Annotated in this window: 43 protein-coding genes and 1 tRNA gene (1 of these 44 running past the window's edge); 26 read left to right on the plus strand and 18 right to left on the minus strand. The window is 65.0% G+C overall.

Annotation, left to right across the window (positions count from 1 at the left end; genetic code table 11):
• Positions 1–136, plus strand: partial view of a lysophospholipid acyltransferase family protein gene (locus CVM50_RS01060; protein ID WP_085889963.1) — the 3' portion only. The gene continues 704 nt to the left of window position 1, outside the view; 136 of the gene's 840 nt are visible here — the last part of the coding sequence; its start codon lies off the left edge, out of view; the stop codon is at positions 134–136.
• Between the two features lie 18 nt (positions 137–154).
• On the opposite strand, the gene CVM50_RS01065 is transcribed toward CVM50_RS01060, so the two are convergent.
• On the minus strand, positions 155–772 hold the full coding sequence (locus CVM50_RS01065) for a thiamine phosphate synthase (RefSeq protein ID WP_085889962.1): 618 nt from the start codon (positions 770–772) through the stop codon (positions 155–157).
• Between the two features lie 168 nt (positions 773–940).
• Here CVM50_RS01065 and CVM50_RS01070 point away from each other — a divergent pair, with 168 nt between their 5' ends.
• The 3 genes from CVM50_RS01070 to CVM50_RS01080 all read left to right on the plus strand — a co-directional run bounded on the left by CVM50_RS01070 (position 941) and on the right by CVM50_RS01080 (position 4397).
• Positions 941–1675, plus strand: coding sequence for an RNA methyltransferase (locus tag CVM50_RS01070; RefSeq protein ID WP_085889961.1), 735 nt, complete (start codon positions 941–943; stop codon positions 1673–1675).
• 96 nt (positions 1676–1771) lie between these two features.
• Positions 1772–2908 carry a heme A synthase gene (gene ctaA, locus CVM50_RS01075; RefSeq protein WP_085889960.1) on the plus strand — a complete coding sequence of 379 codons (1137 nt, stop codon included), beginning with the start codon at positions 1772–1774 and terminating at the stop codon, positions 2906–2908.
• A 1-nt stretch (position 2909) separates the two neighbouring features.
• Entirely contained in the window at positions 2910–4397 is a 1488-nt protein-coding gene (locus tag CVM50_RS01080) for a carboxypeptidase M32 (RefSeq protein ID WP_085889959.1), read from the plus strand.
• Between the two features lie 75 nt (positions 4398–4472).
• Here the strand turns inward: CVM50_RS01080 and CVM50_RS01085 are convergent, their stop codons facing one another.
• The 3 genes from CVM50_RS01085 to gyrA all read right to left on the minus strand — a co-directional run bounded on the left by CVM50_RS01085 (position 4473) and on the right by gyrA (position 9361).
• Complete coding sequence (locus tag CVM50_RS01085) at positions 4473–5195, minus strand: hypothetical protein (RefSeq protein WP_085889958.1); 723 nt, start codon at positions 5193–5195, stop codon at positions 4473–4475.
• Positions 5196–5753: 558 nt separating this feature from the next.
• A complete protein-coding gene (locus CVM50_RS01090) occupies positions 5754–6593 on the minus strand; it encodes a LysR family transcriptional regulator (RefSeq protein ID WP_085889957.1) in 840 nt (279 codons plus the stop codon).
• Between the two features lie 32 nt (positions 6594–6625).
• Entirely contained in the window at positions 6626–9361 is a 2736-nt protein-coding gene (gyrA, locus tag CVM50_RS01095) for a DNA gyrase subunit A (protein ID WP_198431830.1), read from the minus strand.
• Between the two features lie 193 nt (positions 9362–9554).
• Between gyrA and CVM50_RS01100 the strand changes: the two genes are divergently transcribed.
• Positions 9555–9818, plus strand: a complete 264-nt coding sequence (locus tag CVM50_RS01100; protein ID WP_085889955.1) for an usg protein — start codon at positions 9555–9557, stop codon at positions 9816–9818.
• Between the two features lie 94 nt (positions 9819–9912).
• On the opposite strand, the gene CVM50_RS01105 is transcribed toward CVM50_RS01100, so the two are convergent.
• Both CVM50_RS01105 and hemB read right to left on the minus strand, forming a co-directional pair.
• On the minus strand, positions 9913–10476 hold the full coding sequence (locus tag CVM50_RS01105) for a lipid-binding SYLF domain-containing protein (RefSeq protein ID WP_085889954.1): 564 nt from the start codon (positions 10474–10476) through the stop codon (positions 9913–9915).
• Positions 10477–10726: 250 nt separating this feature from the next.
• The gene (gene hemB, locus CVM50_RS01110) at positions 10727–11722 is read right to left on the minus strand and encodes a porphobilinogen synthase (RefSeq protein WP_085889953.1); all 996 of its coding nucleotides are present in this window, start codon (positions 11720–11722) and stop codon (positions 10727–10729) included.
• 179 nt (positions 11723–11901) lie between these two features.
• Here hemB and CVM50_RS01115 point away from each other — a divergent pair, with 179 nt between their 5' ends.
• Positions 11902–12420, plus strand: a complete 519-nt coding sequence (locus CVM50_RS01115; RefSeq protein WP_085889952.1) for a component of SufBCD complex — start codon at positions 11902–11904, stop codon at positions 12418–12420.
• 4 nt (positions 12421–12424) lie between these two features.
• Positions 12425–15898: a transcription-repair coupling factor gene (gene mfd / locus CVM50_RS01120; protein WP_232618113.1), complete on the plus strand. Its 3474-nt coding sequence runs from the start codon at positions 12425–12427 to the stop codon at positions 15896–15898.
• A 40-nt stretch (positions 15899–15938) separates the two neighbouring features.
• Here mfd and CVM50_RS01125 read toward each other — a convergent pair whose 3' ends face one another.
• The 4 genes from CVM50_RS01125 to CVM50_RS01140 form a co-directional block, all read right to left on the minus strand.
• Entirely contained in the window at positions 15939–16814 is an 876-nt protein-coding gene (locus tag CVM50_RS01125) for a bifunctional helix-turn-helix transcriptional regulator/GNAT family N-acetyltransferase (RefSeq protein WP_085889950.1), read from the minus strand.
• A gap of 232 nt (positions 16815–17046) precedes the next feature.
• The gene (locus CVM50_RS01130; RefSeq protein ID WP_085889949.1) at positions 17047–18186 is read right to left on the minus strand and encodes an HD domain-containing protein; all 1140 of its coding nucleotides are present in this window, start codon (positions 18184–18186) and stop codon (positions 17047–17049) included.
• 163 nt (positions 18187–18349) lie between these two features.
• On the minus strand, positions 18350–18583 hold the full coding sequence (locus CVM50_RS01135) for a hypothetical protein (RefSeq protein WP_085889948.1): 234 nt from the start codon (positions 18581–18583) through the stop codon (positions 18350–18352).
• 10 nt (positions 18584–18593) lie between these two features.
• Positions 18594–19250: an alpha/beta hydrolase gene (locus CVM50_RS01140; protein ID WP_085889947.1), complete on the minus strand. Its 657-nt coding sequence runs from the start codon at positions 19248–19250 to the stop codon at positions 18594–18596.
• A 363-nt stretch (positions 19251–19613) separates the two neighbouring features.
• On the opposite strand from CVM50_RS01140, the gene iscR reads away from it, so the two are divergent.
• The 11 genes from iscR to CVM50_RS01195 all read left to right on the plus strand — a co-directional run bounded on the left by iscR (position 19614) and on the right by CVM50_RS01195 (position 29036).
• Complete coding sequence (gene iscR, locus CVM50_RS01145; RefSeq protein WP_085889946.1) at positions 19614–20072, plus strand: Fe-S cluster assembly transcriptional regulator IscR; 459 nt, start codon at positions 19614–19616, stop codon at positions 20070–20072.
• Positions 20073–20124: 52 nt separating this feature from the next.
• Positions 20125–21183, plus strand: coding sequence for a cysteine desulfurase family protein (locus tag CVM50_RS01150; protein ID WP_085889945.1), 1059 nt, complete (start codon positions 20125–20127; stop codon positions 21181–21183).
• 105 nt (positions 21184–21288) lie between these two features.
• Complete coding sequence (gene sufB / locus CVM50_RS01155) at positions 21289–22818, plus strand: Fe-S cluster assembly protein SufB (RefSeq protein ID WP_085889944.1); 1530 nt, start codon at positions 21289–21291, stop codon at positions 22816–22818.
• Complete coding sequence (locus CVM50_RS01160; RefSeq protein WP_085889943.1) at positions 22818–23621, plus strand: polysaccharide pyruvyl transferase family protein; 804 nt, start codon at positions 22818–22820, stop codon at positions 23619–23621. Before sufB ends, CVM50_RS01160 begins: the two co-directional genes overlap by 1 nt.
• Positions 23618–23932: a heavy metal-binding domain-containing protein gene (locus CVM50_RS01165; protein ID WP_085889942.1), complete on the plus strand. Its 315-nt coding sequence runs from the start codon at positions 23618–23620 to the stop codon at positions 23930–23932. The genes CVM50_RS01160 and CVM50_RS01165 overlap by 4 nt, the downstream gene beginning before the upstream one ends.
• A gap of 31 nt (positions 23933–23963) precedes the next feature.
• The gene (locus CVM50_RS01170; RefSeq protein ID WP_085890083.1) at positions 23964–24539 is read left to right on the plus strand and encodes a class I SAM-dependent methyltransferase; all 576 of its coding nucleotides are present in this window, start codon (positions 23964–23966) and stop codon (positions 24537–24539) included.
• 26 nt (positions 24540–24565) lie between these two features.
• Complete coding sequence (gene sufC, locus CVM50_RS01175; RefSeq protein ID WP_085889941.1) at positions 24566–25321, plus strand: Fe-S cluster assembly ATPase SufC; 756 nt, start codon at positions 24566–24568, stop codon at positions 25319–25321.
• Positions 25321–26634 (plus strand): Fe-S cluster assembly protein SufD, encoded by a 1314-nt coding sequence (gene sufD, locus CVM50_RS01180; RefSeq protein ID WP_085889940.1) that lies wholly within the window; start codon positions 25321–25323, stop codon positions 26632–26634. The genes sufC and sufD overlap by 1 nt, the downstream gene beginning before the upstream one ends.
• Positions 26634–27128, plus strand: a complete 495-nt coding sequence (locus tag CVM50_RS01185) for a YIP1 family protein (RefSeq protein WP_085889939.1) — start codon at positions 26634–26636, stop codon at positions 27126–27128. Before sufD ends, CVM50_RS01185 begins: the two co-directional genes overlap by 1 nt.
• Complete coding sequence (locus CVM50_RS01190; protein WP_157792111.1) at positions 27125–27679, plus strand: YIP1 family protein; 555 nt, start codon at positions 27125–27127, stop codon at positions 27677–27679. Before CVM50_RS01185 ends, CVM50_RS01190 begins: the two co-directional genes overlap by 4 nt.
• Before the next feature lie 136 nt (positions 27680–27815).
• Positions 27816–29036, plus strand: coding sequence for a cysteine desulfurase (locus tag CVM50_RS01195; RefSeq protein WP_085889937.1), 1221 nt, complete (start codon positions 27816–27818; stop codon positions 29034–29036).
• A 127-nt stretch (positions 29037–29163) separates the two neighbouring features.
• On the opposite strand, the gene CVM50_RS01200 is transcribed toward CVM50_RS01195, so the two are convergent.
• On the minus strand, positions 29164–29706 hold the full coding sequence (locus CVM50_RS01200; protein ID WP_085889936.1) for a GNAT family N-acetyltransferase: 543 nt from the start codon (positions 29704–29706) through the stop codon (positions 29164–29166).
• A 219-nt stretch (positions 29707–29925) separates the two neighbouring features.
• Here CVM50_RS01200 and CVM50_RS01205 point away from each other — a divergent pair, with 219 nt between their 5' ends.
• The 3 genes from CVM50_RS01205 (at position 29926) to CVM50_RS01215 (ending at position 31641) form a co-directional block, all read left to right on the plus strand.
• Positions 29926–30936: a methyltransferase gene (locus CVM50_RS01205; protein ID WP_085889935.1), complete on the plus strand. Its 1011-nt coding sequence runs from the start codon at positions 29926–29928 to the stop codon at positions 30934–30936.
• 169 nt (positions 30937–31105) lie between these two features.
• Positions 31106–31182 (plus strand) — tRNA-Arg (locus tag CVM50_RS01210).
• A 252-nt stretch (positions 31183–31434) separates the two neighbouring features.
• Positions 31435–31641 (plus strand): hypothetical protein, encoded by a 207-nt coding sequence (locus tag CVM50_RS01215; RefSeq protein ID WP_100148407.1) that lies wholly within the window; start codon positions 31435–31437, stop codon positions 31639–31641.
• Between the two features lie 62 nt (positions 31642–31703).
• Here the strand turns inward: CVM50_RS01215 and CVM50_RS01220 are convergent, their stop codons facing one another.
• Positions 31704–32309 (minus strand): H-NS histone family protein, encoded by a 606-nt coding sequence (locus CVM50_RS01220; protein WP_085889933.1) that lies wholly within the window; start codon positions 32307–32309, stop codon positions 31704–31706.
• Positions 32310–32649: 340 nt separating this feature from the next.
• Positions 32650–33318, minus strand: coding sequence for a transglycosylase domain-containing protein (locus CVM50_RS01225; RefSeq protein WP_085889932.1), 669 nt, complete (start codon positions 33316–33318; stop codon positions 32650–32652).
• Between the two features lie 269 nt (positions 33319–33587).
• On the opposite strand from CVM50_RS01225, the gene CVM50_RS01230 reads away from it, so the two are divergent.
• From CVM50_RS01230 to CVM50_RS01240, 4 genes are all read left to right on the plus strand, one after another.
• On the plus strand, positions 33588–34877 hold the full coding sequence (locus tag CVM50_RS01230; protein ID WP_085889931.1) for an MFS transporter: 1290 nt from the start codon (positions 33588–33590) through the stop codon (positions 34875–34877).
• A gap of 43 nt (positions 34878–34920) precedes the next feature.
• Complete coding sequence (locus CVM50_RS22125) at positions 34921–35049, plus strand: hypothetical protein (RefSeq protein ID WP_269778392.1); 129 nt, start codon at positions 34921–34923, stop codon at positions 35047–35049.
• A 340-nt stretch (positions 35050–35389) separates the two neighbouring features.
• Positions 35390–35839 carry a MarR family winged helix-turn-helix transcriptional regulator gene (locus CVM50_RS01235; RefSeq protein ID WP_085889930.1) on the plus strand — a complete coding sequence of 150 codons (450 nt, stop codon included), beginning with the start codon at positions 35390–35392 and terminating at the stop codon, positions 35837–35839.
• The gene (locus CVM50_RS01240; RefSeq protein ID WP_085889929.1) at positions 35832–36539 is read left to right on the plus strand and encodes a deiodinase-like protein; all 708 of its coding nucleotides are present in this window, start codon (positions 35832–35834) and stop codon (positions 36537–36539) included. The genes CVM50_RS01235 and CVM50_RS01240 overlap by 8 nt, the downstream gene beginning before the upstream one ends.
• Positions 36540–36818: 279 nt before the next feature.
• Here the strand turns inward: CVM50_RS01240 and CVM50_RS01245 are convergent, their stop codons facing one another.
• From CVM50_RS01245 to CVM50_RS21900, 5 genes are all read right to left on the minus strand, one after another.
• Positions 36819–37481 carry an SCO family protein gene (locus CVM50_RS01245; RefSeq protein ID WP_085889928.1) on the minus strand — a complete coding sequence of 221 codons (663 nt, stop codon included), beginning with the start codon at positions 37479–37481 and terminating at the stop codon, positions 36819–36821.
• A gap of 120 nt (positions 37482–37601) precedes the next feature.
• Entirely contained in the window at positions 37602–39014 is a 1413-nt protein-coding gene (locus CVM50_RS01250; protein ID WP_085889927.1) for a PepSY-associated TM helix domain-containing protein, read from the minus strand.
• An 80-nt stretch (positions 39015–39094) separates the two neighbouring features.
• Positions 39095–39439: a hypothetical protein gene (locus CVM50_RS01255; protein ID WP_143515657.1), complete on the minus strand. Its 345-nt coding sequence runs from the start codon at positions 39437–39439 to the stop codon at positions 39095–39097.
• Between the two features lie 401 nt (positions 39440–39840).
• Entirely contained in the window at positions 39841–40458 is a 618-nt protein-coding gene (locus tag CVM50_RS01260; RefSeq protein ID WP_085889925.1) for a glutathione S-transferase family protein, read from the minus strand.
• Positions 40459–40655: 197 nt separating this feature from the next.
• Positions 40656–40985 (minus strand): hypothetical protein, encoded by a 330-nt coding sequence (locus CVM50_RS21900; RefSeq protein WP_232618114.1) that lies wholly within the window; start codon positions 40983–40985, stop codon positions 40656–40658.
• Between the two features lie 246 nt (positions 40986–41231).
• On the opposite strand from CVM50_RS21900, the gene CVM50_RS01265 reads away from it, so the two are divergent.
• Complete coding sequence (locus tag CVM50_RS01265) at positions 41232–42341, plus strand: S-(hydroxymethyl)glutathione dehydrogenase/class III alcohol dehydrogenase (RefSeq protein ID WP_100148409.1); 1110 nt, start codon at positions 41232–41234, stop codon at positions 42339–42341.

The raw sequence follows: 42341 nt of genomic DNA on the forward strand, positions 1-42341 counted from the left end.
GCGCCAGGGCGGGGTGGAGGTGATCTATCACCCGCCGCTGGCCGTGGCCGATTTCGCCGATCGCAAGGCGCTGGCCGCCGAATGCGAACGGCGGGTGCGCAGCGCCATGCCCTGGGATTGGCAGAAGGACGCCTGAGGCGCCCTTTGCCCGGGATCAGAACCGTTCGGTCAGTGCCTTCAGCGCGGCGACGGCATCGACTTCGCGCCAGATCTCTTCGCCCACGCCGAAGAAATCGGTGACAGGCGAGAGGCGCGCCACGACCTCGGGGCTCAGCCCGCCTTCGGCGACCACGGGCAGTTCGATCATCTGCGACCACCATTCGAAGACCTCGAAATCGGCGGTTTCGCCATCGGCGAGCGCGGTGGTGCCGACAGGCCCGAAGGAGATGTAGTCACAACCCGCTTCGCCCGCGTTCATGCCCTCGTGCCGGGAGGTGCCGCAGAAGGCCCCGACGATGGCATCGGCGCCAAGCGCCTTGCGCGCCTTGCGCACCGACCGCGCGCCGTCATCCAGGTGCACCCCGTCGAGACCCAGACGTTCGGCCAGCACGATATGCCGGTCGATCACCAGCGCCACGTCACGCGGCGTCGTCACCTCGCGCAGGGCGTCGGCGGCGCGACAGATGCGATCCTCGTCGTGGCTGGCCAGGGTCAGGCGGACGCAGGCGACCTCCTGCGCGTCCAGCACGGCGGCCAGGCGATCGGGGAATTCCATCAGGTCGAATTCCGGCGGGGAAATCAGATAGATCTGCGGCTGCTCTTCCTGGGACATTCCGGGGCCTCTCACGTTTCGGGCCGATATAGCGTGCCACCGGCGCTGGTGCAAAGGGATTGCGACGGCAGAGCGTGCAGGACCAGCGCGGCGGATCCCGGGGGCAGGGGCCTCGACAGCGCTGCCCGGCGCGTCTAGGAGGGGCCAGTCTTTCAAGGAGCCTGACCCATGTCGCAACCCGCTTTCGTGCTTGTCCGCCCCCAGATGGGGGAAAACATCGGCGGAGCCGCGCGGGCGATGTGGAATTTCGGCCTCGACCGGATGCGTCTGGTCAGCCCGCGCGACGGTTGGCCCAACCCGAAGGCGGTGGCCATGGCCTCCGGCGCCGGCCGCCTGCTGGATGAGGCGAAGCTGTGCGAGACCACGGCCGAGGCGCTGGAGGATTGCTCCTACGTTTTCGCCACCACCGCCCGGGCGCGGGGTCTGACGAAACCCGTGGTGACGCCCGAACGCGCGATGGAGATCGCACGGGAGAAGATCCTGGCGGGTGAAAAGGTGGCGGTTCTCTTCGGTCCGGAACGGGCCGGGTTGGAGAACGACGACATCGCTAAGGCCAACGCCATCATCAACGTGCCGGTGAACCCCGAATTCGCCTCCCTCAACCTGGCGCAATGCGTGCTGCTGACGGCCTATGAATGGCGCCGCCAGGCCGTGGATGTGGAGGCCGAGCGGATGGAGATGGCGGGGGCCGACTGGGCCAGCCAGATCGAGATCGAGAAGCTGGCGGATCACTACGAGGGCCGGCTGGAAGAGGCCGGGTTCTTCTTCCCCGAGACCAAGGCGGAGGGGATGAAGCTGGTGCTGCGCAACTTCTGGTCGCGCATGCCGCTGACCCGGCCCGACGTGCAGATGATGCACGGCATCCTGCGCCAGATGGTGCGCTGGAAGGAACGCGGCGACTGAGCCGCCCGCTTGTGCTCTCTGCGCCCCTGCGCCGCCTTGCCCCCGGGTGCGCCCGGGGCTAGGGTCCGCCGGCCAATCAGAGCCAGCGAGGGCCGCATGAGCGAGAAACGCAGCATTTTCGAAGAGGTGGGCAGCGACGACGCGCGCCCCGAGATCCGCAAGGGCGGCATCGACGCCGGGCGCCGGGGATCGCGCAAGGGATTGCGCGCCTGGCTGGTCCTTCTCTTCCTCATGGTCGCCGTGATGATCGTGGTGGGCGGGCTGACGCGGCTGACCGACAGCGGGTTGTCGATCACCGAGTGGAAACCCCTGTCGGGCGCCCTGCCGCCGATGACCCAGGCTGATTGGGAGGCGGAATTCGCCCTCTACCAGCAGATCCCGCAGTTCACCGAGATGAACTCCTGGATGGAGCTGTCGGACTTCAAGCAGATCTACTGGTGGGAATGGGGCCACCGCCAGCTTGGCCGTGCCATCGGGCTGGTCTGGGCGGTCGGGTTCCTGGGCTTCTGGATCTCGGGGCGGATGCCCACGGGCTGGGTGAAACGCTCGCTCCTGATCGGGGCCATGGGCGGCGCACAGGGCGCCATCGGCTGGTGGATGGTCTCCTCCGGTCTCGGGGAAGGGATGCTGAGCGTCGCCTCCTACCGGCTGGCGGTGCACCTTGGCCTGGCCTTCGCGATCCTGGGCACCATCGCCTGGTATGTCTTCCTGCTGAGCCGCGAGGAACGCGACCTGATGCAGGCCCGCCGCGTGCGCGAGGCGAAACAGTTCGGCCTGGCGACCGGCTGGATGCATTTCGCCTTCCTGCAGATCCTGCTGGGCGCGCTGGTCGCGGGGATCGACGCCGGGCGGTCCTTCACCGACTGGCCGACCATGGGTGGGCAGTTCTTCCCGCCCTATGCCTTCGACATCGAGCCGGTCTGGCGCAACTTCCTGGAAAACCCCGGGCTGGTGCAGTTCATCCACCGCATGTCCGGATACCTGCTGCTGATCTTCGGCACCGTGGCCTTCCTGCGGGGGCGGCGCAGCGCCAACCCGGCCACGCGGCGCGCCTTCACCGCGGCCTATATCGCCCTCTGGGGCCAGGTGGCCCTGGGCGTGGCCGCCGTCATGACCGCCGCGCATCTGCATGTGGCGATCACTCACCAGGTTGTCGCGGTGCTGCTGTGGGTGCTGATCCTGCGCGCCCGCTTCGCCGCCGCCTATCCCGTTGCCACCAGTGTCCGAGGCTGAGATGACCCAGACGAATACCCCCCTGGCCGAGCTTCTGGCCTACCAGAAACAGACCGAAGCCCTGGCGCAGGTCGCCGGCCGCCTTAGCTGGGACCAGGAAACCGTGATGCCCCGCGGCGCCGCCGATCAACGCGGCGAGGAGATGGCAGCGATGGAGGCCGTGCTGCACGCGCGCCGCACCGATCCCCGGTTGGGAGAGTGGCTGGATGCCTGCGAGGGCGCGGAGGTGAGCGAGGCGGATGCCGCCAAGCTGCGCCATATCCGCCGCGACTACGACCGCAGCCGCAAGATCCCCGCCGATCTGGCCGCCGAGCTGGCGCGCGTGACCTCGGTCGCGCAGGGGCAATGGGCCGAGGCGCGCGCCGCCGATGATTTCGCCGCCTTCGCCCCGGTCCTGTCCCGGGTGATTGAGCTGCGCCAGCAGGAGGGCCAGGCGCTTGCCGGCGGCGGGGACGTCTACGATGCCCTGCTGAACGATTATGAGCCGGGCGCCACCGCGACCCAGCTGGAGGCGATGTTCGCCGAGATGCGTCCGCGCCTGGTCGATCTGCGCGGCAAGGTCCTGGAGAAGCCGCAGCCCGCGGGACTGTCCGGTGACTTCCCCGCCGAGGCGCAGATGGCCTTTGCCCGCAAGCTGGCGCTGGCCTTCAACTATGATCTGACGCGCGGCCGCATCGACAAGGCGGTGCATCCTTTCAGCTCCGGCTCGGGCCACGACGTACGGATCACCACACGCACCGCCGAGGATGACCCCTTCAACTGCTTCTTCTCGACCATCCACGAGGTCGGCCACGCCTGCTATGAGCAGAACATCGACGCGGGCTATGCCCTGACGCCCCTCGGACAGGGCGTGTCGATGGGGGTGCATGAAAGCCAGAGCCGGATCTACGAGAACCAGCTGGGCCGCTCGCGCGCCTTCACCGGCTGGATCTACGATCAGATGCGGGCCGATTTCGGCGACATAGGCGTCGACAGTGCCGAAGCCTTCTATGCCGCCGTGAACCGGGTGCAGAAGGACTTCATCCGGACCGAGGCGGATGAGCTTCAGTACAACCTGCACGTCATGCTGCGCTTCGACCTGGAACGGGCGCTGATCTCGGGCGATCTGAAGGTGGCCGATCTGGAAGGCGCCTGGAACGAGCGGTTCGAGGCCGATTTCGGCTATGCCGTGCCGCGCGCCTCGCTGGGCTGCCTGCAGGACGTGCATTGGTCGGTGGGGCTGTTCGGCTACTTCCCGACCTATAGCCTCGGCAATGTCTACGCGGGCTGCCTGGCACAGGCGCTGCGCGTGGATGTGCCGGATCTGGACGCGGAGCTGGCGAAGGGGATCACGGCGCCCGCCACGGACTGGCTGCGCGAGAACGTACAGCGCCACGGCGGGCTTTACGAGCCGCGCGAGGTCATCACCCGGGCCTGTGGCGCCGCGCCCACGGCCGAACCGCTGCTGGAGTATATCGAGGCGAAATTCAGCGATCTCTACGATCTCTGAGCGGATATTGCCCGCAGATCAAAGAGGGGCCGCGCAGTTGCTGCGGCCCCTTTGTAGTTGCAGCGCGATCCCGGGTCAGTAGCCCGGGTAAAGCTCCATCGTGTCGCGGGCGCGGAAGGTGGCGCCACGGCCGAAGGTGAAGGTGGCCAGGGCGCTGACGATGCCCGCACCATCGTCGGTGCTGCCGGCGGTCATGCCGACGTCGATCCCGTCGCGGACCTCGTAGCGGGCACCGAGGTAGCCGAATCCCTGTTCGACCGGCGCGCCATCATCGCCGACGCCGCCCGCAAGCAGGGTCCAGCGCGGCGCGGCCGGCAGGGCATAGGTCACGTCCAGACCGTAGCGGCCGCCATCGGTGCTTTCGGCGATGTCGTCGCGGTAGGCGGCAAAGGCCTCAATCCCGAAGGCGTCGCCCTGATAGGTGACCTCGGCCCCGTAGAAGTAGGAATTGCCTGGACGGCGATCCTCGGCGGCCAGGAACACGCCGTAGGACAGGGTGTCATCCAGGCGGTAGTAGCCGTGCAGGGTGGCCGAGGGCTGGGTGGATTCGTGGTGTTCATGCTTGCCGACGCCGATGTCGAGCTGCAGCCCCATGTCGTTCCAGACCAGCCCGTCGAAGGAGCCGCGGAACCGCTTGGTGTTGACCGAGGTGTCCTCGTTATGGGCCAGCTCCAGACGCAACGTGCCGTCCAGGGTCAGCTGGGCCTGGGCCGGTTGGGCGGTCGACAGGAGCAACGCGGTGGCCGGCAGCATGGCGAAGGCAGAGAGGCAGGCGCGCGACATATGGCTTTTGAACATGGCGAAAGGTCCGTTTCTGGTCCGGCGGAGGCCGGTCAATCGTGTGAAAGGCACCGCAGACGCGCTGTGGAGGTTGGGTCGGCAAGCCTTGGCTAGCCGATATTTGTAAGCTTTGCGTTGAAAGGAAAAGGCTGTGAGCGCCCATTAGACCTGCGCTGCTGCACAAATGCCGCGCTGCTGCATCGCTGCGGGGGCGTTTAGCCCAGGGTGTCTCTTACAAGAAAAGGGGCCGGCTGTTCGGGCCGGCCCAGTGAAGGGTTTGACGGGGTAGAAGCGTCAAGCCTTTGGTTGGACGTGGCTGCGAACCGAGGTTCGCCGCTGAACGGGCGCGTCGAGCCACCTCCTGGGACACTGTCGTCTGATGTCGTCGCTCCACCGCCTGTCCGACGGCACAACCGGAACGCCGATATGTCTCTCTACCTTAGGGCGAAAAATGAAACCCGGGAAGGAGACCATTCATACGTCTGCGAAAATTCTGTACCCGGACTATGCGGTGCATGCGAAAAGCGCACAATAACCCTGGGGCGCATACCTGTGCTTGCATTCCTGCAAGGCCGGTCAAATGCTGTTATATGCGTTAAAACGATCCGCCACCCAGTCCGCGATCATCTGAACAAGGGGATCCTTGCGCCGGGTCTCATGAAAACACAAGTAAAGCGGGGTCTGCATGGGCCGGCTTTCCGGGTCGAAGGGGATCAGCTCGGGATCCTCCTGCGCGGCCCCTACGGGGATCGTGCCGGGCAGGCGAGTGGCGCGGATCGTGCGGTAGGTGTCCAGCAAGGTCTCGACCCGTATGATCGGATCCCGTCCCCCCATGATTGTGCGGCAATGCTGCGCCGGGGGGTACCGATCATGCAGATTGTGAAGCCCGACCCAGCGACCGTCGCGCGGGCTGTCGGGATAGCAGTAGAGGTTCGTGGCGAATTTCCCGACGAAGCGGACCACCAGGCGACCCTGTTGCGGGCGGACCGCCGAGATGAACAGGTCGTTGTCGCCCAGAGCTTCCTGGTAGAACTGGTTGGTGAACGTGATTTCGAGGTCGGGGTTCTCGGAAATCAGGTCCCTCAGCCCGGGCAGCAGCACGTGGTTGGACACGGTGGGGTCGCAGCCGATGTCGACATGGCCCGCCACTGTGATCCCGTCACTGTCCCGGGTATTGAGGTAGGACTCGATCTCGTTCTCAAACGCGGTGATCGACTCGATGAGATCGCCGACGGATTCATTCGCCGTCCAGCCTTGCGGCGTCTTCAGAAACAGATCGAAACCAAGGGTTTCCGACAAGCGCCCGAGCCTTCGGGAAACGGTTGCGGGGTTGGTATCAAGCAATCTTGCTGCCGCACTCATCGAGCCCGTCTTGTGGACCGCGACCAGGTAGCGAAGGTCGTCCCAGTTCTTCAATTCACTTTGCTCCCAAGCGGCCGATGTCCCCGTCAGCCGGTCTCGCCGTCGCCGTCCTCCTCTTCTCCCTGCTCTATGATCCGGGCGACGGAGACGACGTGTTCTTCTTTACCTGTATTAAACACACGAACACCACCCGCGCTACGGGAGCGGAAGGAAATACCTTCAACCGGAACGCGGATCGACTGTCCGCGCGAGGTTGCGAGCATAATCTGGTCATCCATATCGACCGGGAAGGCCGCGATGATCTCGCCGGTGCGCATGGATTTTTCCCATGCCGTCACACCCATGCCGCCGCGGCCCCGAACGGGGTAGTCGTGGGAGGAACTGATGTGACCCGCGCCGCCGGCGGTAATAGTCAGCAGCAGCGTTTCGGCGGCCGACATCTCGGCGTAACGCTCCTGGCTCAGCGGCATGTCGGCGTTGCCCTCTTCCTCCTCCGTGGCCTCGGTGTCACCGGCCATCGCGCGGCGCATCTTCAGGTAGGAGGCCCGTTCGTCGCTTTCGGCGGCGAAGTGGGGCAGGACGAACATCGAGGCGACCTCGTCGTTTTCGTTCAGGCGGACACCTCGCACACCGGTGGAGTTGCGCGAGTTGAAGACCCGCACGTCATCGGCACGGAAGCGGATCGCCCGACCGGAGCGGGTGAACAGCATCACGTCGTCCTCGGGGCCGCAGATGCGGGCGTTGATCAGGCGCATGCCCTCGTTCTCGCCCTCGAACTTCATCGCGATCTTGCCGTTGCGCATGACGTTGGTGAAGTCGGACAGGGCGTTGCGGCGCACGGTGCCGGCGGAGGTGGCGAAGACGATCTGCAGATCGCCCCACTCCTCTTCCGGACGGTCGACCGGCATGATGGCCGCGATCGATACGCCCGTCGGGATCGGCAGGATGTTGACCACCGCCTTGCCCTTGGAGGTACGTCCGCCGACCGGCAGGCGCCAGGTCTTCAGCTTGTAGACCATGCCCTCGGTGGTGAAGAACAGCAGCTGCGTATGGGTATTGGCGACAAACAGCGTGGTGACCGCATCGTCATCCTTCATCGCGCCGCCCGACAGGCCCTTGCCGCCGCGCTTCTGCGCGCGGAAGTCGGCCAGCGGGGTCCGCTTGATGTAGCCGCCCGCGGTCACGGTCACGACCATGTCCTCGCGTTCGATCAGGTCCTCGTCGTCCATGTCGCCGGCCCAGTCGACGATCTCGGTGCGACGCGGCACGGCGAAGAGCTCGCGCACCTCGCGCAGCTCATCGGCGATGATGCCCATGATGCGATCGCGAGAGCCCAGGATCTCCAGGTATTCCTTGATCTTGCCAGCCAGTTCCTGCAGCTCGTCCGTCACCTCTTTCACGCCGATCTGGGTCAGGCGCTGCAGGCGCAGCTCCAGGATGGCGCGGGCCTGGGTTTCGGACAGGTTGTAGGTGCCGTCCTCGTTCATGGTGTGGGTCGGATCGTCGATCAGCCGGATGTAATCCGCGATCTCGGTCGCCGGCCATTTGCGCGTCATCAGCTTCTCACGCGCCTCGGCCGCATCGGCGGAGGAGCGGATGGTCGCCACGACCTCGTCCACGTTGCTGACCGCAACGGCGAGGCCACACAGGATATGCGCCCGCTCGCGCGCCTTGCGCAGCAGGTAGGCCGTGCGGCGTGCCACGACGTCTTCGCGGAAGTCGACGAAATGCGACAGGAAGCCGTAAAGGGTCAGGGTTTCCGGACGACCACCGTTCAGGGCCAGCATGTTGCAGCCGAAGGAGGTCTGCATCGGCGTGAAGCGGAAGAGCTGGTTCAGCACCACCTCAGGCGTCGCGTCACGCTTCAGCTCGACCACCACGCGTACGCCGTGCCGGTCGCTTTCGTCCTGGACGTGGGCAATGTTCTCGATCTTTTTGTCGCGGACCTGTTCCGCGATCTTCTCGATCATCGCCGCCTTGTTCACCTGATAGGGGATCTCGTCGATGACGATGGCGTAGCGATCCTTGCGCAGCTCCTCGACGTGGGTCTTGGCACGGATGATGCAGCTGCCGCGCCCTTCCAGGTAGGCCTTCCGCGCGCCGGAGCGGCCCAGCAGGATACCGCCCGTGGGGAAGTCGGGGCCGGGCACGTACTGGATCAGTTCCTCGACCGACATGTCGGGGTTCTCGATCAGCGCAAGAGTGGCGTCGATCACCTCGCCCAGGTTGTGCGGCGGGATGTTGGTCGCCATGCCGACGGCGATACCGCCGGCGCCGTTGACCAGCATGTTGGGGAAGCGGACGGGCAGGACCGAGGGTTCCTTGTCCTTGCCGTCATAGTTGTCCTGGAAATCGACCGTGTCCTTGTCGATGTCGTTCAGCATGTAGGCCGCAGGCTTGTCCATGCGCACCTCGGTGTAGCGCATGGCGGCGGGTTTATCGCCGTCCATCGAACCGAAGTTGCCCTGGCCGTCCAGGAGCGGCAGCGACATCGAGAAATCCTGCGCCATCCGGGCCAGCGCGTCGTAGATCGCGCTGTCGCCGTGCGGGTGGTACTTACCCATCACGTCGCCGACGGGGCGCGCGGATTTCCGGTAGGGCTTGTCGTGGGTGTTGCCGACCTCGTGCATGGCGAAGAGGATTCGCCGGTGCACAGGTTTTAGGCCGTCGCGCAGATCCGGGATGGCGCGGCTGACGATGACCGACATCGCGTAGTCGAGATAGGAGGAACGCATTTCCTCCGAAATCGAGATGGTCGGGCCGCTGGCCGGCGCAGACGGGGTTTCCTGTTCGTTTTCAGGGGGTTCCGGTGTATCGGTCACTGAGTCTGCCTGTCTGGGGATGGCTTCTATATCTTGTTGGCGCAACTATAGCACCGCCATGATCTGGGGTGCAATGCTTGCCCCGGGGCGAAGCTGGCAGCCACCGGGTAAGGTGGCTAACATTCTGTTTTTGTTGAAAGTTAATTTTAAGGCGGGAAAGCTGGTGGGATCCGAAACGAGGAAGGACGCCACCATGGGCGAAACGGAACTTCTGCTGAAGGGCTACGGGCTGACCACGGCCGAGATTTTCTACCGCCTGCCGGACTACCAAAACGTGCTGCAAAGCTATGTCTGGCAGGACTACGATCTGGCGCCGGATTACCCGAAGCTCTTCGGTTTCATCGAATTCTGGCAGGAGAACATCGAGGGGCCGCTGCACTCGGTCCGCTTCTGCCACAGCAAGGCGCTGTCGCCGACCGACTGGCGCAACGTGGTGGGCGAGCTGCGCTATCACTGACGTTTGCCGGGACCGTGCCAAGGCCCCCAATGCGAAAGGGCGCCCGAAGGCGCCCCTGTTTTCCTTGGCCCGTTTTCCTGGGGGTGTCACGCGATCAGGGGATGATGCGCGAGTATTTCAGACCTTCGATCGTCGCGCCGACGCGCAGCCCCGCCTGGGCGAAGATCACCGCGACAACGGGCGCCATCGAGGTCGTGGTTTCGGCCCTCAGGTTCTCGCCCAGGTTGTTGAAGACGATGTCGGCGTCCGCGGCGGCGGCCCAGCCATCATTGATGCGGAAGTCCTGCAGCGCGTCCTCTGTCATGAAGAACAGCACGTGGGCATATTGCTGCGCCCCGATTTGCAGGCCGGCGCTGGCGCGGGTAGCGGAATAGTAGTCCACCGTGGCGCCGCCGACGCGCAGGGCGCCGCGGCCATAGCCGCCGCCCAGGCCGAGGCCCGCTTCGGTCAGCAGCGGCATCACCAGCATACCGGCGGATTTTGCCGCCAGATCGCGGGTCTGCGGATAGTCGGAATACATCTGCGCCAGGGTCGCATCGACCCGCGCGTCGATCGTGGCCGCGCCGTTGTTGCCGTAGCCGTTGCCGGAACAGGCCGCCACCGCCGGCACGGCGGCCAGCGCGGAAAGGGTGAATGCGCGTCGTGTCAGTTGGCTCATGTCTCTGCCCTCATGCGGCGCGGGGTGCGCCGGTCTACTGCCTCTGCCGGTGGTCCGGCTTTTTGCTCTGCCGGTGGCCCGGCTTGATATACGCCCTTTTCTAGCCCCGGCCCGCGGGGGTGTCATCCTCTCAGACGTGTCAGGCCGCGGATAAAGCGAAAAGGGGCCGACATCGGCCCCTTTTTTTCTGTCTCTGCAAGCGAATTGCCTTGCTTGCCGCGCCTTTCGATGCGCTGCGCGCAGCGGCGCCTCAACCGGCGAGGCGGGCGAAGGCGGGGGCGAAGTAGCTCAGAACGCCGTCGCAGCCGGCGCGCTTGAAGGCCATCAGGCTCTCGACCATGGCCTTCTCGCCGTCGATCCAGCCGTTCTGCGCGGCGGCCTGGATCATCGCGTATTCCCCGGACACCTGGTAGGCAAAGGTCGGCACGCCGAAGCTGTCCTTCACCCGGCGGCAGATGTCGAGGTAGGGCATGCCCGGCTTCACCATCACCATGTCGGCGCCCTCGGACAAATCACGGGCCACGAGGCGCACGGCTTCGTCCGAGTTGCCGGGATCCATCTGGTAGGTCTTCTTGTCGCCTTTCAGCGCACCGGACGCGCCGACCGCATCGCGGAAGGGCCCGTAGAAGGCAGAGGCGTATTTCGCCGCATAGGACAGGATCATCACGTTCTGATGGCCGCCGGCCTCCAGCGCGGCGCGGATGGCGCCGATGCGGCTGTCCATCATGTCCGACGGGCCGATGATGTCGGCGCCGGCCTCGGCCTGGCTGACGGCCTGCTTCACCAGCGCCTCCACGGTCAGGTCATTAACGATCTCGCCGTCGATGACGAAGCCGTCCTGGCCAGTGTCGGAATAGGGATCCAGGGCCACGTCGGTCATCACCAGCATTTCCGGCACGGCGGCCTTGATGGCGCGGGTGGCGCGGTTCGACAGGTTTTCCGGATTCCAGGCCTCGGAGGCGTCGGCGCTGCGCTTGTCGCCGGGGGTGTAGGGGAAGAGGCAGATCGCGGGGATGCCCAGATCGAATACCTCGCGCGCAGCCTCGGCCACCCGGTCGACGGAGCGGCGGAAGACGCCGGGCATCGAGGGCACGGGTTCCTCGTGGTTCTCGCCCTCGCAGACGAAAACCGGCCAGATCAGGTCCTTCACGGTGAAAACGTTTTCCTGCACCAGGTCGCGGATCGCGCCGGATTTGCGGGTGCGGCGAAGGCGGGTCGCGGGGAAGGGGGCTTGGATGGGCTGCATGTTCTCAACTCCGAAGGTCTTCCCTCAGGTCGCACGGATCGCCGGTCAAGCTCAAGTCCTTCCGCAGACGTGGCTTTCTGCTTCAGTTCCGGCCCTGCGGGGGTGGGCAAGGCCCGGTGACGGAGCTATATCCGGGAAGGAGTGGAGGTGAGCAGAAAGGACGGGCGCCCTTGGGGTCGATGGCCACAACTCTCGAACTGATCGACCTCCGGTCCTTCTCGAACCTCTGGTTCTGGATTGCGCTGGCGGTCGTCTGGTCTTCCGCCAGCCATTGGGTGCTGGGCGTGCCCTTCGACCTGGTGCTGCGCGCGCATCGCCGCGGCGGCTCCGTCGAGGAGGATCTGCGCGATCTGATCCGCATCAACGTCAACCGGATGCTCTATATCGCCGACGCCGCGGGAGAGATCGCCGTGGGCGTGATGAGCTTCCTGCTGACGGTGCTGGCGATCCTGGGGTTCTTCTATTGGGTCGAGTTCGCGCAGGCCCTTCTGCTGATCGGCCTGCCACTGACCATCGTGTGGATCCTGTCGGTGCGCACCGCCCGGAAAATCGCGCTGGCGCCGCAGACGACGGCGGAGCTGTACCTGCGGCTGCGGCGCCTGCGCTTCGTCATTCAGGTGATCGGCATGCTCTCGGTGTTGACCACCTCCTTCTGGGGCATGTACGTGAATGCCTCTGTCGGCGTTCTCGGAGGCTAAGTTCTTGGCAGATGACAGCCATTTCATCCTCGGCGGGGCGCCGGAGGGCTATGATGCCGCGCTCCTGCTGAAGGAGATCGCGAAGACCGGGCAGCCCGTGCTGCACGTGGCGCGGGACGACAAGCGCATGGCGGCCATGGCCGACGCGCTGAACTTCTTCGATCCCGCGATGCCGGTGCTGACCTTCCCGGGGTGGGATTGCCTGCCCTATGACCGCATTTCGCCCAATGCCGACATCTCTGCCACGCGGATGGCGACGCTGGCGGGGCTGGTGCACGGAATGCCGGACCAGTTCATCCTGCTGACCACGCTGAACGCCGCGACCCAGCGGATCCCGGCGCGCGAGGTGTTGCAGGAGGCCTCCTTCACCGCTCGCGTGGGGGAGCGGATTGATGAAGCTGCGCTGCGCAACTTCTTGGTGCGCATGGGCTTTTCCCAAAGTCACTCGGTCACTGAGCCGGGCGACTATGCCATTCGCGGCGGCATCATCGACATCTTCCCGCCGGGCCCCTCCGGCCCGGTGCGCCTCGATATGTTCGGCGACATCCTCGACGGCGCACGGAGCTTTGACCCCGGCAGCCAGCGCACCACCGACAAGCGGGAGGTGATCGAACTGGCCCCGGTGAGCGAGGTCATCCTGGACGAGGCGGCGATCACCCGCTTCCGCCAGAACTACCGTATCGAGTTCGGCGCCGCGGGCACCGATGATCCGCTCTACGAAGCGGTCAGTGCCGGGCGCAAGCAGCAGGGCATGGAGCACTGGTTGCCCTTCTTCCACGAGCGACTGGAAACTCTGTTCGACTACCTGCCACAGGCCACGATCACCCTCGACGACCAGGCGACGCCGGCGCGGCTGGCCCGCTGGGACACGATCGCCGATCAACATGAAAGCCGCCGCATCGCCCTGGCCGACAAGGCGCGTCTGGGATCGGTCTACAAACCCGTCCCACCGGGGCTTCTTTACCTCGACGATGAGGCCTGGCAGGCCCAGACCAAGGGACGCCGCCTGTTGCAGCTCTCGCCGTTGGCGCAGAGCCCGGGACCGGGCGTACTGGATGCCGGCGGGCACATCGGGCGCAATTTCTCGCCCGAGCGTCAACTTGAAAATGTAAGCCTTTTCGGCGCTTTGGCGGACCATGTGAAGGAGAAACTTCAGGATGGCCCCGTCGTCATCGCCTCCTATTCCGAGGGCGCGCGGGAGCGGCTGGAAGGGTTGATCGCCGACGAAGGCCTGAAGGAAGCGATCCCGGTCACCGACGCGCGGCGCATCGGTCGCAGGGGGCTGCACCTGGCGGTCTGGGCGCTGGAACACGGGTTTGAGGGCACCTGGCAGGACCGGCCGCTGACGGTCATCTCCGAACAGGACGTGCTGGGGGACAGGCTAATCCGCTCGGCCCGGAAGAAGCGGCGGGCCGAGAACTTCCTGACCGAGGCGCAGAGCCTCAGCCCCGGCGATCTGGTGGTCCATGTCGACCACGGCATCGGCCGCTATCACGGGATGGAGGTCATCACTGCCGCCGGGGCCGCCCACGAATGCCTGGTGCTGGAATACGCCGAGAACGCGCGCCTGTATCTGCCGGTCGAGAATATCGAACTGCTGTCCCGCTATGGCCACGAAGAGGGGCTGCTGGACAAGCTGGGCGGCGGCGCCTGGCAGGCCAAGAAGGCGCGGCTGAAGGAACGCATCCGCGAGATGGCGGACCGGCTGATCCGCGTGGCGGCCGAACGCGCCCTGCGCCGTGCGCCCATGCTGGAGCCGCCGGAGGCCGAGTGGAACGCCTTCCTCGCCCGCTTCCCCTACCAGGAGACGGACGATCAGCTGGGCGCCATCGACGACGTGCTGGGCGATCTTGCCTCGGGGCATCCGATGGACCGGCTGGTCTGCGGCGACGTGGGCTTCGGCAAGACCGAAGTGGCCCTGCGCGCGGCCTTTGCGGCGGCCATGTCCGGGGTGCAGGTTGCGGTGATCGCACCTACCACGTTGCTGGCGCGCCAGCACTTTCAGGGTTTTGCCGAGCGGTTCAGGGGTTTCCCTATTCAAGTCAACGCCTTGTCGCGCTTTGTTGGTGCAAATGAAGCGGCCCGGACCCGCAGCGGGATCAGCGATGGCACGGTGGATATCGCCGTTGGCACCCATGCGCTTCTGGCCAAGAACATCAAGTTCAGGAACCTCGGTCTGCTGATCGTGGACGAGGAACAGCGGTTTGGCGTTGGCCACAAGGAACGGCTGAAGCAGCTGCGCACCGATGTGCACGTCCTGACCCTGACGGCCACGCCGATCCCGCGTACCCTGCAACTGTCGCTGTCCGGGGTGAGGGATCTGTCGATCATCGGCACGCCGCCCGTCGACCGCCTGGCGATCCGCACCTATGTCAGCGAGTTCGATCCGGTCACCATCCGCGAGGCCCTGCTGCGCGAACACTATCGCGGCGGGCAGAGCTTCTTCGTGGTGCCGCGCGTCAGCGACCTGCCGGAGATCGAGGCGTTTCTGAAGGAGCAGGTGCCCGAGGTCAGTTTCGTCACTGCCCACGGCCAGATGGCGGCGGGAGAACTGGATCGGCGCATGAATGCCTTCTACGACGGGCAATACGACGTGCTGCTGGCCACGACCATCGTGGAATCGGGGCTGGATATTCCGCGCGCCAACACGATGGTGGTGCATCGGGCGGATATGTTCGGCCTCAGCCAGCTCTACCAGATCCGGGGGCGCGTCGGTCGCGCCAAGACCCGCGCCTATGCCTACCTGACGACAGAGCCGCGCGCCAAACTGACGGACACGGCCCAGAAACGCCTGCGCGTGCTGGGTTCGCTGGATACGCTGGGGGCGGGGTTCACCCTGGCTTCGCAGGACCTCGACATTCGCGGCGCCGGCAACCTGCTGGGCGAAGAGCAGTCGGGCAACATGCGCGACGTGGGCTATGAGCTGTACCAGTCGATGCTGGAAGAGGCGATTGCCAAGATCAAGTCGGGCGAGGCCGAGGGGCTGACCGAAACCGAGGAGACCTGGGCGCCGCAGATCAACCTCGGCGTGCCGGTGCTGATCCCCGAGGATTACGTGCCGGACCTGGATCTGCGCCTGGGTCTTTACCGTCGCCTGTCGGGCCTCACCACCAAGGTGGAGCTGGAAGGCTTCGCCGCCGAGCTGATCGACCGCTTCGGGAAATTGCCGAAGGAGGTCAATACCCTGCTGCTCGTGGTTCGGATCAAGGCCATGTGCAAACGGGCGGGCATCGCCAAGCTGGACGGCGGGCCGAAGGGGGCCACGATCCAGTTCCACAACGACAAGTTCGCCGCGCCCCAGGGGCTGGTCGACTTCATCAAGGAACAGAACGGCCTGGCCAAGGTGAAGGACAACAAGATCGTCGTGCGTCGCGACTGGAAGGGCGATGCTGAGCGGATCAAGGGCGCCTTCGCCATCGCCCGCGACCTGGCCGCGAAGCTGCTCGAGGCGGAAAAGCAGGCCGAGGCGAAGAAATGACGCTTGGGCGCGCGGCCTCTGTCGCTGCGCGCCTAGCGTCTCAGAGGTGCTTCTCGAAGAAGTGGTCAGGGTAGGGATCGTCGTTGAACCGATCGATCTCGGTCCAGCCCAGGCCACGATAGAGCGCCACCGCCTCTGGCAGGGCGGAATTGGTATCCAGCCGCAGCGTGGTGATCCCGAGCGTCCGGGCGCGTGCCTCGATCTCCGCCATCAGCCGCTTCGACAGGCCCAGGCCACGGGCCGAGGGGGCAATCCACAACCGCTTGATCTCGGCCACCGGGCCGCCCGATCCCTTCAGCCCGACGCAGCCCAGGGGCAGCCCGTCGGAGAAGGCCACCAGGAAGGCGCCGCGCGGGGCGATCATGTCCGTGGCCTCCGGGTCGCGCGACAACTGCGGGTCGAACCCGGTTTCGAAACGGCGGGCCAGTTCGGCGTAGTATTCCTGCAGGCAATAGCGCGAGGTCTCGTCGCGCGGGTCGCGTTCCTCCAGGGTGATGCGGTCGCGGCCCAGGGCCGAGGCCACCAGGTCCATCGCGGCCAGCAGGGCTTCGGGGCGGGGGTGCCGCGCCAGGGTGTCGGCCGCGCGTTGGTCCGACAGGGCCTCGTAGGCGGCGAACTCGGCCTCGCCGTCGGGCGTCAGCACGGCGACGCGGGCGCGGGCGTCCTCCGGGTGCGGTCCGGTTGTGACCAGCCCTTCGGCTTCCAGCCCGCGCAGCAGGCGCGACATCAGCCCGGAATCGAGCCCGAGGTAATCGCGGATCGCCGCTACCTCCGTCCGGCCCTGGCCGATGGCGTTCAGCACGCGGGCCGTGCCCAGAGGGCGGCCCCGTCCCAGAAAGGATTGATCGAGCGCGCCCACCTCGGAGGTGACGGCACGGGAGAAACGGCGGAATCGGGAAACGGGATCAGGTGTCATGTAGCTGACTTTTGTCTGATACCGTCCCGCCGTCAAGCTATTGACTGACTTGTGTCAGGGAAATTTGGAGCAAGTGGATGCGCTTTTCGGCGCTTTGGCGGCGCGGTGCGACGGACGATCGACGCCCTTACCATTTGCGAACAAAACTGCGCGACTTCCCCGCGATCACGCGGAAATCGTTGCATATACTATACGTTTTGCGGTCGCTGTCGTCGCGCCCCGCGGCGGACTGTCAGCCCAGAAAGGCGCGGATACGCGGTGCGATGTGATCCCAGAAGGCGGGCATGGAACGGGCGATGGCGCGGCCCACGCGGGCCTCGACCATCTCGAAGGTCGCGTTGTGGGCCAGCCAGGACACGCCGCCCGAGGCGAGGTTCTGAAGGGGCGGCTGGAAGCGGTCCAGAGCCTTGGCGAAGCGCGCGTCGGGCGTACTGGCCGCTTCGAACTCCTGCCAGAGGGCCAGGAGGGGCGCGCCCTCCGCTTCGGGCAGCAATCCGAACAGCCGTTCCGCCGCCGCCAGCTCCGCCGCCTCTGTTTCGGCCTGGCCTTGGGTCGTCTGGGCGTAGATCGGCACGTCGCCCGCGTCGATTTCCACCAGGTCGTGCAGCAGCAGCATGCGCAGCACCCGCGACAGGCTGACGCCTTCGGGGGCATGTTCACCCAGTACCAGAGCATAGAGGGCCAAGTGCCATGAATGTTCAGCAGAATTTTCCGGTCTTGAGGCATCGCACAAGGTCGTGGCCCGCTCGATCCGCTTCAGCCGATCGGCTTCCGCGAGGAAGGCGGAGCGCGCGGCGACCTCGGCAGGTCCCTCGGTCAATTCAGAATGAAGGTGGGCGTAGAGATCAGGCCGGGTCTCGGCGATCAGCCGGGCGCGGCCCGCCGCGGTGTTGTCCCGCGCGATCGCCTCGTGATCGGGGCGCCGGGGGGCCGCGGCCCAGACCTGAAGGACGGGGATGGCGAAATCCACAGTCTTCGCCAAGCGCGCGTCCTCGCTCTCCATCGCCTCGAACTCTTCCCAAAGCGCGCGCAGGCGCGGCCCCTGGTCGGCGGGCAGCAGGGCGAACAGCCGGTCGGCACAGGCACGTTCGGCGGCGGCCAGGGCCGCGGCGTCGTGGGGCAGGTCGATAGGCTGGTCGCCCGCGTCGATCTCCACCAGGTCATGCAGCAGCAGCATCGACAGGATGCGGTCCATCCGCGCCGTCTCGACCTCCGGCAGCCAGATCAGCGCGCCCAGGGCCGCCTGCCAGGAATGTTCGGCCGAGTTCTCGGCCCGCGACTGGTCGGTCAGCGTGGAGGCGCGGGTGACGCCCTTCAGCCGGTCGGCCTCCTGCAGGAAAGAAAGCTGCGCGTCGAGCCTCTGGGCATCCATGGCAAAATCTCCGGTGGGGGAACAGGCCCGGCCTAGCCCCGGCGCGCGACGGGTGCAAGGGGTGGCTCTGCGCCGACCGAAGGCCCGAAAGCCTCTCGGGGAAGGTAGAACGCAAACGAGGGGCCGAAGCCCCCCGTGATATGTTCTGAAGATGGGCGCGGGGTCAGTCGCCGCGCGCCGCCTTGGACTCCTTCACCCGGCGGATCAGGAAGTCCCGCGCGGCGCGTTCGGCGAGGCGGACCCGCACCTCGGTCAGGAAGGCCTCTTCGAGGGTCTGCGACGACGCGCCCAGAACATGGCCCACCTCGACGTAAAGACGGTCCTCGCCGGTCGCCTTCATCGCCTTCAGGCAATCCTCGGCCAGAGCGGCGGCGAGCGTTTCGACGGAGGAGGCCATGGCGCGTCCCTCAGCGGGTGGTTTCGGTCAGGCGACGCTTCACGTAGTCGCTGACGGAGCCCAGCATCGACTGCATCTGCTCCTCTTCCTGGAAGAAGTGGCCGGCGCCTTCGATTTCCTCGTGGGTGACGGTGATTCCCTTCTGCTCCTGCAACTTGCCTACCAGGGACTGCGTATCGGCGGGCGGCGCGACGCGGTCTGCGGTGCCGTTGACGATCAGGCCAGAGGACGGGCAGGGCGCCAGGAAGGAAAAGTCATACATGTTCGCCGGAGGCGACACGGAGATGAAGCCGGTGATCTCGGGGCGGCGCATCAGGAGTTGCATGCCGATCCAGGCCCCGAAGGAGAAACCGGCAACCCAGCAGTGCTTCGAGTTGGAGTTCATCGACTGCAGGTAATCCAGCGCCGAGGCCGCATCGCTGAGCTCACCCACGCCCTGGTCGTATTCGCCCTGGCTGCGGCCGACGCCGCGGAAGTTGAAGCGCAGAACGGTGAAGCCCATGTTGTAGAAGGCATAATGCAGGTTGTAGACAACCTTGTTGTTCATCGTGCCGCCGAACTGCGGATGCGGATGCAGCACGATGGCGATCGGCGCGTCACGGTCCTTCTGCGGGTGATAGCGGCCTTCTAGGCGGCCTTCGGGTCCGGGAAAGATGACCTCGGGCATTCAATACGTCCTCAACCTTGGCGCGGTCCGCGGCGCGGTCCGACTGTCCTCTTGCGTGCCAAAGTCAGGCCCAAATCCGCCCCGGGCCCGGGCCGCGCAGTCCGCGCGGCTGAACCTTCATTCTTGACGAATATTATCGGGCACCTTAGAAATGTTCTAAAGAGACTGCTGCCTCTGGCGACGCGCTGCAAAGCGGGATAATCCGGGCGGCGACCAAGGTCAATGAAATCAACCGTCGCGGGCGGCCTTGCCGGGCTCTCCGTGACCCCTGATCCGCAGCTCCGCCGACCGATGCGGCGAGCCACGAGTGAGAAACCGTGACAGGCGCCGAGATGACGGGCGCGGCAATGGGAGACAAGGCGCATGAAACTCAGCACCAAGGGACGTTACGCCATGGTCGCGCTGGCCGATATCGCGCTGCAGCCGGATGGCAGCCTGGTGGCGCTTGGCGATATTTCCAAACGGCAATCGGTGTCGCTGCCCTACCTGGAACAGCTCTTCGTGAAGCTGCGCCGCGCGGGCCTCGTGGCCTCCGTGCGGGGGCCGGGCGGCGGCTACAAGCTGGCGCGTCCGGCGACGGAGATCCGTGTCGTCGATGTCCTCGCCGCAGTCGATGAGACGGTCAGCGCCATGCACAAGGGCGCGGGCGTCTCCGGCGGTCTGTCGGGGTCGCGGGCGCAGTCGGTGACGAACCGCCTTTGGGAAGGGCTGTCGGCCCATGTCTACGTCTTCCTGCACCAGACGACCCTTGGCGACGTGGTGAAGAACGAGCTGGCCCCGTGCCCGGCGGTGCCGAACCTCTTCGAAGTGGTGGACGAGTGATCCTGCGTCTCGCATATCCCTTGGCCGGTCTGCGGACCGGGGCAGGTGCCGCATGAGCCGCGTCTACCTGGACCATAACGCCACGACGCCCCTGCGTGCGGAGGCGCGCGCCGCGATGATCGCGGCCATGGAGGTGACGGGCAACCCGTCCTCGGTCCATGCCGAGGGGCGTGCGGCCAAGGCGCTGGTCGAGCGTGCGCGAGCGCAGCTCGCCGCTGCCCTTGGGGCGGAAGGCGCCGATATCGTCTTCGTCTCCGGCGCCACCGAGGGGGCGGCGCTGGCGATGGCGGGGCGCGGGTTGCGCGCCGCCGACATCGAACATGACGCCGTGCGGGCCTGGGGCACCGGCGATCCTTTGCCTGTCGATCACGACGGCCGGGTCACGGTCGCGGATCCGTCTCAAAGCGCGCTGCAGTTGGCCAACAGCGAAACGGGCGTGATCCAGAGACTTCCCGAAGGGCTGGCAGTCAGCGACCTGACCCAGGCTTTCGGCAAGCTGCCCATTGCCTTCAACTGGCTGAATTGCCACATGGCCCTTGTAAGCGCCCATAAGCTGGGTGGCCCGAAGGGCATCGGCGCGTTGGTGATGCGGCGCGGCACCGATCTGCCGGCGCAGCTGAAGGGCGGCGGGCAGGAAATGGGCCGCCGTGCGGGCACCGAGAACGTGATCGGCATCGCGGGCTTCGGCGCCGCCGCTGAGGCCGCGGCGCGCGACCTGGAGGCCGGCACCTGGGACCGCGTGCGCGTCCTGCGGGACGGGCTGGAGGCGCTGCTGCGCGACGGGCTTCAGGCCATGGGGCTGGAGGCCGAGATTGCCGGGGCAGGGGCCGAGCGCCTGCCCAACACCACCTGCCTGGTGACGCCCGGATGGAAGGGCGAGACCCAGGTGATGCAGATGGACCTGGCCGGGTTCGCCGTCAGCGCGGGATCGGCCTGTTCCAGCGGCAAGGTCCGAGCCAGCCAGGTGCTGCGCGCCATGGGCTACGCCGAGGACGAGGCCATGGGCGCCCTGCGTGTCAGCCTAGGCCCCGAGACGACCGAGGAAGAGATCACGCGTTTCGCCACGGCATGGCTGACGCAGAGAGAGAAACGGCGCGCCAGGGCAGCGTGACACGCCCAGAGCCTGCGCCCCCGAGGATGCCCCGGACCATGACCCCCGGGCCTCCATTCCTGAAGACACGAGAACAAGCCGCGACAAGCCGGACAGGATGAGATCATGAGTAAGATGGATACCCCCGAAGTGAAGGAAGGCGTGGATCAGGAAACGGTCGACGCCGTCGCCAAGATCAACACCTACAAATACGGCTGGGAGACCGATATCGAGATGGACTACGCCCCCCTGGGCCTGTCCGAAGATATCGTCCGCCTGATCTCCACAAAGAACCACGAGCCCGAGTGGATGACCGAATGGCGCCTGGCCGCCTATCGCCGCTGGCTGGAGAAGGAAGAGCCCGACTGGGCGATGGTCGAATACCCCAAGATCGACTTCCAGAACCAGTACTACTATGCCCGCCCGAAGAGCATGGAAGAGAAGCCGAAGTCCCTGGATGAGGTGGACCCCAAGCTGCTGGAAACCTACCAGAAGTTGGGCATCCCGCTGAAGGAGCAGATGATCCTGGCGGGCGTCGAGGGCGCCGAGGAAATCAAGGATGAGGCCGCCCCGGAACGCAAGGTCGCCGTGGATGCGGTCTTCGATAGCGTCTCCGTCGGCACCACCTTCCAGGCGGAGCTGAAGAAGGCAGGCGTCATCTTCTGCTCGATCTCCGAGGCGATCCGCGAACACCCCGAGCTGGTGAAGAAATACCTCGGGTCTGTCGTGCCGGTCTCTGACAACTTCTATGCCACGCTGAACTCGGCCGTCTTCTCCGACGGCTCCTTCGTCTACGTGCCGCCGGGCGTCCGCTGCCCGATGGAGCTGTCGACCTATTTCCGTATCAACGCGGAGAACACCGGCCAGTTCGAGCGCACGCTGATCATCGCCGACAAGGGGTCCTACGTCTCCTACCTCGAAGGCTGCACCGCACCGCAGCGCGACACCGCGCAGCTGCACGCGGCCGTGGTCGAGATCATCGTCGAGGAAGACGCCGAGGTGAAATACTCCACGGTGCAGAACTGGTTCCCGGGCGACGACGAGGGCAAGGGCGGCATCTACAACTTCGTCACCAAGCGTGCCGATTGCCGTGGCGACCGGGCGAAGATCATGTGGACCCAGGTGGAAACCGGCTCTGCCGTGACCTGGAAATACCCGTCGTGCATCCTGCGCGGCGAGGAAAGCCAGGGCGAGTTCTACTCGATTGCCATCACCAACAACTACCAGCAGGCCGATACCGGCACCAAGATGCTGCACCTGGGCAAGAACACCCGCTCGCGCATCGTGTCCAAGGGGATCTCCGCCGGCAAGGCGCAGAACACCTACCGTGGCCAGGTCGCCATGCATCCCAAGGCCACCAACAGCCGCAACTACACCCAGTGCGACAGCCTGCTGATCGGATCCGAATGCGGGGCCCACACGGTTCCCTATATCGAGGTGAAGAACAATTCGTCCCGGGTGGAGCATGAGGCGACCACCTCCAAGGTGGACGACGACCAGATGTTCTACTGCCAGTCGCGCGGCATGGACGAGGAAGAAGCGGTGGCGCTGATCGTCAACGGCTTCTGCAAGGACGTGCTGCAGGCCCTGCCGATGGAATTCGCCATGGAAGCGCAGCAGCTGGTGGCGATCAGCCTGGAAGGCTCGGTCGGCTGATGAGCGAGCCGGTGAAGCTCTACTGGTGGGCGGGCAAGCCGAATTTCGGCGATGCCATCTCGCGCGCCATCGTGGCCCATGTGTCGGGCCGCGAGGTCGCCTGGGCGAAGCCCGGCGCCGTGGATGTCTTCGCCATCGGCTCGATCATGCATGTGGTACGGCGCGGCAACAAGGATCCGCGTGATGGCGCCCGGCCCGTGGTCTGGGGCTCCGGCTGCATGAAGCCGGTGAACACCGACTTCGTTGCCAACGTCGATTTCGCCCTGGTCCGTGGCCCGATCACCGAGAGCCTTCTGGGCATCGAGGTGCCGGGCTACGGCGATCCCGGCCTGCTGATGGCCGAGATCCTGGGCGAGGTGCCGCGCGGCGATCGCATCGGGCTGATCCCGCATTACGCGCAAATGGGCGACCCGGCCTTCCGCGCCATGGTCGAGGCCCATCCGGTGCTCGACCTGATCGACGTGCGGGGCGACGCCCTGGAGGTCTGCCGCCAGATCGCCGGCTGCGCCCATGTGGTCAGCTCGTCCCTGCATGGGCTGATCGTGGCCGACAGTTTCGGGGTGCCCAACACCTGGCTGTCGCCGGAGGGCATCCACGCCGCGCCGAAGCTGAAGTTCCTGGATTATGCCGCAGGCATCGAACGGGCGCTGCCGCGTCCGCTGGCGCTGGCGGATCTGCCGGGACGGCTGGCGTCGCTGCCTCAGGGCGATCTGCCCTATGCCGAGGGCGTGGCGCGGTCGAAAGCGGATCTGCGGGCCTCTTTCCCGGCCCGGCTGACAGCAAGCGAGGAGGTGACGCAATGATCGTCACGACGACGAATTCCATCGAGGGCCGCCGGATCACCGACTACCGGGGCGTGGTGGTGGGCGAGGCCATCATGGGCGCGAACATCGTCCGTGATTTTTTCGCCAATATCACCGACGTCATCGGGGGCCGTTCCGGCGCCTATGAAACCAAGCTGCAGGATGCCCGCGACATCGCCATGCGCGAGATCGAGGGCCGTGCCGCGGCCCTGGGCGCCAATGCGGTGGTCGGTGTCGACCTAGACTACGAAGTGGTGGGCGACAGCATGCTGATGGTCTCGGTTTCCGGCACTGCCGTGGTGGTGGAGTGACGTGAGCGACCTGTCGCCCTCCGACGCGCCGATGACGCGCCCCGAGTTGACCTTCCCCGAGGCGGAGGCCGAGGCCGTGCGCCTGGCCTACGGCGAGGCGGAGGTGATCCTGGAATACGGATCGGGCGGCTCTACGGTGCTGGCGGGCGACCTGGGCAAGCGGGTGACTAGCGTGGAAAGCGATGGCGCCTGGGCGCAGATGATGCGCGACTGGTTCGCCGACAACCCGCCGAAGGGCGCGGTGGAGGTGATCCATGCCGACATCGGGCGGACCAAGGAATGGGGCCACCCGAAGGATGACAGGGGCTGGCGGCGCTACGCCGCCTATCCCCTGGCGGTCTGGGAGCGGAGCGAGATGCCGCACCCCGACCTGGTGCTGGTGGATGGGCGGTTCCGCATGGGCTGCGTGCTGGCGACCGCCTTTCACATCTCGCGTCCGGTGACCCTGCTGCTGGACGACTATAAGCACCGCGAGCAATACCACGAGATCGAGGATTTCGTGGGCCAGCCAACCCTGATCGGCCGTCTGGCCGTGTTCGACATAAACCCCATGCCGGTCCCCGCGACCCGGCTTCTGGATGTGATACGGATGATGACGCAGCCCTGATGTGTTGCGTGAGGAAAGGTAATAAAATGTTGGAAATCAAAAACCTGCATGTGAAACTTGAAGAAGAGGATAAGCAGATCCTCAAGGGCGTGGACCTGACGGTCGAGGCTGGCAAGGTGCATGCGATCATGGGCCCGAACGGGTCGGGCAAGTCCACCCTGTCCTACGTGCTGTCGGGCCGTGGCGGCTACGAGGTGACCGAGGGCGAAGCGACCCTGCTGGGTGAGGACCTGCTGGACATGGATCCCGAGGAACGCGCCGCCGCCGGTGTCTTCCTGGCCTTCCAGTACCCGGTGGAGATCCCCGGCGTCGGCAACATGACCTTCCTGCGCACGGCCGTGAACGCACAGCGCAAGGCCCGCGGCGAAGAGGAAATCAGCGCCGCGGACTTTCTGAAGCTGGTGCGCGAAAAGGCCAAGACCCTGAAGATCGACGCCGAGATGCTGAAGCGCCCGGTGAACGTCGGCTTCTCCGGTGGTGAGAAGAAGCGCAACGAGATCCTGCAGATGGCCATGCTGGAGCCCAAGCTCTGCATCCTCGACGAGACCGACAGCGGTCTGGACGTGGACGCGATGAAGCTGGTCTCGGACGGGGTGAACGCCCTGCGTGACGAGGGCCGCGGCTTCCTCGTGATCACCCACTACCAGCGCCTGCTGGACCACATCAAACCGGACGTGGTGCACATCATGGCCGATGGCCGCATCATCAAGACCGGCGGACCGGAGCTGGCCCTGGAGGTCGAGCAGAACGGCTACGCCGACCTGCTGGCGGAGGTGCAGTAATGACGGCGATCCTGTCGGAAACCATCAAGACGAAGCCCTCGGCGCGCCGCGATGAAGAGACCGCCGCGCGCCTGGCGGTGATGTCCGCCGGCGCCACCGAAGGCTGGAGCGTCGCCAACCGCGAGGCCGCGCTGGAGCGGGTGAAATCCATGGGCCTGCCGCAACCGCGCGACGAATACTGGCGCTGGACCCGCCCGGCGAGCCTGATCGCGCCCGAGGCCCCCACGGCCTCGGTCTTCGACCCGGCGGAAACGCCGATCTTCGACGCGGTGGACCGGGTGAAGGTCGTCTTCATCGACGGTGTCTTCTCCGCCGAGGAAAGTGACCCGCTGGAACTGGCCGGTGTCTCGATCGAGCGTCTGGTGGAGGCGACCAGCGACATCCACTGGGCGTCCGAGCTCTACGGCAAGCTGGAGGCCCGCGGGCAGAGCCCGGTGGAGCGTCCGCTGGCCGCCCTGAACACCTGGGCCGCCACCGACGGCCTGCTGATCCGCGTGACGGGCAAGGCCGAGAAGCCGATCAGCCTGATCTACAAGCATGCCTCCGAGACCTCGGACGCGACGCTGCACCACGTGATCAAGCTGGAAGAGGGCGCCGAGCTGACCCTGCTGGAGAACGGCCCCGCCGCCGCGCGCTTCAACAAGGTGATGGAGGTGGACGTGGCCGACGAGGCGCGGTTCCACCATGTCCGGGCCCAGGGCCGCGACCATGAACGCCGTGCCGCCACCCACATCTTTGCCCGTCTGGGTCGGGAGAGCCTGTTCAAGAGCTTCACCCTGACCGCCAACGGCGTGATGACCCGCAACGAGGCGGTGATCGAATTGCTGGGCGACGACGCCATGGCCCACGTGGCCGGCGCCTGCATGGGCGACGGTGATTTTCACCACGACGACACCGTCTTCGTCACCCATGACGCGCTGAACTGCGAAAGCCGCCAGGTGTTCAAGAAGGTGCTGAAGAACGGCGCCCAGGGCATCTTCCAGGGCAAGATCCTGGTGAAGGATGGCGCGCAGAAGACCGACGGCTACCAGATCAGCCAGTCCCTGCTGCTGGATGGTGACAGCACCTTCCTCGCCAAGCCGGAGCTGGAGATCTACGCCGACGACGTGGCCTGTTCGCACGGCTCGACCTCCGGCGCGATGGACGAGGAGGCGCTCTTCTACCTGCGCTCGCGCGGGGTGCCGATGGCGGAGGCGCAGAACCTGATGGTCATCGCCTTCATCGCCGAGGCGCTGGACGAGATCGAGGACGAAGGCCTGCGGGCCGAGTTGCTCGACCGGCTGACCGGCTGGCTGGATCGTCGTCGCGGCTGATGTCGCTGGTGGCCAATATCGCTGCCAGCTATCGCCGGCCCGGCGACGTGCTGGGCCGGATGCTGGCGGAGGGTGCGCGGGAGGACCGCGCGCTGGCGCTTTGCATGGGCGGCTGCATCGCGATGTTCGTGGCCCAGTGGCCGCGCCTGTCACGAGAGGCCTACCTGAGCGGGGACGACCTTCAGATGCTTCTGGGCGGGTCGCTCCTGGGGGTGGTGTTCATCCTGCCGCTGGCGCTGTATCTGCTGGCCGGGCTGAGCCATCTGCTGTGCCGTCTGCTGGGCGGGCAGGGGACAGGCTTCGGCGCGCGGCTGGCGCTTTTCTGGGCGCTGGTGGCGGCGACGCCGCTGATGCTGCTGCATGGTCTGGTGGCCGGCTTCATCGGGCCTGGCGCGGCGAAGGGCCTCATCGGCCTGGCCTGGATCGTGGGCTTTGGATGGATCTGGATCGCCGGGCTGCGGCGGGCCGAGTTTGGAGCCGGGACGGGCGCATGATGAAAGACTGGCTGGAGCTGATGCGGATCAGCGTGATCGACCCGCGACGCGGCGCGGCGGAACTGATGGCGTCTCCCTGGCCGGAGGCCGCGACGCCCGTGCTGCTGGCGCTGGTGGCGGTTCTGAACGGCATCCTCTACACCCTGATCCTGCCGCCGGGCATGGTATTCTCGCCGATCGCCATGGCGGTTGTCGCGGGGGGCATCATCTGGCTCAGCGCCTGGCTGCTGACGAAGGTGGGGCAGTACATGGGCGGAGGCGGCACGCTGCCGGCGCTGCTGCGCATGGTGCTGTTTCTGCAGGTGATCCGGATCTTCGCGCAGGTGGCTCTGCTGGTGCTCAGCGTGCTGGTGCCGCCGATCGCGGCCATCGTCAGCCTGGCGGCCGGGATCTGGGGCATCTTCATGATGGTCTACTTCCTGACCGAGGCGCATGGCTTCGACAATCGCCTGAAGGCGCTTGGCACACTGGGCGTCGTCTTCGTCGCCACCATCGTGGCCGCGTCGGTGCTGCTGTCCCTGGTGGGCGGCGCGGCACTGACCGAGATCTAGGCCCTGACGGGGCCGAACAGATAGCCCCCGCGCCGGCCCTCGGGCCGGGGGGGGAACCCCGGACGCCCGCAAGGGGCTTCCGGATCGCTGACCAGAGATGACCACAGGGCCGCAGGGCTGGCCCGGAGGACCGACTATGTATGACGTGAACGCGATCCGCGCCGATTTTCCCATCCTCTCGCGAGAGGTGAACGGCAAGCCGCTGGTCTATCTCGACAACGGCGCCTCGGCGCAGAAGCCGAGGGCGGTGATCGACGCGGTGACGCGCGGCTATGCCGAGGAATATGCCAACGTCCACCGTGGGCTGCACTATCTGTCGAACCTGGCGACCGACAAATATGAGGCCGTGCGGGGCAAGATCCAGCGCTTCCTCAATGCTGCCCATGAGGACGAGATCGTCTTCAACACCGGCACCACCGAAGGCATCAACCTTGTCTCCTACGGCTGGGCCGCGCCGCGCCTTCAGGCGGGCGACGAGATCGTGCTTTCGGTGATGGAACACCACGCCAATGTCGTGCCCTGGCATTTCCTGCGCGAACGCCAGGGGGTCGTGCTGAAGTGGGTGGAACCGGAGGCCGACGGGTCCCTGGATCCGCAGAAGGTCATCGACGCCATGGGCCCGAAGACCAAGCTGGTGGCCATGACCCATATGTCCAACGTGCTGGGCACCGTGGTCGACGTGGCCGCGATCTGCGCCGCGGCGCGGGCGCGCGGCATCGCCACGCTGATCGACGGCAGCCAGTCCGCCGTGCACATGCCCGTGGACGTCCAGGCCATCGGCTGCGATTTCTTCGCCATCACGGGGCACAAGCTCTATGGCCCCTCTGCCTCAGGCGCGATCTATATCCGCAAGGAACGCCAGGCGGAGATGCGTCCCTTCATGGGTGGTGGCGACATGATCAAGGAAGTGACCCGCGACGGCGTCTGCTATGCCGACGGTCCGATGAAGTTCGAGGCGGGCACGCCGGGCATCGTCCAGACCATCGGCCTGGGCGTCGCGCTGGACTACATGATGGACGTCGGCATGGAGGCAATCGCCGCCCATGAGGCCGACCTTGCCGACTATGCCAGCGAACGCCTGCACGGGCTGAACTGGCTGAATGTGCAGGGGCGGGCGCCGGGCAAGGGGGCGATCTTCTCCTTCACGCTGGACGGCGCGGCCCATGCCCATGACATTTCCACCATCCTCGACAAGAAGGGCGTGGCGGTGCGCGCCGGCCACCACTGTGCCGGCCCGCTGATGGAGCACCTTGGCGTGACCGCCACCTGCCGGGCGAGCTTTGCCATGTACAATACCCGCGACGAGGTGGATGTGCTGATCGAGGCCCTGGAGCTGGCCCACGATCTCTTCGCCTGAGGCGGCGCGCCATTCCGGCGGCGGCCGCGGTTGAACGGGCCGGACTGCCTTCGGCGAGAGTGTTTTCGGCCAACGTATGGGGGAGGGCGTCGGGTCTCTTGACCCGGCGCCCCTTTCCGGCTCGGGGTCAGCCCATGCCGGCGCCCTCTGCCGTGCCCTGCGGCGTGCCGAAATGACGATAGACCAGGTCCGCCGGATCCGGGCGTGATGCGGCCGCGTCCTGAACCGCCCCCAGGCGTTCGGCAAGGCGGCGGGAGCGGTGGTTCCCGGGATCCACATAGCTGACCAGTGTTGGCAAGCGCCGCGTCTCGCGGGCCCAGTTTTGCAGGGTGCTGGCAGCCTCAAACGCCAGTCCGCGCCCCTCGGCCGCGGGGTAGAGCAGCCATCCCAGCTCCCATTCCGGAAAGAGCGGCCCGCCGTTGATGGCGACCTGGCCGAGGGCCCGGCCGGTCGTGCGGTCCTCGATCATCAGGGCGCCGCAGCCCAGCAGGTCCCATTGCGCGTGATCGGCGCAGAACATCCCCCAGGCGCGCGGCTGATCGAAAGGGCCGCCCATGAACTGCGCGCGCTCGGACATCATCAGGGCCGCGTAGTCTGGCCAATCGGCATGGGTCATCGCGCGCAGGCGCAGGCGGGGCGTGGTCAGTTGCGGAATCTCCGGGTGGGGCATCACGTCTCTCCTGATCGGGCGGGGCACATCGGCCCCGGCTGCTAGGGCGTTCATATGACACGAAAATGACAAAAGCGCCCGGGAAACGCCGATCGACCGGCCAGTTGCATGGCTCTTGGGCGCTTACGACCCGAAATGTGTCGCTTTTCGCCCTCATGGGTTTCACTCAGCAACTGAGGCGTTAGGGTGCAGCCACCGAAACAAGACTAGGAGAGCCACATGACATTGCTGACCGAAGCCGACCAGATCTCGCAGATCGCGTTTGGGTTCATGGGCTCAAAGGCGCTGTTCGCAGCGCTGGAGCTCGATGTCTTCTCGCGTCTGGCCGACGGTGCCAAGAGCGCCGAAGAGCTGGCGGCAGAGGCCGGAGTGCACGAGGATCGCGCCATGACCCTGCTGACCGCGCTGGCGGGCATGGGGCTGGTGTCGGTCTCTGACGGCAAATTCAGCAATGCCCCGGCCTCGCAGGCCTTCCTGGTGAAGGGCGCGAAGTACGACTTCGGCGACTACCTGCGCCTGCAGGTCGGCAAGCAGATGTATCCGCTGCTGGACCAGATCGAACCGGCCCTGAAAGGCGAGCTGTCCGACGACGACACCGGCTCCTACGCCGACTGGTTCTCGGACCCCGAAGAGGCGCGACTCTACTCCGAAAGCCAGCACGCCGGCTCCCTCGGCCCGGCACGCGCGCTGGCCAAGTCGCTGGATCTCAGCGGCAAGACCAAGATGCTGGACGTGGGCGGCGGCACCGCGGCCTTCGACATCGTTCTGTGCGGCAAGAACCCCGAGCTGACCGCCACGGTGCTGGAATTTCCCAACGTCGCCAAGCTGGGGCGCGAATACGTCGAGAAGGCGGGCCTGTCGGACCGGATCACCTACCTGGACGGCAACGCGCTGGAGACCGAGTTCCCGGGCGACCAGGATATTGTGTTGATGTCCTACCTGTTTTCCGGCGTGCCGGGCGATAGCCATGACGATCTGATCGCGCGGGCCAAAGCGGCGCTGAAACCCGGTGGCATCCTGCTGATCCACGACTTCATCGTCGAGGCGGATCGCACCGGCCCTGCGCTGGCCGCGCTCTGGCAGCTGCAGCACACCGCCTTCACTCCCGAGGCGCGCTCGCTCGACGCGGGGTGGCTGTCCGACACCCTGTCGGAGGCCGGGTTCAAGGATGTCGGCGTGCGCACGATGATTCCCGAAATGACCATGCTGGCCACTGGCACCAAGGCCTGATCCTCGCCGTGGCCCGCCGCCAGGTGTCTGGCGGGCCACGGTTTTCGCTCTCCTCCCGTTTCGCGCCCCGGTGCGGGACGGGGCAGGCGGGGTATGATGCGAAAAGTTGCCCTCGCGCCCTCAGCCCCCATTGCGACCCGCGCCCCGAGCGGCTATAGGTCCGCGACAGGCACCCGTAGCTCAGCTGGATAGAGCGCTGCCCTCCGAAGGCAGAGGCCATAGGTTCGAATCCTATCGGGTGCGCCATTTTCCTTATATTGTTTTTATTTATCAGCCGCTTGCGTTTGCTGCGGCTCGTATTTTCCAACCTGCTTTCCCATAATCATCGCCTTCTTTTTCGCGCCACGCGTATAGTGTGCGATCTCAGTCAGGCTGTCATGCCCCGTCCAGGCGCCGATTTCGTTCGGGGTCCAGCTGTGTTCGGCAAGGAATGGGCGCTTTGCCGTCACGGAGTCTTGCGGCAAGGCACGCTACACCAGCCGCGGCAAGGTGCGCGAGGTGGACCTGCGCTGCTGTCCGATCACGATCGAGAACTACCCCCGTGACCAGACGCGGGCGCGGCGGGACTACCTGCTGTGGTGGTCGGCGATGAAAGAGCTGAGCGACACCTTCCGGATCTACGGCGGGCTGACCGCGCACCAGATCACCGAGGCGCTGCCGCCGATGAAGCCCTGGGAAGGGGAGCTGGCCGCGCGGGCAGCCTGAGGAGATCTAGGGCAGGGCAGAGGAGGGTCGGGGCGGATGCCGCGGCCCTTTGTGTTGGCGGATCAGGCCGAAAAGGCTTCCAAATCCATACCGGCCTCCATGGCCTCGTGAAGCCACCGCGGTCTCCGGCCCTTGCCCGCCCAGGTGAGCGTCGGGTCTTCCGGATGTCGGTACTTGGCAGGCAGCTTGCTGCGACGTCTGGCGCTCTCTGCGGCGATGTCATCCAGCGAGTAGCCCAGCTCGCGCGCCCTGGCGGCCAGGGCCGCGTGCGCCTCGGCTTTGCGCTGGCTTTCGAGCGCAGTGATGTCGATGAACCTCGAGGTTGGCCGCAGGCGCTTTGGAATGAGGCGTGGCGCTGGCTCGCTGCCCTCGACAGCTTCGCGGATGGTAAAGCCCAGGGAGGCCGGTTTGAAAGAGCGGTCGTCTTGCACGACGCCATGGTTCTGACGTGCGAGGACCTGGCCGAGGATGGTCAGCCGGTAGGTCCGGGCACCGTCGGGCTCTTCCACCTCAAGGAGGATGCGGCAGCCGATGAGCTCCAGCAGAACCTTGCGCGCTTGCGCAGAGGGCTGAGCGCGCGTCATGTCGAACGTCAGGGAGCTGTCCGCTTTGGGAAAGTAGGCGGCGAGGAGCGCGCTTGCACTGGGGGTCAGGTTGGGCCGCTGCATCAGATCCTCCTCTTCGTGTTCTGTTTATGTTCTATTTTTGGGCGTCGCCGAGGACAAGCGCAAAAGCAGCGAGTACGGGGAAGGTGAGAGAGGTACGCGATCGCTCCGGGATTGCAGTGGTGGGCACCTTGCAAGCGGACCTTGATGGAGCGGAGCGTCGATGGCTGCTATGCGCAGGAAGCGGACCCGCCAAGCGGGCTGTCTTCGGCCGCACGTATAGGCGCTTCCGGCCCACTTCGGACATTCGCCAAGCTGGCTCCGCTGCAGCGCAGCTTCCACAAACTGGACGTCAGTGGCATCGCGCAGCAAGGTCTGGCACGCCAAGGTCAGCAGTGCGGGACTAACTTGCCGTTCGCCGGCACCCCTCCAGCCAAACATCTCCATGGTCGAGCGGCGCGCACTCGTCCGCAATCATGCGCTCGATCCGTTCCACCCGAGCCGCAAGCTCCTCGTCGGTTCGCAGCAGATCGAACGAACTCGGTGCAATTAGCACGGCAACCAGGCTGAGGAATTCTTTTTCTGCAACCTGAGACGGCGGGGCACCAAAGACCTCGGCGCTCGCTTCGAAAAATCCAGTCATCCAGCCTTGCGGTCCGCGGCCCATTTCCACGGTGTCGAGCCAGAGAGCGAGGATTTGATCCTTGGTCAGGTTCTGCTCCAGGCCCAGGGCGTAGCCGGTCTGCCGCACCTTGCCGATACCGGGTTGGAAGTGCTCGAAGGCGAGCCTTTTAGAGACGGACTGGGAAATGGTTGTAGCGCCGGCGCCGACCGTACTGAAGTCCACACCACTGTGGGTCCGATAGGCAGGGTCCTGAACGCGCAGTAGCCACTGAAGACGTTCTGCCCCCAAATCTGCGCCGCCTCGACCTACCTTAATCAGTTCGTTCGCCTGACTGCGCAGGTCCTCTGAGGCGAGATTGGCATCATAAAACCCTTTTCCTCCGTAGGCCGCGAGGGCTGCTACGAGCAAGGCGACCACCAAGCTAAGGTACTTAAAGATACGACGCATGCGAGTAGCTATACATCCGGCCTCGCGGTAGTGGGAAGGTCCAAAACGGACTCCAAGCCGACCTTCGCGACTGGTCGACGCTCCGGAGGCACAGGTGAGACGGGTAGCCCGGCCAAGACCGGCCCAAAACGAGTGTTCGGGACACTTGCTGAGGATGGCGGCGTTGAGCCCAAACCTACCGAGTATTGCGCCCGTTATGAATACCCGCTTCAGTGGAAACGCCACAATGACGGTTGCCCTTTGTCCATTTGTGACTGAAGTTTCCGGGCATGGTGCCTGACGCAGATATACCCTTTGCAAAGCTACCGCCCCCCGTGCGTCGGCATGTCTATCTCTTTCAAGGACACCAATTTCTAGATCGTTTTGCCATGGGCGTGATCGTTGCCGTGACAGCTCTTGCCCTTCAAGGACGCGGCTTGGGTGTTGGTGAGATCGGCGCACTCTTTGCCGTCTACGCCGCTGTCGCCATGATCGCGGAACTGCCCTTTGGCGGGGTGGCCGATGGTGTGGGGCGCAAGCCAGTCTTTCTGATCGCAACAATTGCGAGCCTGATGGCCTCCATCATGTTCATCACATCCGATGCGTTCTGGCCACTCGCCGCATCGTTCGGATTGGTGGGCCTGGGGCGTGCATTGCGGTCGGGAACGCTGGACGCTTGGTATGTGGAAGAGCTGCATGTTCGCGCGCCCGGTGTCGAAATTCAGCCCCTTCTTGCGCGTGCACAGACCGCAAATTTCGCGGGTCTAGGATTTGGCGCGATTGTGGGCGGGTTCCTTCCTGGCCTCGTCGCAGGCAATGATCCTTCCGACCCATTGGTTGGCCGCACAGTCTATGACGTGTCGTACGGTGCAGGAATTTTGCTAACGCTGGGCGTGATTGTGTACACGGTCCTTTTGGTCCGGGAACCGGCTCGCCCGATGAATGGTGCAGGTGTTCGGCGTGAAATACGCGCCGTCCCGCGTACGATCATTGAAGGGGCACGGCTTGCGATCTCGCACCGCGCGCTCCTTCTGCTTCTCGGGATTCTGACCCTCATGCTCTTCGCCACTAATCCGGTCGAGGTGCTTTGGCCGACAGTGGTGCAGACCATGCTCGATCCCGAACGCGCGGCCACCATGGTAGGGATTCTGACTGCAGGATATTTCTTAGCTATTGCTGCGGGCGCGAGCCTCGCCGGACAAATTGGTCGACTGTTTGGTGGTTGTCACGCGCTGATGCTTGCGGCGGTTCTTGCAGCGCTCATCGTTTGTCAAATTGCGCTCGCCCTGCAGGCGTCTCTTATCGGGTTTATCGTTGTCTTTCTCGTTTTTTCCGTGATGCTCGGGCTTTCAGAATCTCCTGCAGCAAGCATCTTGCACGCCTATTCGCCGGACAACCGCCGCTCCACTATTCTTTCGGTTCAGTCGCTGCTCAAACAGCTCGGTGCGATGGTGGGTTTGCTTGTCCTCGGTGCGGTAGGCGAGACGGAAGGTGTGGATATTGCCTGGATTGCCGGAACATTTGGTCTCGCAGCTGCCGTCGCATTTGCGATGCTGCTGGCTCGGCATATGAGACCTTAGCTTTTGGCCGACTGTTTCTAGGTCCCAAGCGAGGATTGACACCATGGCTTCTTCGGACTTGGAACACGCGGACCTTCAGAAGAATTTCATGGATGTCCGCTCCGTCCGCAACCAGGCCGTTCGTGCCAAGCGCAGCGAAAGTCGGCTCTCCGCCCTTCGTGTCGGCGCCTGACGTCATGCTGCGGCTTGCACGGATGTCGCGGAAGGGCTGGGACCGGCCTTTTGCTGCGTCGGCCATGAACGAGCCCTAACGGATGGATTCGATTGTTCTCTGCGCCTGGCGCAGGTGGCCTCTATGTGACTGAGGGGATCTATCGATTAGGCAGCCAGGTGAGAGCTGTAGCCTTGCGACCATCGCTAACGGGCTGCGCAGAGGCTCGGAGCTTTCTTCACCTAACGCTGCAACCGTTTTGTGCGTCGGCTTCCTAGAGGATCGGGCGGGCATACTCAGCTCGAACACGAGCGATGCGAAACTGATTGCTATATGCACTGATTGTATATAGCAGTTACCCATGAGCTATGAGAACTTCATACAGTACTGGGTCAATCACCTGGGATTTCAGCTCCGCAAGGAGCTTGAGGAAACCTTTGCCGCGGCCGGAAAGAAGGTGACAAGCGAGGAATGGGCCTTGTTGCTGATCCTTGATCAGCATGAGCAGTTGAGCCCACGCGACCTGTCACGCTTGACTTTGCGCGATCCCACAACCGTCTCCCGGCTCGTGGACAGGCTTGAGAGTAAGGACCTGGTCGAAAGGATCCGCACGCGCAGGGATCGCCGGGTCGTGGATGTGGTGATGACGCCTGCCGGCCGTTCCATCTTCGCTGACCTGTCAAAAGCCGCTGAGACCGTCATCGATACCTCGATGAGAGGCATCGGCCCCGAGGACGTGGCGCAGGCGCTTCGAGTCCTGAAGAAGATGTCCGAGAACCTATCCGCTCCAGAAAGGAAGCAAGATGTATAATTACGACCAGTTCAGTGCGAATGACTATGATCTTGTCAATTTTCGTGGGCCGATGCCGGGTAGCCCTGCGCCTGATGTCACGGTTGCCGGGCTCGACGGGACGCCTTCTCGGCTTCTGGATTTTGAGGGGGACTTCCTGGTCCTGGAAATGGGGAGCCTGACCTGCCCTCTGTTCCAAGGGCGCCGGAAGACCATGAGCAGTCTCCACACTGACTACCCGAACGTCGACTTCGCCGTGCTTTACGTTAGGGAGGCCCATCCTGGTGCCGCCATTTCCTCGCATCAGTCCAATGAAGACAAGAAGGGATGCGCGACCTTGCTGCACTCAGACGGGGAGCGGCGGAATATCCTGGTGGACGACCTCGAAGGAACCGCTCATCGCGCCTTCGGAGGCTATCCGAACTCGGTCTTCATCATCAATCGCAATGGCTGCGTGGTCTATGCCTCTGACTGGAACAACCCGGAAGCCACGGGGCGAGCATTGTCCCTACTTCTGGAGGGCAAGCCAGCCAACCTGAAAGCCTGGTTCAAGCCGGTCGCGCCCTCGGTGAGCCTCAGGATTCTGCGTGCAGGAGGAAAGGGGTCCTTGGCCGACTTCCTGCGGGGATTGCCGCGGTTGATCTGGAACAATCTCGTGCTTCGAAACATTCGCTTGCTGCGCGGAAAGTCCGTGTCCACGCCCCCTGATGCAGTCTGTTGAGCGGGGGTGCGTCGGTAGGGAGTTGTTCATGCTGCGCCGGGCAAGGACCAAGGCTATAAGCTTTCGCGGGTGCCACCTTCCGCCCCCCGGGGGGTACCCTGAAAATCTGGGCCAAATGCTCCTGACCGGTGAGGGGACCGCAGTTTTCGTGCTCGGCTAATTGGAGAAAAAAGCCCACCTGCCGGAGTTGGAAAGGTGGTCGCCTGATCGTGCCTTGAAGCCCAGCCGATCTCTTCGCTGACAACGGAAGGCCCCCTGTCCCGAGGGCCTTCGCGCCTTTCAGATCATCTGGCCCCGCACGGTGTAGCAGATAAGGCCCAGCAGATCGTCGGACATCTGCGCGCCGCGCCCGGCAGGGTTGCCGGCGATGAGGTTGGCCAGCTTTTCCTCCGCGACCCCTGGCGGAGCTTGATAGGGGATCGTTTCGACGAACATGCCGTCGGCATCGAAGAGCATGACGTAGGAGGTGTGGGCCATCGTGTAGCCACCACCGATCAGGTCCATGCGCCTGGCGTAGATGTCGAAGGACTTCACCGCCTTGGCCGCCTCGGCCAAGGACCCGGTGGCCCCCTGGGCCCCGGGCACCCAGGAGACGTAGTCGCCCAGCAGGTCCAGCGTGTCGCGCTGCGGATCGACGGAGACGAAGTAGACCGGCAGGTCCGCCGCGCCCGGTACCGCATCCTTCCACATGGAAATGTCGCCCATGGTGGTGGGGCAGATGTCCGGGCAGTGGGTGAAGCCGAAGAAGACAACCGTGGGGCCGTTCTTCAGCGTCTCCTCGGTGAAGGTGCCGCCGCCGGTCAGTTGCAGCTCGTAGTCGCCACGTCCCAGCAGGGCAATCTTGTTCGCCTCGATGCGCTGTGCCAGCAGTACCAGGGTGAAGACCGTCACGACCGCGACGGCCGTTAGGGTGATGCAGATCCGTTTTCCCGTCAGTTTCATGTCAGTTGTGTCCTTCAATGTCGGCGTTCGCCATGCTTGCGCTCAGGGTGGGGGCAGGAAGGCTGCGGCGAGAGGGGTGGCCCTCGCCGCCAGAGGGCCTGGAGGCCCTTAGGGCTGCGCTCAGGCGCTGCGCAGGCGTCGGCGATACAGGTGGGCTGCGAGCTCGCCCGCCACCAGCACCAGCATCGACAGCCCGACCAGCGGGAAGAAGAAGCCAGCCAGTACGGCCAGGACCAGCAGGGTGCGGGGGATGCGCCAGTCGGTCGGCACGGTGGGCACGCCCAGGGCGCCGGAGGGGCGGCGCTTCCACCACATGGTCGCGCCCGAGATACAGAGCCCGACCATCGCGAGGCAGGCCGCCAGTAGTACCAGCTGGTTCAGCAGACCCCATTCCTGTCCCATGTGGACGCTGATCCCCCATTCGGCCCAGCGACCCAGCGTGCCGAGATCCTCCAGACCGGCATCGTAGAGCACCTCGCCGCTGTACTGATCCAGGTGGATGACCCGTTCATGGGTGATGTCGTCGGGATAGACCGAGGCGGTGAAGACCCCGGTCGGATCGCCCGGAATGGTGACGGCGTAGCCGGGCACGATCCCTAGCTCTTCGACCCGCGCAACGACGGTATCCAGCATCCGTGGGGCCACGGTCTGGACCGCACCGGCGGCGGGCTCAGCCGCAGCGTGGCCCGCGTGGGCGCCACCTTCGGGCGGTGCGGACGCCGGGACAGGCTGCCGTTCCATGATCCAGGGCGCGCGGTCAACGACCGCCTCGGTGGGCACCGTCGAAAGCGGCACGCCGGACCAGTAGCCATCCGGCATGCCAAGGCCGAGCGCATAGGCGGTGTCGTAGAATTTGGCCCCCCAGACGCCGGACCAGGGTAGGCCGGTCATGGCCAGGAAAAGGATGAAGATCCCGGTGTAGATCCCGGTGACCGCATGCAGGTCCCGCCACCAGGGGCGGCCTCGCGTCGCCTTGATGCGGGTCGTGCCGATGTTCTTCCGGCCGCGCGGCAGCCAGAGGTAGACCCCGGTGCCGACCAGCAGGACCATCCAGCCTGCTGCCGCCTCGATCAGCCGGTTGCCGAACCAGCCGACATACTCAAGCGAGTGCAGCTTGCGGACCACGTACATGGTCGGGCTGCCCGCCGCGCCGCCGTCCCAGAGCGTGCCGAGGACGCGGGCGTCATGAGGATCGACATAGACCGTATTGCGCAACCCGTCCGGACCGAGGATGTCGACCTCGGCGCTGCGATCAGGCATGGGCGCCGGTGTATAGGCTTTCAGGCTCCCTGGATGGGCGACAAGGGCGGCCGTCGTGATCTCGGACGGGGGCCGGGGGGCCGTGTCCTGCGCCTCGACGAAGCGCAGGTCGGAGTGGGCGGCGTTGTTGATCTCATCCTTGAAGAGATAGATCCCGCCGGTGATGGCGAGGATCAGGACGAAGGGCAGGACGATCAGCCCCGCGATGAAGTGCCAGCGCCAGATAGCGCGATAGAGCGCGGCACGGGCCGCGCGTGGATGGGGGGCTGTCATTTTTGCATTCCACAAGGTCCGTCAATCGGACGGAGATAGAGCTGGCCCGCGCAGAGGGGCGGGCGGTCGAACTGGGGACGTCAGGCGGCCCGCGGGGGTGCTCTGGTGGAATGGCTGATGTTGCGGCCCTGGGCCGCGCGCTGGAGCGCCTTGAGATGCTGCCAGTCATCTTGCGGAATGAACCCGTAGGTCCGGGCCGGGACACGGGACGCGGGCGGTTCCGGCGTGGCATGGCAGAAGGGACAGTGGTGCCCGGGAAGGGCCTGATCCGCGCACAGATCCGCAAATAGGGGGCCATGGGTCACGGCCTGGACAATCCGGGCGTGACTGGCGCGATCGGGGGCCATCATGACGGCGGAGACCACGCTGGTCAGCGCCAGGCAGAGGCTGAGCGCGAAGGCGAAAACCATGGGGCTCCGAGTCATCATTTACGCCCTTTGCCACCTGCGGCCAGGTCGGGAAAGGAGCCAATTCGCCGCAGTGGTCTCGTCTCTTTGTTGGCTAAGGGCTCTTAAGAACTGACGGACCAAAGTGCGCAATGGCATGTTCCGCTCATGACAAGGGGCACTACGGCAATGTTGGCCTTCCACCGGCTGAAGGCACCGCGCGCTCTTCAGAACAACCAGACAAAGTATACGTTATAGCAGTGCATGTCTGGCTTGGAGCGACTAGCCACGAGGTTCAGGCGTCCTGATGCAGCCGCAGGCTCGGGATCGCTGGGCCCATGGCGCCGGTTGCGGCACGAACCGGTCTTCTGTGGCATCGCACAGCATGGTTCGGAAGGCGAAGGTCTGCAGTTCGGACTTTTCTGCCGTTCGGCCTTTTTTCAGGTTAGCCCCGTCATGACAGCCTTGCGATAGGCCGGGCGTTCAGAGAGGCGACCATACCATGCCTCAAGCGCAGGATGCTTTGGCCGTTCGATTGACATGCTGAACCAGGCATAGGCGATGCAGCCCAAGGGAATGTCGCCGAACCCGAACTCAGCGCCTGAAAGCCATTCGCTTTCTGAAAGGGTATCATCAGCAATGCTCATGAGAGTGGCGCACTGCGCAAGACCCCGTTCTACGGCCACATCATCACGCTGTTCCGGCGTAGAGCGCACCAGATTCCAGAACAGATCCCGGAAAGGCACTGCGAAAGAAAGCGATGCCCAGTCCATCCATTTGTCGGCCACCGCCCAGATGCGCGGGTCCGAAGGTGCAAACGGGGTCGTCCCATATTGTCTTGCAAGATATCTGACGATGGCGTTCGATTCCCAAAGCACCAGATCCCCGTCCTTGAGAGACGGCACCAAGCCGTTTGGATTGAGCGCGCGAAACTCCTGAGAATTTACAACACCGAACGCACCTCCAGCAGGGATATGTTCGTACTTCAGTCCAAGTTCTTCGGCACACCACAGTACCTTGCGGACATTGGTGGAATTGTTGCGGCCCCAGATTTTCACACTTCGTCTCCTGTCAGATCACGCCTAGAATACCGACCGCCAAATCAGGAGAAAAGGGCTCAGTCCAGCCGTTCGCCACGGGCTGTCCGAACGACCGCTGTCGGCTTAGCGTAGAATTTCACACGCGCCCGCAGAAGACCCGAGCGCCGCCTAATTCTTTGCGTTCACACGCAATACTTGCTCTTAATCTCAAAATCTTAGCTGCCGGTGGTATGACATGCCACGGGAGGTGGCACGCCATTTTTCGTCGATGTCCTTGACATGTTCTCCTTTGCGTTCGTCATGCTCATGCTCCTCCTGCAGGTGGACCTCTGGGGTTCCTGGTCGCGGTCCCCTTGAGAGGCATCTGTGACCCGCCACTCCTCCATCTGGGCTTTGATGATCCTCTCCGCGTTGGTGCCATGGAACATTTCGAGGACCCGCGCTTCCTCGTTGGTGCTGAACGTCGGCAGCTCAATGCGTTCGCTGAGCGCCACATCATCATCGTTGCGCGCAGCCACATGATGGCGGGGAACATGCAGGTCCAAGCGTAAATCGCTATACGATGCGGGTCTCGCGCCACAGCCCGTCATATGAATCCGTTGACGTATCAACTCATGTGGGCAATGGTGACATAGGTTGATTCGTCAACCGGCGGTTGGAGGAGGCCGCCACAACGGGAGGTATCCGAATTGGGTTGATGGACCGCGGGCCGCAGAGGGCTGCTCCGTGTCCGACGGTCTGAGGGGCGCCCCCGGTTGTCACAAGTTGAGGCAAGAGGGGCCGAACGCCAGATGAAAACCCGTGCAGCCGTCGCCTTCGAGGCGAAGAAACCTCTGGAAATCGTCGAGCTCGACCTGGAAGGCCCGAAGGAGGGCGAGGTCCTGGTCGAGATCATGGCCACCGGCATCTGCCACACCGACGCCTACACTCTGGATGGTCTCGACAGCGAAGGCATCTTCCCCTCCGTTCTGGGCCACGAAGGCGCCGGCGTCATCCGGGCCGTGGGTCCGGGCGTGAAATCGGTGAAGCAGGACGATCACGTCATCCCGCTCTACACCCCCGAGTGCCGCCAGTGTAAATCCTGCCTCTCGGGCAAGACCAACCTGTGCACCGCGATCCGCGCCACCCAGGGCCAGGGCCTGATGCCCGACGGCACCTCGCGCATGTCCTACAAGGGCGAGGCGATCTACCACTACATGGGCTGCTCGACCTTCTCGAACTTCATCGTGGTGCCGGAGATCGCCGTGGCGAAGATCCGCGAGGACGCACCCTTCGACAAGGCCTGCTACTGCGGCTGCGGCGTGACCACGGGCGTCGGCGCCGTGACCAACACCGCCAAGGTGACGCCCGGTTCGAACGTCATCGTCTTCGGCCTGGGCGGCATCGGTCTGAACGTGATCCAGGGCGCCCGCATGGTCGGCGCGGACAAGATCATCGGCGTGGACCTGAACGACGCCAAGGCCGACTGGGGCCGCAAGTTCGGCATGACCGATTTCGTGAACCCCTCGAAGATCGACGGCGACATCGTGCAGCACCTGATCGCCATGACCGACGGCGGCGGCGACTACACCTTCGACTGCACCGGCAACACCATGGTGATGCGCCAGGCGCTGGAAGCCTGCCACCGGGGCTGGGGTGTGTCGACCGTGATCGGCGTGGCCGAGGCGGGCAAAGAGATCTCCACCCGTCCGTTCCAGCTGGTGACGGGCCGCGTCTGGAAGGGCTCCGCCTTCGGCGGCATGAAGGGCCGCACCGAGGTGCCGAAGATCGTCGACTGGTACATGAACGGCAAGATCGAGATCGACCCGATGATCACCCATGTCCTGACACTGGAAGAGATCAACAAGGGCTTCGACCTGATGCACGCCGGCGAGAGCATCCGCTCCGTGGTGGTCTTCTGA

The sequence above is a fragment of the Pseudooceanicola marinus genome (genome assembly GCF_002786295.1).
Classification (GTDB): Bacteria; Pseudomonadota; Alphaproteobacteria; order Rhodobacterales; family Rhodobacteraceae; genus Pseudooceanicola; species Pseudooceanicola marinus.

What these genes read in the sequence shown, in the direction of transcription:
- CVM50_RS01070 (WP_085889961.1), top strand. Translation starts at nt 941, where the DNA reads ATGTCGCAACCCGCTTTCGTGCTTGTCCGCCCCCAGATGGGGGAAAAC.
- CVM50_RS01135 (WP_085889948.1), bottom strand. Translation starts at nt 18,583, where the DNA reads ATGGCCTCCTCCGTCGAAACGCTCGCCGCCGCTCTGGCCGAGGATTGC.
- CVM50_RS01225 (WP_085889932.1), bottom strand. Translation starts at nt 33,318, where the DNA reads ATGCGTCGTATCTTTAAGTACCTTAGCTTGGTGGTCGCCTTGCTCGTA.
- CVM50_RS01105 (WP_085889954.1), bottom strand. Translation starts at nt 10,476, where the DNA reads ATGAGCCAACTGACACGACGCGCATTCACCCTTTCCGCGCTGGCCGCC.
- CVM50_RS01220 (WP_085889933.1), bottom strand. Translation starts at nt 32,309, where the DNA reads ATGCAGCGGCCCAACCTGACCCCCAGTGCAAGCGCGCTCCTCGCCGCC.
- CVM50_RS01230 (WP_085889931.1), top strand. Translation starts at nt 33,588, where the DNA reads ATGGTGCCTGACGCAGATATACCCTTTGCAAAGCTACCGCCCCCCGTG.
- CVM50_RS01150 (WP_085889945.1), top strand. Translation starts at nt 20,125, where the DNA reads ATGAGCCGCGTCTACCTGGACCATAACGCCACGACGCCCCTGCGTGCG.
- CVM50_RS01165 (WP_085889942.1), top strand. Translation starts at nt 23,618, where the DNA reads ATGATCGTCACGACGACGAATTCCATCGAGGGCCGCCGGATCACCGAC.
- CVM50_RS01100 (WP_085889955.1), top strand. Translation starts at nt 9,555, where the DNA reads ATGGGCGAAACGGAACTTCTGCTGAAGGGCTACGGGCTGACCACGGCC.
- CVM50_RS01255 (WP_143515657.1), bottom strand. Translation starts at nt 39,439, where the DNA reads ATGACTCGGAGCCCCATGGTTTTCGCCTTCGCGCTCAGCCTCTGCCTG.
- iscR (WP_085889946.1), top strand. Translation starts at nt 19,614, where the DNA reads ATGAAACTCAGCACCAAGGGACGTTACGCCATGGTCGCGCTGGCCGAT.
- CVM50_RS01265 (WP_100148409.1), top strand. Translation starts at nt 41,232, where the DNA reads ATGAAAACCCGTGCAGCCGTCGCCTTCGAGGCGAAGAAACCTCTGGAA.
- CVM50_RS01185 (WP_085889939.1), top strand. Translation starts at nt 26,634, where the DNA reads ATGTCGCTGGTGGCCAATATCGCTGCCAGCTATCGCCGGCCCGGCGAC.
- CVM50_RS22125 (WP_269778392.1), top strand. Translation starts at nt 34,921, where the DNA reads ATGGCTTCTTCGGACTTGGAACACGCGGACCTTCAGAAGAATTTCATG.
- CVM50_RS01205 (WP_085889935.1), top strand. Translation starts at nt 29,926, where the DNA reads ATGACATTGCTGACCGAAGCCGACCAGATCTCGCAGATCGCGTTTGGG.
- CVM50_RS01245 (WP_085889928.1), bottom strand. Translation starts at nt 37,481, where the DNA reads ATGAAACTGACGGGAAAACGGATCTGCATCACCCTAACGGCCGTCGCG.
- ctaA (WP_085889960.1), top strand. Translation starts at nt 1,772, where the DNA reads ATGAGCGAGAAACGCAGCATTTTCGAAGAGGTGGGCAGCGACGACGCG.
- CVM50_RS01195 (WP_085889937.1), top strand. Translation starts at nt 27,816, where the DNA reads ATGTATGACGTGAACGCGATCCGCGCCGATTTTCCCATCCTCTCGCGA.
- CVM50_RS01115 (WP_085889952.1), top strand. Translation starts at nt 11,902, where the DNA reads ATGGCCACAACTCTCGAACTGATCGACCTCCGGTCCTTCTCGAACCTC.
- sufD (WP_085889940.1), top strand. Translation starts at nt 25,321, where the DNA reads ATGACGGCGATCCTGTCGGAAACCATCAAGACGAAGCCCTCGGCGCGC.
- CVM50_RS01085 (WP_085889958.1), bottom strand. Translation starts at nt 5,195, where the DNA reads ATGTTCAAAAGCCATATGTCGCGCGCCTGCCTCTCTGCCTTCGCCATG.
- CVM50_RS01170 (WP_085890083.1), top strand. Translation starts at nt 23,964, where the DNA reads ATGACGCGCCCCGAGTTGACCTTCCCCGAGGCGGAGGCCGAGGCCGTG.
- sufB (WP_085889944.1), top strand. Translation starts at nt 21,289, where the DNA reads ATGAGTAAGATGGATACCCCCGAAGTGAAGGAAGGCGTGGATCAGGAA.
- CVM50_RS01190 (WP_157792111.1), top strand. Translation starts at nt 27,125, where the DNA reads ATGATGAAAGACTGGCTGGAGCTGATGCGGATCAGCGTGATCGACCCG.
- CVM50_RS01235 (WP_085889930.1), top strand. Translation starts at nt 35,390, where the DNA reads ATGAGCTATGAGAACTTCATACAGTACTGGGTCAATCACCTGGGATTT.
- CVM50_RS01130 (WP_085889949.1), bottom strand. Translation starts at nt 18,186, where the DNA reads ATGGATGCCCAGAGGCTCGACGCGCAGCTTTCTTTCCTGCAGGAGGCC.
- CVM50_RS01140 (WP_085889947.1), bottom strand. Translation starts at nt 19,250, where the DNA reads ATGCCCGAGGTCATCTTTCCCGGACCCGAAGGCCGCCTAGAAGGCCGC.
- CVM50_RS01250 (WP_085889927.1), bottom strand. Translation starts at nt 39,014, where the DNA reads ATGACAGCCCCCCATCCACGCGCGGCCCGTGCCGCGCTCTATCGCGCT.
- CVM50_RS01125 (WP_085889950.1), bottom strand. Translation starts at nt 16,814, where the DNA reads ATGACACCTGATCCCGTTTCCCGATTCCGCCGTTTCTCCCGTGCCGTC.
- CVM50_RS01080 (WP_085889959.1), top strand. Translation starts at nt 2,910, where the DNA reads ATGACCCAGACGAATACCCCCCTGGCCGAGCTTCTGGCCTACCAGAAA.
- CVM50_RS01065 (WP_085889962.1), bottom strand. Translation starts at nt 772, where the DNA reads ATGTCCCAGGAAGAGCAGCCGCAGATCTATCTGATTTCCCCGCCGGAA.
- hemB (WP_085889953.1), bottom strand. Translation starts at nt 11,722, where the DNA reads ATGCAGCCCATCCAAGCCCCCTTCCCCGCGACCCGCCTTCGCCGCACC.
- CVM50_RS01160 (WP_085889943.1), top strand. Translation starts at nt 22,818, where the DNA reads ATGAGCGAGCCGGTGAAGCTCTACTGGTGGGCGGGCAAGCCGAATTTC.
- CVM50_RS01200 (WP_085889936.1), bottom strand. Translation starts at nt 29,706, where the DNA reads ATGCCCCACCCGGAGATTCCGCAACTGACCACGCCCCGCCTGCGCCTG.
- CVM50_RS01240 (WP_085889929.1), top strand. Translation starts at nt 35,832, where the DNA reads ATGTATAATTACGACCAGTTCAGTGCGAATGACTATGATCTTGTCAAT.
- sufC (WP_085889941.1), top strand. Translation starts at nt 24,566, where the DNA reads ATGTTGGAAATCAAAAACCTGCATGTGAAACTTGAAGAAGAGGATAAG.